The 56,291-nt window shown below is 41.9% G+C and carries 67 protein-coding genes, 4 tRNA genes and 1 riboswitch (1 of these 72 running past the window's edge); of the genes, 10 read left to right on the top strand and 61 right to left on the bottom strand.

Annotated elements, in window-relative coordinates; genetic code table 11:
* Positions 1-140: 140 nt before the first annotated feature.
* The 52 genes from dnaK to ACFSRY_RS03270 form a co-directional block, all read right to left on the bottom strand.
* On the bottom strand, positions 141-2,006 hold the full coding sequence (gene dnaK, locus ACFSRY_RS03015; protein WP_377503288.1) for a molecular chaperone DnaK: 1,866 nt from the start codon (positions 2,004-2,006) through the stop codon (positions 141-143).
* 81 nt (positions 2,007-2,087) lie between these two features.
* The gene (locus ACFSRY_RS03020) at positions 2,088-2,384 is read right to left on the bottom strand and encodes an FtsB family cell division protein (RefSeq protein WP_377503289.1); all 297 of its coding nucleotides are present in this window, start codon (positions 2,382-2,384) and stop codon (positions 2,088-2,090) included.
* Positions 2,385-2,470: 86 nt separating this feature from the next.
* The gene (gene eno / locus ACFSRY_RS03025; protein ID WP_377503290.1) at positions 2,471-3,748 is read right to left on the bottom strand and encodes a phosphopyruvate hydratase; all 1,278 of its coding nucleotides are present in this window, start codon (positions 3,746-3,748) and stop codon (positions 2,471-2,473) included.
* A gap of 14 nt (positions 3,749-3,762) precedes the next feature.
* The gene (gene carA / locus ACFSRY_RS03030; protein WP_377503291.1) at positions 3,763-4,884 is read right to left on the bottom strand and encodes a glutamine-hydrolyzing carbamoyl-phosphate synthase small subunit; all 1,122 of its coding nucleotides are present in this window, start codon (positions 4,882-4,884) and stop codon (positions 3,763-3,765) included.
* Between the two features lie 76 nt (positions 4,885-4,960).
* The gene (gene rplQ, locus ACFSRY_RS03035) at positions 4,961-5,473 is read right to left on the bottom strand and encodes a 50S ribosomal protein L17 (RefSeq protein ID WP_377503292.1); all 513 of its coding nucleotides are present in this window, start codon (positions 5,471-5,473) and stop codon (positions 4,961-4,963) included.
* 66 nt (positions 5,474-5,539) lie between these two features.
* Positions 5,540-6,529, bottom strand: coding sequence for a DNA-directed RNA polymerase subunit alpha (locus ACFSRY_RS03040; RefSeq protein ID WP_377503293.1), 990 nt, complete (start codon positions 6,527-6,529; stop codon positions 5,540-5,542).
* Between the two features lie 37 nt (positions 6,530-6,566).
* Positions 6,567-7,172, bottom strand: coding sequence for a 30S ribosomal protein S4 (gene rpsD, locus ACFSRY_RS03045; RefSeq protein ID WP_377503294.1), 606 nt, complete (start codon positions 7,170-7,172; stop codon positions 6,567-6,569).
* A 22-nt stretch (positions 7,173-7,194) separates the two neighbouring features.
* Positions 7,195-7,587 (bottom strand): 30S ribosomal protein S11, encoded by a 393-nt coding sequence (rpsK, locus tag ACFSRY_RS03050; RefSeq protein ID WP_377503295.1) that lies wholly within the window; start codon positions 7,585-7,587, stop codon positions 7,195-7,197.
* A 9-nt stretch (positions 7,588-7,596) separates the two neighbouring features.
* A complete protein-coding gene (gene rpsM, locus ACFSRY_RS03055) occupies positions 7,597-7,974 on the bottom strand; it encodes a 30S ribosomal protein S13 (protein ID WP_377503296.1) in 378 nt (125 codons plus the stop codon).
* A 10-nt stretch (positions 7,975-7,984) separates the two neighbouring features.
* On the bottom strand, positions 7,985-8,101 hold the full coding sequence (gene rpmJ / locus ACFSRY_RS03060; protein ID WP_007654264.1) for a 50S ribosomal protein L36: 117 nt from the start codon (positions 8,099-8,101) through the stop codon (positions 7,985-7,987).
* Positions 8,102-8,106: 5 nt separating this feature from the next.
* Entirely contained in the window at positions 8,107-8,325 is a 219-nt protein-coding gene (gene infA, locus ACFSRY_RS03065) for a translation initiation factor IF-1 (RefSeq protein ID WP_377503297.1), read from the bottom strand.
* A complete protein-coding gene (gene map / locus ACFSRY_RS03070; RefSeq protein ID WP_377503298.1) occupies positions 8,326-9,099 on the bottom strand; it encodes a type I methionyl aminopeptidase in 774 nt (257 codons plus the stop codon).
* 3 nt (positions 9,100-9,102) lie between these two features.
* On the bottom strand, positions 9,103-10,419 hold the full coding sequence (gene secY / locus ACFSRY_RS03075) for a preprotein translocase subunit SecY (RefSeq protein ID WP_377503299.1): 1,317 nt from the start codon (positions 10,417-10,419) through the stop codon (positions 9,103-9,105).
* A gap of 5 nt (positions 10,420-10,424) precedes the next feature.
* Positions 10,425-10,871, bottom strand: coding sequence for a 50S ribosomal protein L15 (gene rplO, locus ACFSRY_RS03080; RefSeq protein WP_377503300.1), 447 nt, complete (start codon positions 10,869-10,871; stop codon positions 10,425-10,427).
* Positions 10,872-10,873: 2 nt separating this feature from the next.
* Complete coding sequence (gene rpmD / locus ACFSRY_RS03085) at positions 10,874-11,053, bottom strand: 50S ribosomal protein L30 (protein ID WP_377503301.1); 180 nt, start codon at positions 11,051-11,053, stop codon at positions 10,874-10,876.
* Between the two features lie 5 nt (positions 11,054-11,058).
* Positions 11,059-11,577: a 30S ribosomal protein S5 gene (rpsE, locus tag ACFSRY_RS03090; protein ID WP_377503302.1), complete on the bottom strand. Its 519-nt coding sequence runs from the start codon at positions 11,575-11,577 to the stop codon at positions 11,059-11,061.
* Positions 11,578-11,583: 6 nt separating this feature from the next.
* Positions 11,584-11,931, bottom strand: a complete 348-nt coding sequence (rplR, locus tag ACFSRY_RS03095) for a 50S ribosomal protein L18 (protein ID WP_377503303.1) — start codon at positions 11,929-11,931, stop codon at positions 11,584-11,586.
* 8 nt (positions 11,932-11,939) lie between these two features.
* Positions 11,940-12,494, bottom strand: coding sequence for a 50S ribosomal protein L6 (gene rplF / locus ACFSRY_RS03100; protein ID WP_377503304.1), 555 nt, complete (start codon positions 12,492-12,494; stop codon positions 11,940-11,942).
* Between the two features lie 14 nt (positions 12,495-12,508).
* Positions 12,509-12,907, bottom strand: a complete 399-nt coding sequence (rpsH, locus tag ACFSRY_RS03105) for a 30S ribosomal protein S8 (protein ID WP_377503305.1) — start codon at positions 12,905-12,907, stop codon at positions 12,509-12,511.
* An 89-nt stretch (positions 12,908-12,996) separates the two neighbouring features.
* Positions 12,997-13,266 carry a 30S ribosomal protein S14 gene (rpsN, locus tag ACFSRY_RS03110; RefSeq protein ID WP_377503306.1) on the bottom strand — a complete coding sequence of 90 codons (270 nt, stop codon included), beginning with the start codon at positions 13,264-13,266 and terminating at the stop codon, positions 12,997-12,999.
* Between the two features lie 6 nt (positions 13,267-13,272).
* Entirely contained in the window at positions 13,273-13,827 is a 555-nt protein-coding gene (gene rplE, locus ACFSRY_RS03115) for a 50S ribosomal protein L5 (RefSeq protein WP_377503307.1), read from the bottom strand.
* A gap of 1 nt (position 13,828) precedes the next feature.
* Entirely contained in the window at positions 13,829-14,149 is a 321-nt protein-coding gene (gene rplX, locus ACFSRY_RS03120) for a 50S ribosomal protein L24 (RefSeq protein ID WP_377503308.1), read from the bottom strand.
* 18 nt (positions 14,150-14,167) lie between these two features.
* Complete coding sequence (gene rplN, locus ACFSRY_RS03125) at positions 14,168-14,536, bottom strand: 50S ribosomal protein L14 (RefSeq protein WP_147920494.1); 369 nt, start codon at positions 14,534-14,536, stop codon at positions 14,168-14,170.
* A 1-nt stretch (position 14,537) separates the two neighbouring features.
* A complete protein-coding gene (gene rpsQ, locus ACFSRY_RS03130) occupies positions 14,538-14,795 on the bottom strand; it encodes a 30S ribosomal protein S17 (RefSeq protein ID WP_377503309.1) in 258 nt (85 codons plus the stop codon).
* A 14-nt stretch (positions 14,796-14,809) separates the two neighbouring features.
* Positions 14,810-15,010, bottom strand: a complete 201-nt coding sequence (gene rpmC, locus ACFSRY_RS03135; protein ID WP_377503310.1) for a 50S ribosomal protein L29 — start codon at positions 15,008-15,010, stop codon at positions 14,810-14,812.
* Positions 15,011-15,013: 3 nt separating this feature from the next.
* Positions 15,014-15,436, bottom strand: coding sequence for a 50S ribosomal protein L16 (gene rplP, locus ACFSRY_RS03140; protein ID WP_377503311.1), 423 nt, complete (start codon positions 15,434-15,436; stop codon positions 15,014-15,016).
* A 31-nt stretch (positions 15,437-15,467) separates the two neighbouring features.
* Complete coding sequence (gene rpsC, locus ACFSRY_RS03145; protein WP_377503312.1) at positions 15,468-16,220, bottom strand: 30S ribosomal protein S3; 753 nt, start codon at positions 16,218-16,220, stop codon at positions 15,468-15,470.
* A 3-nt stretch (positions 16,221-16,223) separates the two neighbouring features.
* Complete coding sequence (gene rplV / locus ACFSRY_RS03150; RefSeq protein ID WP_377503313.1) at positions 16,224-16,616, bottom strand: 50S ribosomal protein L22; 393 nt, start codon at positions 16,614-16,616, stop codon at positions 16,224-16,226.
* Positions 16,617-16,618: 2 nt separating this feature from the next.
* Entirely contained in the window at positions 16,619-16,897 is a 279-nt protein-coding gene (gene rpsS / locus ACFSRY_RS03155; RefSeq protein WP_377503314.1) for a 30S ribosomal protein S19, read from the bottom strand.
* 3 nt (positions 16,898-16,900) lie between these two features.
* Positions 16,901-17,725, bottom strand: coding sequence for a 50S ribosomal protein L2 (rplB, locus tag ACFSRY_RS03160; RefSeq protein WP_377503315.1), 825 nt, complete (start codon positions 17,723-17,725; stop codon positions 16,901-16,903).
* 10 nt (positions 17,726-17,735) lie between these two features.
* The gene (rplW, locus tag ACFSRY_RS03165; RefSeq protein ID WP_377503316.1) at positions 17,736-18,023 is read right to left on the bottom strand and encodes a 50S ribosomal protein L23; all 288 of its coding nucleotides are present in this window, start codon (positions 18,021-18,023) and stop codon (positions 17,736-17,738) included.
* Complete coding sequence (gene rplD / locus ACFSRY_RS03170) at positions 18,023-18,652, bottom strand: 50S ribosomal protein L4 (protein ID WP_377503317.1); 630 nt, start codon at positions 18,650-18,652, stop codon at positions 18,023-18,025. The genes rplW and rplD overlap by 1 nt, the downstream gene beginning before the upstream one ends.
* 1 nt (position 18,653) lies before the next feature.
* Entirely contained in the window at positions 18,654-19,271 is a 618-nt protein-coding gene (gene rplC, locus ACFSRY_RS03175; protein ID WP_377503318.1) for a 50S ribosomal protein L3, read from the bottom strand.
* Between the two features lie 181 nt (positions 19,272-19,452).
* Complete coding sequence (gene rpsJ, locus ACFSRY_RS03180; protein ID WP_007654312.1) at positions 19,453-19,758, bottom strand: 30S ribosomal protein S10; 306 nt, start codon at positions 19,756-19,758, stop codon at positions 19,453-19,455.
* A gap of 10 nt (positions 19,759-19,768) precedes the next feature.
* Positions 19,769-21,871: an elongation factor G gene (gene fusA, locus ACFSRY_RS03185; RefSeq protein WP_377503319.1), complete on the bottom strand. Its 2,103-nt coding sequence runs from the start codon at positions 21,869-21,871 to the stop codon at positions 19,769-19,771.
* 2 nt (positions 21,872-21,873) lie between these two features.
* Entirely contained in the window at positions 21,874-22,341 is a 468-nt protein-coding gene (gene rpsG, locus ACFSRY_RS03190) for a 30S ribosomal protein S7 (protein WP_377503320.1), read from the bottom strand.
* A gap of 19 nt (positions 22,342-22,360) precedes the next feature.
* A complete protein-coding gene (gene rpsL, locus ACFSRY_RS03195; RefSeq protein ID WP_219875622.1) occupies positions 22,361-22,777 on the bottom strand; it encodes a 30S ribosomal protein S12 in 417 nt (138 codons plus the stop codon).
* 104 nt (positions 22,778-22,881) lie between these two features.
* Positions 22,882-23,199, bottom strand: a complete 318-nt coding sequence (locus ACFSRY_RS03200; RefSeq protein WP_377503321.1) for a DUF3467 domain-containing protein — start codon at positions 23,197-23,199, stop codon at positions 22,882-22,884.
* 3 nt (positions 23,200-23,202) lie between these two features.
* Entirely contained in the window at positions 23,203-27,519 is a 4,317-nt protein-coding gene (gene rpoC, locus ACFSRY_RS03205) for a DNA-directed RNA polymerase subunit beta' (RefSeq protein WP_377503322.1), read from the bottom strand.
* A 102-nt stretch (positions 27,520-27,621) separates the two neighbouring features.
* A complete protein-coding gene (gene rpoB, locus ACFSRY_RS03210) occupies positions 27,622-31,494 on the bottom strand; it encodes a DNA-directed RNA polymerase subunit beta (protein WP_377503323.1) in 3,873 nt (1,290 codons plus the stop codon).
* Between the two features lie 157 nt (positions 31,495-31,651).
* Positions 31,652-32,032: a 50S ribosomal protein L7/L12 gene (rplL, locus tag ACFSRY_RS03215; RefSeq protein ID WP_377503324.1), complete on the bottom strand. Its 381-nt coding sequence runs from the start codon at positions 32,030-32,032 to the stop codon at positions 31,652-31,654.
* 45 nt (positions 32,033-32,077) lie between these two features.
* Positions 32,078-32,602 (bottom strand): 50S ribosomal protein L10, encoded by a 525-nt coding sequence (rplJ, locus tag ACFSRY_RS03220; protein ID WP_377503325.1) that lies wholly within the window; start codon positions 32,600-32,602, stop codon positions 32,078-32,080.
* A gap of 4 nt (positions 32,603-32,606) precedes the next feature.
* Complete coding sequence (rplA, locus tag ACFSRY_RS03225; RefSeq protein WP_377503326.1) at positions 32,607-33,299, bottom strand: 50S ribosomal protein L1; 693 nt, start codon at positions 33,297-33,299, stop codon at positions 32,607-32,609.
* Between the two features lie 16 nt (positions 33,300-33,315).
* On the bottom strand, positions 33,316-33,759 hold the full coding sequence (gene rplK / locus ACFSRY_RS03230) for a 50S ribosomal protein L11 (protein WP_377503327.1): 444 nt from the start codon (positions 33,757-33,759) through the stop codon (positions 33,316-33,318).
* A gap of 12 nt (positions 33,760-33,771) precedes the next feature.
* Positions 33,772-34,329: a transcription termination/antitermination protein NusG gene (nusG, locus tag ACFSRY_RS03235; protein ID WP_377503328.1), complete on the bottom strand. Its 558-nt coding sequence runs from the start codon at positions 34,327-34,329 to the stop codon at positions 33,772-33,774.
* 8 nt (positions 34,330-34,337) lie between these two features.
* On the bottom strand, positions 34,338-34,529 hold the full coding sequence (gene secE / locus ACFSRY_RS03240) for a preprotein translocase subunit SecE (RefSeq protein WP_377503329.1): 192 nt from the start codon (positions 34,527-34,529) through the stop codon (positions 34,338-34,340).
* A 29-nt stretch (positions 34,530-34,558) separates the two neighbouring features.
* Positions 34,559-34,631, bottom strand: a tRNA-Trp gene (locus ACFSRY_RS03245).
* Positions 34,632-34,740: 109 nt separating this feature from the next.
* Positions 34,741-35,928 carry an elongation factor Tu gene (gene tuf / locus ACFSRY_RS03250; RefSeq protein WP_377503330.1) on the bottom strand — a complete coding sequence of 396 codons (1,188 nt, stop codon included), beginning with the start codon at positions 35,926-35,928 and terminating at the stop codon, positions 34,741-34,743.
* Positions 35,929-35,999: 71 nt separating this feature from the next.
* Positions 36,000-36,071: transfer RNA gene (locus ACFSRY_RS03255), tRNA-Thr, on the bottom strand.
* 114 nt (positions 36,072-36,185) lie between these two features.
* Positions 36,186-36,258, bottom strand: a tRNA-Gly gene (locus ACFSRY_RS03260).
* Positions 36,259-36,294: 36 nt separating this feature from the next.
* A tRNA-Tyr gene (locus ACFSRY_RS03265) sits at positions 36,295-36,377 on the bottom strand.
* Positions 36,378-36,540: 163 nt separating this feature from the next.
* Positions 36,541-39,087, bottom strand: a complete 2,547-nt coding sequence (locus ACFSRY_RS03270; RefSeq protein WP_377503331.1) for a M1 family metallopeptidase — start codon at positions 39,085-39,087, stop codon at positions 36,541-36,543.
* Positions 39,088-39,171: 84 nt separating this feature from the next.
* Here ACFSRY_RS03270 and ACFSRY_RS03275 point away from each other — a divergent pair, with 84 nt between their 5' ends.
* The 3 genes from ACFSRY_RS03275 (at position 39,172) to frr (ending at position 41,160) form a co-directional block, all read left to right on the top strand.
* Complete coding sequence (locus tag ACFSRY_RS03275; protein ID WP_377503332.1) at positions 39,172-39,669, top strand: acetyl-CoA carboxylase biotin carboxyl carrier protein subunit; 498 nt, start codon at positions 39,172-39,174, stop codon at positions 39,667-39,669.
* A gap of 81 nt (positions 39,670-39,750) precedes the next feature.
* On the top strand, positions 39,751-40,536 hold the full coding sequence (gene pyrH / locus ACFSRY_RS03280) for a UMP kinase (protein ID WP_377503333.1): 786 nt from the start codon (positions 39,751-39,753) through the stop codon (positions 40,534-40,536).
* Between the two features lie 60 nt (positions 40,537-40,596).
* On the top strand, positions 40,597-41,160 hold the full coding sequence (gene frr / locus ACFSRY_RS03285; protein WP_377503334.1) for a ribosome recycling factor: 564 nt from the start codon (positions 40,597-40,599) through the stop codon (positions 41,158-41,160).
* A gap of 120 nt (positions 41,161-41,280) precedes the next feature.
* Here frr and nadD read toward each other — a convergent pair whose 3' ends face one another.
* The 6 genes from nadD to ACFSRY_RS03315 all read right to left on the bottom strand — a co-directional run bounded on the left by nadD (position 41,281) and on the right by ACFSRY_RS03315 (position 45,430).
* Positions 41,281-41,853, bottom strand: a complete 573-nt coding sequence (gene nadD / locus ACFSRY_RS03290; RefSeq protein ID WP_377503335.1) for a nicotinate (nicotinamide) nucleotide adenylyltransferase — start codon at positions 41,851-41,853, stop codon at positions 41,281-41,283.
* Positions 41,850-42,434 carry a guanylate kinase gene (gene gmk / locus ACFSRY_RS03295; RefSeq protein WP_377503336.1) on the bottom strand — a complete coding sequence of 195 codons (585 nt, stop codon included), beginning with the start codon at positions 42,432-42,434 and terminating at the stop codon, positions 41,850-41,852. The genes nadD and gmk overlap by 4 nt, the downstream gene beginning before the upstream one ends.
* A gap of 6 nt (positions 42,435-42,440) precedes the next feature.
* Entirely contained in the window at positions 42,441-42,722 is a 282-nt protein-coding gene (locus ACFSRY_RS03300; RefSeq protein WP_377503337.1) for a zf-HC2 domain-containing protein, read from the bottom strand.
* A 23-nt stretch (positions 42,723-42,745) separates the two neighbouring features.
* On the bottom strand, positions 42,746-43,339 hold the full coding sequence (locus ACFSRY_RS03305; RefSeq protein ID WP_377503338.1) for a sigma-70 family RNA polymerase sigma factor: 594 nt from the start codon (positions 43,337-43,339) through the stop codon (positions 42,746-42,748).
* Positions 43,340-43,643: 304 nt separating this feature from the next.
* Positions 43,644-44,633, bottom strand: coding sequence for a glycosyltransferase family 2 protein (locus ACFSRY_RS03310; protein WP_377503339.1), 990 nt, complete (start codon positions 44,631-44,633; stop codon positions 43,644-43,646).
* 17 nt (positions 44,634-44,650) lie between these two features.
* Complete coding sequence (locus ACFSRY_RS03315) at positions 44,651-45,430, bottom strand: glycosyltransferase family 2 protein (RefSeq protein ID WP_377503340.1); 780 nt, start codon at positions 45,428-45,430, stop codon at positions 44,651-44,653.
* A gap of 309 nt (positions 45,431-45,739) precedes the next feature.
* On the opposite strand from ACFSRY_RS03315, the gene ACFSRY_RS03320 reads away from it, so the two are divergent.
* Both ACFSRY_RS03320 and ACFSRY_RS03325 read left to right on the top strand, forming a co-directional pair.
* Positions 45,740-48,727, top strand: a complete 2,988-nt coding sequence (locus tag ACFSRY_RS03320) for a two-component regulator propeller domain-containing protein (RefSeq protein WP_377503341.1) — start codon at positions 45,740-45,742, stop codon at positions 48,725-48,727.
* A gap of 29 nt (positions 48,728-48,756) precedes the next feature.
* Positions 48,757-49,503, top strand: a complete 747-nt coding sequence (locus tag ACFSRY_RS03325) for a LytR/AlgR family response regulator transcription factor (protein ID WP_377503342.1) — start codon at positions 48,757-48,759, stop codon at positions 49,501-49,503.
* Positions 49,504-49,593: 90 nt separating this feature from the next.
* Here the strand turns inward: ACFSRY_RS03325 and ahcY are convergent, their stop codons facing one another.
* Positions 49,594-50,901 (bottom strand): adenosylhomocysteinase, encoded by a 1,308-nt coding sequence (gene ahcY, locus ACFSRY_RS03330; protein ID WP_377503343.1) that lies wholly within the window; start codon positions 50,899-50,901, stop codon positions 49,594-49,596.
* A gap of 164 nt (positions 50,902-51,065) precedes the next feature.
* On the bottom strand, positions 51,066-51,761 hold the full coding sequence (locus ACFSRY_RS03335) for a DUF4397 domain-containing protein (protein WP_377503344.1): 696 nt from the start codon (positions 51,759-51,761) through the stop codon (positions 51,066-51,068).
* A gap of 114 nt (positions 51,762-51,875) precedes the next feature.
* Between ACFSRY_RS03335 and ACFSRY_RS03340 the strand changes: the two genes are divergently transcribed.
* From ACFSRY_RS03340 to ACFSRY_RS03360, 5 genes are all read left to right on the top strand, one after another.
* Positions 51,876-53,114 (top strand): THUMP-like domain-containing protein, encoded by a 1,239-nt coding sequence (locus tag ACFSRY_RS03340; RefSeq protein ID WP_377503345.1) that lies wholly within the window; start codon positions 51,876-51,878, stop codon positions 53,112-53,114.
* A 96-nt stretch (positions 53,115-53,210) separates the two neighbouring features.
* The gene (locus tag ACFSRY_RS03345; RefSeq protein ID WP_377503346.1) at positions 53,211-53,465 is read left to right on the top strand and encodes a hypothetical protein; all 255 of its coding nucleotides are present in this window, start codon (positions 53,211-53,213) and stop codon (positions 53,463-53,465) included.
* Positions 53,466-53,531: 66 nt separating this feature from the next.
* Positions 53,532-53,786, top strand: coding sequence for a hypothetical protein (locus tag ACFSRY_RS03350; RefSeq protein ID WP_377503347.1), 255 nt, complete (start codon positions 53,532-53,534; stop codon positions 53,784-53,786).
* A gap of 19 nt (positions 53,787-53,805) precedes the next feature.
* Positions 53,806-53,988: a hypothetical protein gene (locus tag ACFSRY_RS03355; RefSeq protein ID WP_377503348.1), complete on the top strand. Its 183-nt coding sequence runs from the start codon at positions 53,806-53,808 to the stop codon at positions 53,986-53,988.
* 294 nt (positions 53,989-54,282) lie between these two features.
* Positions 54,283-55,428, top strand: coding sequence for an alpha/beta hydrolase-fold protein (locus ACFSRY_RS03360; RefSeq protein ID WP_377503349.1), 1,146 nt, complete (start codon positions 54,283-54,285; stop codon positions 55,426-55,428).
* Positions 55,429-55,434: 6 nt separating this feature from the next.
* Here the strand turns inward: ACFSRY_RS03360 and ACFSRY_RS03365 are convergent, their stop codons facing one another.
* On the bottom strand, positions 55,435-56,073 hold the full coding sequence (locus ACFSRY_RS03365; protein ID WP_377503350.1) for a DNA-3-methyladenine glycosylase: 639 nt from the start codon (positions 56,071-56,073) through the stop codon (positions 55,435-55,437).
* A gap of 75 nt (positions 56,074-56,148) precedes the next feature.
* A riboswitch (cobalamin riboswitch) is annotated at positions 56,149-56,291 on the top strand (it continues 65 nt past the right edge of the window).

Below are 56,291 nucleotides of genomic sequence, written 5' to 3' on the forward strand. Positions count from 1 at the left end.
TGCACCGACAGCAGGAACTGGAAATAAAACAGTGGAAAAAGAAAACCTCCAACACAAACGCATTGGAGGTCTCAGTTTAAAGAGTAATTTCGTCTAAAATCCGTCAACTTATTTCAGGACGAGACACTTGTAATTATTCTTTACTCAATCTTTTTACCGGACATTGCCTTTTTAATCGAAATCTGCATTACACGTTCTGCAAAGGGGCTGGTCTGTTCTTCCAGAACATCTACTGCAGCATAAATTGCATCCTTATCGCCTCCGGCTGCTAACACATCTTTGAGGCTTTGCAGATTTTTTTGCGTTAAATTTATTTCCTCCTCCGTCAGGTGCTCTTTGTTTTTCTCTACAAAGCGCTCTACCTGGTAAAGCATCTGCTCAGCTGCCGTGCGTGCCTCTATCTGCATCCTTGTCGCTACGTCCTCCTTGGCATTCATCATGGAATCCATCAGCATTTGCTCTACCTGCTCATCTGTTAACCCGTATTGAGGTTTAACCTCAACTTCCTGCCTAACCCCAGAGCGTAGTTCAGCTGCCTCTACTTTTAGTATACCATCCGCATTGAGTATAAAATTCACATCCACCTTGGGGAAACCGGCTGGCATAGCAGGTATACCTTTCAAGTCGAACTCTGCAAGCTTGCGGTTTTCTTTCACCACGTCGCGCTCTCCCTGGTACACAGAAATCTTCATGTTTATCTGCCCGTCTACAGAGGTAGTGTACTGACGCCCTGCTTTAGTAGGAATTTTGGAGTTACGCGGGATGATTGGATCCATCAGACCACCCATTGTTTCAATGCCCAATGTAAGTGGAGTTACGTCCAGCAAAAGAATGTCTTTTCGATTGCCTGCCAAAATATCCGCCTGTATAGCTGCTCCCAGTGCAACCACTTCATCAGGGTTCAGGCTATTGTTAGCCGGTTTACCAAAGAACTCTGAAACAGCCTCATATACCAATGGTACCCGTGTGGAGCCACCAACCATAATAACAGCATCTATCTGCTCTGGCTGAAGCTTGGCATCTGTCATGGCCATGCGGCAGCTCTCTATCGTTTTGGCAACAATAGGTGCAACAAATGTCTCAAACGTATGACGCTCAATATGACATTCAATCTTGTTGCCGATACTGCTGGTATAGATTTCCTGCGAGCTTAGAGCCTTTTTTGCTTCCTCTGCTTTCAAGCGCAGTTCCTGCGACAGAGACTTATCTTGGTTGACTGTGTCTGCTACCAGCTCATTCTCCTGAATCCAGTGATTAATAATGGCTCTATCAAAATCATCACCCCCAAGGTATGTATCGCCGTTGGTTGAAAGAACTTCAAAAATGCCTTGATGGATACTTAATATGGAAATATCAAAGGTGCCTCCGCCCAGATCATATACGGCTACAGTTTTCTCTTCCGTAGGGTCAATACCTATACCATAAGCCAGAGCAGCAGCTGTTGGTTCATTAACAATGCGCAATACATCTAGCCCTGCCAGTTTACCAGCATCGCGCGTCGCCTGCCTTTGTGAATCATTGAAATACGCTGGTACAGTAATTACGGCTCTGTTTACCGGAGTTTTCAGAGAGTGCTCTGCACGTTCTTTCAATTCTTGGAGTATCTCAGCTGATAATTCAATTGGAGAATAAAATTTATCCTTCACCCGAATCTTTACCAGACCTTCACTATCATCGTCAATTACCTTATATCCGAAGTAGTCTTTATGCTCACCAAGGTCCTTATAGGATTTTCCTAAAAGGCGTTTAACGGAGTAGATTGTATTAGCGGGATCTGTTAGTAAGTAATCTTTTGCCTCATTACCCACAATGGTTTCGCCATTCTCTGTAAAATGGATTACAGACGGCACAATCGTTCCACGCCCCTGGTCATTGATAGCGATAGGCTTTTTATCTTCAGGATGAATATAGGCCACCAAGCTGTTGGTTGTACCTAAATCTATACCTACAATTACTTCTTCTTGCTGAATGGAACCTGTAGAAAGGTTTATTGCAACTTTTGCCATAATATCTTTTTTACGTGAGTCTGCCACTGTTAAGCGGCAGTGCCTGGCACAAAGTTACAAAAAATTAAGCAGGGGGCTTGGTTACTCTTCTTTAGCCACAATTATAAACACATCCTCGTTTGGGCGCTTCATCAGGTATTTTTCTCGGGCATACTTTTCGAGAAGCTCCGGGTTACCCATTAAAGCCTTCCGGTCCTTCACTACCTCATCCATTTTCTCCAGGTAGTCTTCGCGCGTCTCTTCCAGTTCGCTAAGCTTGGCACTCATCTGGTACTGTGTAATGAAATCGTTAGAATCAAAAAAGAGCATCCATACTAAAAACAAAGCTGTCGTGATGAAATAGAAGCTGCGGAAAAACTTTGGGATACGCTTTAACATGGGTATACTGTAAAAGGGTGCTATACAAAAATAAGGCTGTGAGTTATAAAACCCACAGCCTTAGCAATTTTTATTTTAAAAGAGTGCTAGAACTTCTTCCCAGGGTAGTATGCTATCTCACCAAGTTCTTCTTCAATGCGAAGAAGCTGGTTATATTTAGCCATACGGTCTGAACGGGAAGCTGAACCTGTCTTGATCTGGCCGGTGTTCAGGGCAACTGCCAGGTCAGCAATAGTGTTATCCTCTGTCTCACCTGAACGGTGGCTCATTACACTCTTGTATCCGTGGCGCAAACCAAGGTTGATAGCATTTATTGTTTCTGTTAGCGTACCAATCTGGTTTACTTTGATCAGGATAGAATTTGCGACACCCTGGTCAATACCCTGCTGCAGTCGGTTTACATTCGTTACAAACAAATCGTCACCAACTAGTTGCACCTTATCACCGATCTTCTCGGTTAACTCTTTCCAGCCGGCCCAATCATCCTCGGCCATGCCATCCTCGATGGACGCGATTGGGTACTTTTCAGTCCACTCTTTCCAGTAGCTTACCATTTCAGAAGAGGACAGTTTATCACCGGTTGATTTCTTGAAGGTATACGTTCCGGAAGAGGCATCATAAAATTCTGAACTGGCGGCATCCATGGCTATCATCATATCATCCCCTGGTTTGTATCCAGCAGCTTCAATAGCTTGAAGCACTACCTCGATAGCCTCTACATTCGAAGCGATATTTGGAGCGAAACCACCCTCATCACCTACATTGGTAGAAAGCCCTTTTTTCTTTAGTACGTTCTTAAGATGATGGAATACCTCTGAGCCCATACGAAGTGCTTCTGAGAAAGAAGGCGCACCCACTGGCATAATCATAAATTCCTGAAAGTCGATGGCATTATCTGCATGGCTACCACCATTGAGGATGTTCATCATAGGCACAGGCAACGTATTGGCATTAACGCCACCCACATAGCGGTAAAGAGGCATGTTCAGTTCCTGAGCAGCAGCACGCGCAATAGCCAATGAAACCCCTAAAATGGCATTTGCACCAAGTTTTCCCTTGTTATCAGAGCCATCAAGCTCGATCATGATCTTATCAAGCAGGTTCTGCTCATACACCGGAAAGCCAACAAGCTCTTCAGCTATCTTCTCATTCACATTTTTTACTGCCTGCTGTACACCTTTGCCCATGTACCTGCTTTTGTCGTTATCACGGAGCTCTACTGCTTCATGTATACCTGTAGAGGCTCCAGAAGGAACAGCAGCACGACCTAAGATACCGTTTTCAGTTACTACATCTACTTCAACTGTAGGATTGCCTCTTGAATCGAAGATTTGCCTGGCTTTAATATCCGTTATTAAGCTCATTGGATTGTTTTTAACTATAGTTTTACTTGATTTTTACTTTGCTCTAAAAGGGCCACAAACTCATCGAATAAATACTCTGAATCGTGTGGCCCCGGAGAAGACTCCGGATGATATTGTACTGAAAAAGCAGGTTTCGTTTTTAGGCGTATACCTTCTATGGTGTTATCATTTAAGTTGATGTGCGTAACTTCAACATCAGGATGATTTCTCAGTTGCTCGGCATCTACAACGAAACCATGGTTCTGGCTTGTTACTTCACATCTACCTGTGATCAGGTTTTTTACCGGATGGTTCAGTCCTCTGTGTCCGTTATGCATTTTATAGGTAGCAATCCCATTTGCCTCGGCTAATACCTGGTGTCCTAAACATATACCAAATAGTGGTTTCTGATTTTCCAGCATTCTTTTAACACTCTTTACTGCATCTACCGTAGCCGCAGGATCACCAGGACCGTTCGAAATGAAATAGCCATCAGGATTCCACTGCTCCATCTCCTCAAAGGAAGTATTGTAAGGGAATACCTTTACTTCACATCCTCTGCTAACAAGGTTTTTGATGATGTTCTTTTTTATTCCCAAATCCAGTACAGCTACTCTGAATTTTACTTCCTCCGGTTTAAGATCATAAATATCTTTTGTACTAACCTGAGAAGAAAGCTCTAATCCTGCCATCGAAGGCACACCAGCCAACTTTGTACGCAACTCTTCTACATCTGTTGTCTCCGAAGAAATGATGGCATTCATGGCGCCTTTATCCCTTATATGGCGCACAAGGGATCTTGTATCTATTTCACAAATACCTACTATACCTGCCTTCTCAAAATATTCCTGCAATGATCCTTCGGCAGTTTTTCTTGAGAAGTGGTGAGAAAATTCTTTACAAACCAAACCTCGTATCTGTACCTGGTCTGATTCCACCTCCTCATGCTGCACACCATAATTACCAATATGAGAAACAGTTGTAACTACGATCTGTCCATAATAAGAAGGATCTGTGAAAATTTCCTGATAACCGGTCATACCTGTATTGAAACACAGTTCACCTCCGGATGTGCCGATTAGGCCTAAACTTTTACCTTTGAACAAGGTACCATCTTCGAGAAGAAGGATTGCTTCAGTAGTCGAATACTTTTTCATGATAATATTTTAATACAAAAATAAAAAAGGGACACGACTAACGTCATGTCCCTTTCAAATTATTTAAAGATGGTGCTTATTCAGCATCTTTATTCTCATCTTTAGTTTCAGTTGCCTCAGCTTTAGTCTCAGTTGCTGGATTAGCCTCTGCCTCTTTCTTCTTACCAGAAGAACGACGACGAGGTTTCTTAGCACCTGTTGCAGCTGCACCAGTTGTTGAAACCATATCCTCGTTGTAGTCTACAAGCTCGATCACGCACATTTCTGCATTGTCACCTAGTCTGTAGCCAGTTTTAAGAATACGGGTATATCCACCTGGTCTGTTAGCAATTTTAGTTGATACCTCATCAAAAAGCTCCTTTATAGACTCTTTATTCTGAAGATAAGCAAAAACTGTTCTTCTTGAGTGAGTAGTATCATTCTTAGACTTTGTCAGCAGAGGCTCTACATATTTACGAAGCGCTTTAGCTTTAGCTACAGTAGTAGATACGCGCTTGTGTAAAATTAGAGAAGAAGCAAGGTTTGATAACATGGCCTTGCGGTGCGCTGCTGTTCTTCCTAAGTGATTAATTTTTTTACCGTGTCTCATTATTTTGATTGTGCACGGGCATACCGTCGATCAACCTTTCGGGATCGGGAATTATGCCGTAAGTTATTATTCTTCTTCTAATTTGTATTTAGAAAGATCCATACCAAAGGTAAGACCTTTTTCCTGAACTAGATTTTCAAGCTCAGTTAAAGACTTTTTACCAAAGTTTCTGAACTTCATCATATCAGAGATATCCAGCTGTACAAGGTCACCTAACGTTTTGATGTCGGCAGCCTTTAAGCAGTTATAAGCTCTAACTGACAAGTCCATATCCTGTAAAGAAGTCTTTAATACTTTACGCATATGCAGTAACTCTTCATCAACGGCTTCCTCCTCTTCAGGCTTAGCAGTCTCAAATGTCATAGTGTTATCTGAGAACAGCATGAAGTGCTGGATAAGAATATTTGCAGCACCTTTTAAGGCATCCTCCGGATGAATAGAGCCGTCTGTCTGTATGTCAAGAACTAGTTTTTCGTAGTCAGTTTTCTGCTCAACACGAGTGTTCTCTACACTAAACTTAACGTTCTTGATTGGAGTGAAGATAGAGTCTATTGCAATAAGGCCAAAAACCTGATCTGAAGATTTATTCTCATCAGCCGGAACATAGCCACGACCTTTCTGAATTGTTAGTTCAACCTCTAAAGTGATATTTTTGTCAAGGTGACAAACTACCAGTTCAGGATTTAGAACCTCAAAGCTAGAAGTGAAGTTGTTAATATCACCAGCCGAGAAAGTATCTTTACCACTGATTGTAACAGTGATTTTATCGTCAATAACTTCGCTTACTTTTTTGAAGCGAATCATCTTCAGGTTAAGAATGATATCAGATACATCCTCAACCACGCCTTCAACAGACGAAAACTCATGCAGTACACCAGGTAAGCGAACGCTAGTAATTGCATAACCTTCTAGAGAAGATAACAAAATTCTTCGCAGTGCATTACCGATGGTTACACCGTAACCTTTTTCAAGCGGCTTGAATTCAAATAAACCATGAAAGTCGTCGGCTTTTTCCATTACAACTTTCTCTGGCATTTGAAATGCTAATATTGACATACTTGCAGTGTTAAAGGTTAAAAATTGATTAAGCTGATTACTTAGAGTAAAGCTCGACGATTAGCTGCTCCTGAATTTTTTCAGGAATCTGGTCACGCTCAGGCGTAGACACAAGTTTACCAACCATCTCAGAAGCATTCCACTCTAACCAGCTAAACTGACGTGCGTTACGAACAGAAAGGCTAGTTGTGATTGCTTCAAGAGATTTAGACTTTTCTCTAACGGCTACAGCATCACCAACTTTTAAGCTATAAGATGGTATGTTAACAATCTCACCGTTTACAGTGATGTGCTTGTGTAATACCAACTGACGTGCAGCTCTTCTTGTTGGAGCAATACCCAGACGGTAAACTGTATTATCAAGACGAGACTCAAGCATAATAAGCAAGTTCTCACCTGTTACACCACCTTTACGGTGAGCTTTTTGGAATATATTAGCGAATTGCTTCTCCAGAACTCCATAGATGTATTTTGCCTTCTGCTTTTCTGCTAACTGTACAGCATATTCAGATTGCTTTTTACGACGACCTCTGCCGTGCTGCCCTGGAGGGTAGCTTTTCTTTTTTAGTGCTTTGCTTGGGCCAAAGATCTCTTCGTTAAACTTTCTTGAGATCTTGCTTTTAGGACCAGTATATCTTGCCATTTTATTTAATCTACTTTAAAAATTAAACTCTTCTGCGTTTAGGAGGACGACATCCGTTGTGTGGTAATGGAGTTACATCCTTTATAGAAGTTACTTCGATACCAGAATTCTGTACAGTACGGATGGCGGACTCTCTACCTGCACCAGGACCTTTAACGAAAACTTCTGCTTTACGCATACCAAGATCATAAGCAACCTTAGCGCAATCAGAAGCTGCCATTTGTGCAGCGTAAGGAGTGTTCTTTTTAGAACCTTTAAAACCCATTTTACCAGCAGAAGCCCAAGAAATTACTTGTCCTGCATTATTGGTTACTGATATAATGATATTATTGAAAGAAGCTTTGATGTGTACTTGGCCAGTTGGTTCAACAACTACGACACGCTTTTTAGCTTTATCTTTTCTTTTCTGAGCCATGATTAATGATTATTTAGAAGCCTTCTTCTTGTTTGCAACTGTCTTACGCTTACCTTTTCTAGTGCGCGAATTGTTTTTCGTGCGCTGTCCACGTACTGGAAGACCTTTACGGTGTCTTAACCCACGGTAGCAACCAATGTCAAGAAGACGCTTGATATGTAATTGCACTTCTGATCTTAAAACACCTTCTGTTTTGTGATCAGCTGCAATGACATTTCTAATTTCATTAGCCTCATCCTCTGTCCAGTCTTTAACCTTCTTGTCAAGATCCACCCCGGCCTTATTTAAGATAGTCTGAGAAAGATTACGGCCAATACCGTAAATGTAAGTCAATGCTATCTCGCCTCTTTTGTTATCCGGAATATCTACTCCTGCTATTCTAGCCATACTCTTTTAATTATCCTTGTCTTTGTTTATATCTTGGATTCTTTTTGTTGATTACATAAAGTTTCCCCTTCCGGCGGATAACTTTACATTCAGCACTTCTCTTTTTAACTGATGCTTTAACTTTCATTGTATTTATTTATATCGATAAACAATTCTACCTTTAGTTAAGTCATAAGGAGACATTTCTAATTTAACTCTGTCGCCTGGTAAGATTTTAATGTAGTGCATTCTCATTTTACCAGAAATGTGAGCTATAACCTGATGACCGTTTTCAAGCTCTACACGGAACATTGCGTTCGAAAGGGCTTCAATAATTGTTCCGTCCTGCTCTATAGATGACTGTTTCGCCATTTATTGTTTTTTAGCTTGTTTTATATATTCAAAAGATGTTAAAATTTCTGCTTTGTCTTTTCGAACAACAACAGTATGTTCGAAGTGTGCAGAGGGCTTATTATCGCGGGTACGGATGGTCCAACCATCATCTTCCTGTACAATGTGTCGGGTACCCAAGTTTATCATAGGCTCAATAGCTATAACTAAACCATTTTGTAATTTAACACCCTGTCCACGCCGACCGTAGTTAGGAACCTCAGGAGACTCATGTAAGTTCCTTCCAAGACCATGACCTACAAGTTCACGTACAACACCATAACCATTTCCTTCGGCATGTTGCTGTACGGCGAAACCAATATCACCTAACCTAGAACCAACTGTTGCGTTCTCTATTCCTTTGTACAAGGATTCTTCTGTAACAGTAAGTAACTTTTGAACTTCTTCACTTACATTTCCTACAGCATGTGTATAAGCACAATCACTGTGGAAACCTTTAAAATACACACCACAATCAACAGAAATAACATCTCCGTCTTTTAGTACATACTTACTCGGCATTCCATGTACAACTGTAGAGTTTACAGAAATACATAAGCTGTAAGGGAAACCGTTATAATTTTTAAAGGAAGGCTTGGCACCATGATCTTGAATGAACTCTTCAGCCCTATTATCAAGATCTACAGTTTTAACCCCCTCTTTTATAAGAAGAGCAATTTCGCCATGTGCTTGACTTAATATCATAGCACTCTGGCGAATTTGCTCAATTTCTTCTTCGGTCTTGTAAAAAATCATCTATTATGATACCATGGCGATGTTTTCTGTTCGGCCTCTTAGCTTTCCAGACTTCATCATACCATCGTAGTGTCTCATTAGTAAATAGCTCTCTATCTGCTGTAAAGTATCAAGTACAACACCCACCATGATTATCAATGATGTTCCACCAAAAAACTGAGAAAACTCTCTAGTCACTCCTAACAACATTGCAATTGCAGGGAAGATGGCTACTAGTGCTAAGTATATAGCTCCAGGAAGTGTAATTCTTGTTAAAATAGTATCAATGTACTCAGAGGTTGTTCTTCCTGGTTTTACACCAGGTATAAAGCCTCCACTTCTCTTCAAATCATCTGCGATCTGATTAGGGTTTACACTGATAGCAGTATAGAAATATGTAAATAAAAGGATCATTAAACCAAACACAAGGTTATACTGCCATGATGTGAAGTCAGAGAAAGTAGATCCGATATAATTAGCAGTATCATTTGAATCTGCCCAGATTGAAGCAATCATGGAAGGCAGGAACATTAGAGACTGTGCAAAGATAATAGGCATTACACCCGCAGCATTAACTTTAAGAGGTATAAACTGGCGTTGCCCGCTATAAAGGGAATTACCCCCCACCTGTTTTGCATACTGCACAGGGATTCTTCTGATAGCTTGTGTAAGCATAACAACAGACATCACCACGAAGAAAAGTACTGCTATTTCAAAGATAAACAGAAGAGCACCGCTTAGCTGCTTTGATAAGAATTCTGCAACGATAGCGCCAGGAAACCTAGAGATAATACCGATCATGATCAGCATTGAAATACCGTTACCTATCCCCTTATCAGTAATTTTTTCTCCTAACCACATACAAAAGATCGTACCTGATGTAAGTACTATCATTGATGTGATAGTGAATAGAGTAGTATTGATTACAATAGCTTCTGCATTTATGGTTGCAACAAAACCTATAGCCTGTGCTAGTGTTATTACTATAGTCAGAACTCGGGTGATTTGGTTTATTTTCTTTCTACCAGACTCACCCTCCTTCTGCATTTTCTGAAAGTACGGTACAGCTATTGTTAGTAACTGTAATACAATCGAAGCAGATATATATGGCATGATACCTAACGCAAAGATGGATGCATTACTAAATGCACCACCTAAGAAAGTATCTAACAAACCAAACAGTCCTCCTGTATTAGCTTGAAGTTGGTTAGGGTCAACGCCAGGAAGAACAACAAAAGAACCTAATCTAAAGATAGCTATAAAACCAAGAGTATTTAGAATACGAACTCTTAAATCCTCAATAGCCCAAATGTTCTTTAACGTTGTTATAAACTTCTTCATACCTATTAGATCGCAACTGTTTTACCGCCTGCTTTTTCAATAGATTCAGTAGCTGTCTGAGAGAAAGCATGTGCATGGATCTCCACAGCTTTGTTAATCTCGCCTCTACCTAAAACTTTAATTTTATCATTTTTCTGAACCAAACCATGCGCTCTGAAGTAATCAAAGTTGAACACCGTTTCATTCGTAGACTCAGCCAAAGACTGGATCACATCGATATTGATAGCTTTATATTCTACTCTATTGATATTCTTAAAGCCGTACTTTGGTACACGTCTCTGAAGTGGCATCTGACCACCTTCAAAGCCTGACTTCTGAGAATAACCAGAACGAGACTTAGCACCTTTATGTCCTCTTGTAGAAGTACCACCTCTACCTGAACCAGTACCTCTACCTATCCTTTTTCTGTTTCTAACAGAACCTTCTGCAGGTTTTAATGAGTTAAGATACATTATTAAATACTTTTTACTTCTACAAGATGTTGAACCTTATTTACCATACCAGCAATCTGTGGAGTATTTTCAACAGTTACTGATTTGTTGATTTTACCAAGGCCAAGAGCTTTGATCGTAAGCTTCTGGCTCTTTGGTTTATCAATTATGCTTTTGATTTGTGTAATAGTAATCTGAGCCATCTCAATTAACCGTTAAAAACTTTCTGAAGATTTACACCTCGCTGTTGAGCGACTGCCAATGGATCACGCATTTTAGCAAGAGCATCAAAAGTTGCCTTTACCACATTGTGTGGATTAGAAGAACCTTTTGATTTGCAAAGTACATCTTTAATACCTGCACTCTCTAGCACGGCACGCATAGCTCCACCTGCAATAACACCTGTACCTGGAGCAGCTGGCTTAACCAGAACATAGCCACCAGAATACTTGCCTTCCATTGAATGGGGAACAGTGTTATGGTAAACAGGAACCTTTACTAGATTCTTTTTAGCATCGTCGATACCTTTAGCGATTGCATCTGTAACTTCATTTGCTTTACCAAGGCCATAACCTACAACGCCGTTACCGTCACCAACTACTACGATGGCAGCAAAGCTAAATCTTCTACCACCTTTTACAACCTTGGCAACGCGATTAATAGCTACTACTTTCTCTTTTAACTCGATTTCGCTAGCTTTTACACTACGTATATTATTCTTCAACATAAATTTTTAGAATTTAAGGCCTGCTTCACGAGCGCCCTCTGCCAATGATTTTACTTTACCGTGGTACAGGTAACCAGAGCGATCAAATACTACCTGGCTTATACCTTTCGCAAGGGCTAGCTCAGCAATAGCTTTACCTACTTTGTTTGAAGTTTCTACGTTCGACTTTGCATCATCAAGTTTAGCTGAAGAAGCAGCTGCCAGTGTTTTACCAGTAGTGTCATCGATAATCTGAGCATAGATAGCTTTATTGCTTCTAAACACTGATAATCTTGGCCTTTCAGCTGTACCAGATATCTTATTTCTGATACTTTTCTTAATTCTAAGTCTTCTTGTTACTTTATTAGCAGACATGATGATGATTATTTAGACGCTGTCTTACCAGCTTTTCTTCTGATTACTTCACCTACAAAACGTATTCCTTTTCCTTTGTAAGGCTCAACTTTACGTAGCGATCTGATCTTAGCAGCAACTTGTCCGATTAATTGCTTGTCATTACTCTCTAATGTAATAAGAGGCGCTTTTCCTTTCTCAGTAACTGCTGTAGCAGAAACTTCTTCAGGCATTGACAAGAAAATATTGTGAGAGTAACCTAAGGCAAGTTCAAGGATATTACCTTGTACAGCTGCTTTATAACCTACACCCACTAATTCCAGTTGCTCCTTATATCCTTCACTAACACCAATAATCATGTTGTTGATCAGAGATCTGTAAAGGCCATGCATTGCTTTATGACGCTTCTGCTCTGTAGGACGTTCTACGACAATCTGGTTATCCTGCTCTTTAACAATAATATCTTTGTCAACAGCAGTGGTCAAAGTTCCTTTCGGACCTTTAACTGTAACCACATTGTCTTTTCCGATGCTAACTTCTATATTATTAGGCAGGGCGATTGGCAATTTTCCTATTCGTGACATTGTCTATCCTCCTATTAATAAACGTAACATAATACTTCGCCACCTATATTCAAGGTACGAGCTTCTTTTTCTGTCATTACGCCTTTAGAAGTAGATAATATTGCAACACCTAGTCCATTGAGAACTCTTGGCAATGTTTCACTTCCGGCATACTTACGAAGCCCTGGCTTACTAACCCTCTCTAGCTTCACAATAGCAGACTGCTTAGTGTTGGGGTTGTACTTCAGAGCGATTTTGATTGTACCCTGAACAGAAGAGTCTTCAAATTTGTAGCTTTGAATATACCCTTTGTCGTACAATACTTTTGTTATCTCTTTTTTTATCTTGCTAGATGGTATTTCAACTATTCTGTGGTTTGCTTTTATAGCATTACGCACTCTAGTTAAATAATCTGCTATTGGATCTGAGTTCATTACGAATCACTTAAATAATGAATGCTTACTCTAAGCGAGCGGCAAAGATACGAATATCTTCTTTACTTTCTTACTATCGTAAGAAAATTTTACCAGCTCGACTTTGTTACACCAGGAATTTTACCCATTACAGCAAGTTCTCTGAAAACGACACGAGAAATACCGAACTTTCTCATATATCCTCTTGGACGTCCTGATAACTTGCAACGGTTATGTAGTCTGACAGGTGATGCGTTTCTTGGAAGTTTATCCAATGCGTCATAATCACCATTAGCTTTCAGTTCAGCTCTCTTAGCAGCATATTTAGCTACTAATTTCTGTCTTTTAAGCTCTCTAGCTTTTACTGCTTCCTTAGCCATTTTATTTTATTTCTTGATGTTTGTGAAAGGCATACCGAACGCTTTTAACAACTCATAGCTTTCTTCATCTGTGTTAGCTGTGGTTACAAAAGTTATGTCCATACCAGTAATTGCCTTTATTTTATCGATGCTGATCTCTGGAAAAATGATCTGCTCCTTGACACCTAAGGTATAATTACCACGGCCATCAAATCCTTTATCGCTTACTCCCCTGAAGTCACGTACACGTGGAAGAGCAATTGTCAAAAGGCGATCAAGGAATTCATACATTTTCTCACCTCTCAATGTAACTCTTGCTCCGATAGGCATTCCTTCGCGAAGCTTGAAATTAGACACTGACTTTTTAGCTATAGTAGATACAGCTCTCTGTCCAGTGATTGTTGTCAGTTCATCAACACCGATATCAACTAACTTTTTATCAGCTACAGCAGCACCAATACCTTTATTGATAGAGATTTTGGTGATTTTAGGCACCTGCATTACGTTCTTGTACTGAAACTTCTCTATAAGGGCAGGAACTACCTCATTCTGATATTTCTCTTTTAATCTTGTAGTAGCCATCTTAGATTACCTCTCCTGTTTTTTTAGAGTACCGCTCTGTTTTTCCTTCGCTGTTCTTTCTGCTACCCGCTTTGAATGTTTCTCCTTTAGCATCAACTAAAGCAACATTGCTTGCATGGATTGGAGCTTCAACTTTAGAGATTCCACCTTGAGGATTTTTTGCACTTGGTTTCGTATGTTTCGTCACCAGGTTTAATCCTTCTATAGTTACTTTCTGCTTTTCTGAATTAACAGCTATTATGCGGCCTGTCTTACCGCGTTCGTCACCGGCTAGTACTTTAACTGTATCGCCAGTTTTTACATGAAGTTTTTTCTTATTCATCTTAATCTGAATTAGTGATTATAGAACTTCAGGTGCTAGCGAAACAATTTTCATGAACTGTTTTTCACGAAGTTCACGTGCAACTGGTCCGAAAATACGCGTACCGCGAGGCTCGTTATTTGCGTTAAGAAGAACGGCTGCATTGTCATCAAACCTGATATATGACCCGTCTTTTCTTCTTACCTCTTTCTTAGTTCTAACTATTACTGCTTTAGAAACAGTACCCTTTTTTACGTTTCCAGAGGAAAGAGCTGATTTCACAGTTACTACTATTCTATCACCGATTGAAGCGTACTTTTTACCAGTACCACCTAATACACGGATACAAAGTACTTCCTTGGCACCACTGTTATCCGCAACAGTAAGTCTTGATTCCTGCTGTATCATTTTACTTAGCCCTTTCTATTATTTCTACTAAACGCCAGTTTTTATTCTTGCTAAGCGGACGAGTCTCCTGAATTCTCACATAGTCACCTATGTTACACTCATTCTTTTCGTCGTGAGCCATGAATTTTGTAGACTTACTCAGAAACTTACCATACATTGGGTGTTTCATTCGGCTCTCTACAAGTACAGTGATAGATTTGTCCATCTTGTTGCTAACAACCTTACCACTTCTTTCTTTTCTTAGATTTCTCTCGTTCATGATCTAAATAAGTATTAAGAGTTAGCTTCAATTTCACGACGACGAATCTCTGTATTCAGACGGGCGATATTTCGCTTCGTCTCACGTATCTTCATCGGGTTCTCCAACGGAGATATAGCATGTGCAAAACGAATGTTCTGCATGTTGGAGCTCTCAGTGTTAAGCTTCTCTTTCAGTTCCTCTAAAGATAAAGCTCTTATCTCTGAATTTTTCATATACTATTTCTCAACGTAATCTCTACGTACTACAAACTTTGTTTTAACTGGTAGCTTCTGAGCAGCAAGTCTTAATGACTCTTTCGCTACCTCCATTGGTACACCATCAGATTCAAACATGATAGTACCTGGCTTAACAACTGCTACCCAATATTCAGGAGAACCTTTACCTTTACCCATTCGCACTTCTGCGGGCTTTTTGGTAATTGGTTTATCAGGGAAGATACGGATCCAAACCTGACCCTCACGTTTCATTGCTCTTGTCATTGCGATACGAGCTGCCTCAATCTGGCGGCTAGTGATCCAAGATGCCTCAAGCGATTTGATTGCGAAAGAACCAAATGAAATAGTACTGCCTCTATGAGCCAGACCTTTCACGCGGCCTTTTTGCATTTTTCTATATTTAGTCCTTTTAGGCTGTAACATTTTCTAAAAACTTAATAATGTTAAAGAACGATTATTGGCGACGCTTACGCTTTGGAGCACCGTCCGGCTTTTTGCGGTCACCACGGCCTCTTCTATCACCACCCTGTGCACCAGGTCCTCCCTTGCTTTCTAATCCAGCGTTCGGAGTAAGATCTTTCTTGCCGTAAACTTCGCCTTTAAAGATCCATACTTTTATACCTAGCTTACCATACACAGTCTGTGCTTCAGATAAAGCGTAGTCGATATCAGCACGCAAAGTATGAAGAGGAGTTCTTCCTTCTTTGTAATGCTCTGTTCTTGCCATTTCAGCACCACCTAAACGGCCTGAAACCTGAACTTTGATACCTTCAGCACCTACTCTTAAAGCAGAAGCAATAGCCTGCTTCATGGCACGACGGAAGGAAATACGAGCCTGTAACTGCTGGGCAATTGACTCTCCAACCAATTTGGCATCTAACTCAGGACGCTTGATTTCAAAAATGTTGATTTGAACATCTTTGTTCGTAAGCTTCTTAAGCTCCTCCTTGATTTTATCTACTTCCTGGCCACCTTTACCGATAACAACACCCGGACGGGCAGTGTTAACAGTGATAGTGATACGCTTAAGCGTTCTTTCAATTATTATCTTAGAAATTCCGCCTTTAGGAATACGCGCTAAAATATATTTTCTGATTTTCTCGTCCTCGATCAGCTTCTCAGCGAAATCTTTGCCGCCATACCAGTTAGAATCCCAACCTTTGATAATGCCGAGTCGAAAACCGATTGGATTTACTTTCTGTCCCATTTCTTACTTGTTGGCTTTTTTAGATTTCTTTGATTGCTGCTCTACTTGATCCTCTGTCATGCTATCAATGATTAAGGTAACATGATTTGATCTTTTTCTGATGCGGTATCCACGTCCTTGTGGAGCCGGACGAAGACGCTTTAGCATTTTGCCTTCATTCACAAAGATTTCTTTGATATAAAGGTTTGCATCTTCGATGCGTGCATCTTCATTCTTTTGCTGCCAGTTTGATAAAGCAGATAAAAGAAGCTTCTCAATTCTTGCCGCACCAGCATTAGGTTCAAATTTTAATAAACCTAGGGCTCTGGATACGCTCTTTCCGCGGATCAAGCCTGCTACTAATCTCATTTTGCGAGGAGAAGTAGGCACATTATTTAATCTTGCTACTGCTTCCATGATTAACGCTTGCCTTTATCTTTTTTAGCAATATGACCTCTGAAGTTCCTTGTTGGAGCAAACTCACCTAGTTTGTGACCTACCATGTTTTCAGTAACATAAACAGGTATGAATTTATTTCCATTGTGAACTGCGAATGTATGACCAACGAATTCCGGAGATATCATTGATCTGCGTGACCAAGTCTTGATAACTGTTTTCTTACCAGACTCGTTCATTACATCGACTTTATTCTGGAGCCTATAGTCAATATAAGGCCCTTTTTTTAATGATCTAGCCATTTATTATTTTTTTCCTCTGTTAACTATAAGCTTTTCAGAATACTTATTCTTGTTTCTTGTCTTATAACCTTTTGCAATCAAGCCTTTACGTGATCGTGGGTGACCACCTGAAGATTTACCTTCACCACCACCCATAGGGTGATCTACCGGGTTCATTGCAACACCACGTACACGAGGACGTCTTCCTAACCATCTGTTACGTCCTGCTTTACCAAGCTTAACGTTCATGTGGTCAGAGTTAGAAACGGTTCCTACTGTTGCATAGCAGTTAACTAGTACCATTCTTAATTCACCTGAAGGCAGTTTGATAGTTGCATATCTTCCTTCACGAGCAACAAGCTGAGCATAAGAACCTGCACTACGTGCCAACGTCCCACCATTACCTGGTTGTAGCTCAATGTTGTGAATGATTGTACCTAGAGGAATATCAGATAAAGGTAAGCTGTTTCCTACTTCCGGAGCTATTCCAGGTCCTGAAGTAATCACTGTACCTACTTGCAGTCCTGCCGGAGCGATGATGTAGCTCTTCTCTCCATCTGCATAGTATAACAAGGCTATACGTGCTGTTCTGTTTGGATCATATTCAATTGATTTAACAGTAGCAGGAACGCCATGCTTGTTACGCTTGAAATCGATAACTCGGTACTTTCTCTTATGACCACCGCCCATGTAGCGCATTGTCATTTTACCTGAGTTGTTACGTCCACCAGATTTTGAGATAGGTGCCAACAAAGATTTCTCCGGAGTAGATGATGTTATTTCATCAAAAGCAGGAGCTACTCTAAATCTTTGACCTGGTGTTGTTGGTCTTAACTTTTTTAAAGCCATTTCTACTTAATTATATGCCGCTGTAAAAGTCTATTATTTCACCATCCTTCACGGTGATTATTGCTTTTTTGATCAAAGACGTACGGCCAGTTACAGCTCCAGACTTAGTATATTTAGTCTTCACTTTACCAAGTGATCTCATGGTAGCTACTTTTTCAACAGTAACACCATACATCTTTTCTACTGCCTTTTTGATTTCTACTTTATTGGCTTTTTTATCAACCTCAAAAGCATATTTACCAACCTCGTTCATGGCAGCGTACTTCTCTGTGATTAGTGGTCTTTTCAGAACGTTCATTATTGTGCGCTAAAGAGGTTTTCTAATACTTTAACTGAATCTTCGACCATCAGAACTCTATCTGTGTTCAGCAGGTCGTATGTATTAAGGTCGCTTGCAGTAGAAACTTTCACTTTCTTCAAGTTTCTACCTGACAACACTACATTTTTATCAACTGCAGGAACAACAACTAATGTTTTTCCAGTTGAGTTCAGGTTGCTCAGGATCGAGATAAATTCTTTTGTCTTAGGAGCATCAAATGTAAATGACTCTACTAAAGCAACTTTATTATCACGTGCTAACAAAGAAAGAGCTGAAACACGAGCTACTTCTTTTAACTTTTTATTCAACTTAAAGCTGTAGTTTCTTGGCTTCGGTCCGAATACACGACCACCACCAATGAATACAGGAGATTTTAAGCTACCAGCACGGGCTCCACCTGTACCTTTTTGCTTCTTAATCTTTTTAGTTGAGCCTGCAACTTCCGCGCGCTCTTTTGATTTGTGAGTACCTTGTCTCTGATTAGCCAGGTACTGCTTAACGTCAAGATACATTGCATGCTCATTTGGCTCTACACCAAACACCGCATCAGAAAGTGTTACCTTTCTGCCTGTATCTTCACCTTTAATATTTAATACAGAAAGCTCCATTTTACTTCTCAATTAACACGTAAGAATTTTTGGCACCCGGTACCGAGCCACTAACTACCAACAGGTTTCTATCAGCGATAACACGTAGAACTGTTAAATTTTGGATTTTAACTCTGTTACCACCCATTCTACCAGCCATACGCATTCCTTTAAATACTCTTGAAGGCCAAGAACATGCACCGATTGAACCAGGGTGTCTTGCGCGGTTATGCTGACCGTGAGTCTGCCCACCAACACCGGCAAAGTTGTGACGTTTTACCACACCTTGGAAACCTTTTCCTTTTGATGTACCTACTACATCCACAAATTCACCTTCTACAAATAGATTTACATCCACTGTATCTCCCAGGGTGAAAGAAGCTCCCTCCACATCAAATTCAGCAACTCTCTTTTTTGGAGCTGTGTTAGCTTTTTTGTAGTGACCTGCTTCCGCCTTAGTTACTCTTTTAAGCTTTTTTTCGCCATAGCCTAGCTGTACTGCTTCATAGCCGTCAGTCTCGACTGTCTTCACTTGAGTAACTACACACGGACCTGCTTGAATAAGCGTTACTGGTGTGTATTTACCATCTGCTGTGAAGAGGCTTGTCATTCCGATTTTCTTACCGATAATTCCAGGCATTCAACTTGTTTTTAAATAGATGGATACAATATATTATTCCCCCTCAGTTTTGCTAAGGGAGTGCAAAGTTAATAAATTTTCCTTTTCTTTAACAACCCTTTTCTAAATTATTTATTATCAGCCTATAAAATAAAAAAGGAGAGCTTTATGGGCTCTCCTTTTTTATTTTATAGGCTGTTTATCAAACTTTGATCTCAACATCTACACCACTTGGAAGTTCAAGCTTCATGAGTGCGTCAACTGTTTTAGAGCTAGTAGAATAGATATCTACTAATCTTTTGTATGTGCAAAGCTGAAACTGCTCTCTTGACTTCTTGTTTACGTGTGGTGAACGAAGAACTGTGAATTTATCCTTTTCTGTTGGAAGAGGAATTGGTCCGCTTACGATGGCACCGGTTGCCTTAACAGCTTTCACAATTTTCTCAGATGACTTGTCAACTAAATTGTGATCGTAAGACTTAAGCTTTATTCTTATTTTCTGATTCATTTCTATACTATTATTTAGCTGCTGTTCCTTTTACTTTAGCAACGATGCCGTCTGCCAGGTTTTGTGGTACTTGCTCATAATGAGAGAAAGTAAGGGATGCTGTTGCTCTACCTGAAGTGATGGTACGTAAGTCAGTTACATAGCCGAACAGTTCTGAAAGCGGAACGTCTGCTTTTACTACAGTAGCTGTTCCTTTAGTATCCATACCTTTCATGATACCTCTTCTTCTATTCAAATCACCTGTTACTGGACCTGTATATTCATCCGGAGTAACAACATCTACTGCCATTATCGGCTCAAGAAGTTTAGGAGCACACTGCTTACCTGCTTCTTTGAACCCTTGACGTGCAGCTAATTCAAAAGAAAGTGAATCGGAGTCTACATCATGGAATGAACCATGGAACAAACGCACTTTCATTGAATCTATCGGGAAGCCTGCAAGGATACCATTCTTCATTGCCTCTTCGAATCCTTTTTGTACAGCTGGTATAAATTCTTTTGGAATCACACCACCTACAATAGCATTCACGAATTCAAGACCTTGTTTTCCATCTTCACGTGGTCCCATTTCAAACACAATGTCGGCAAACTTACCACGACCACCTGACTGCTTCTTGAACACTTCTCTGTGCTCAATATTTTTAGTGATAGTTTCTTTGTAAGCAACCTGTGGAGCACCCTGGTTAAGTTCAACTTTGAACTCTCGCTTCATGCGGTCAATGATAATCTCCAGGTGAAGTTCACCCATACCGCGTAGGATCGTTTGACCAGTTTCCTCATCAGTGTTTACCTGAAGTGTTGGATCTTCTTCAATAAGTTTGGCAATAGCCATACCCATTTTATCCGAGTCAGCCTGAGATTTAGGCTCAATTGCATATCCAATTACCGGCTCAGGGAAATCCATTGATTCAAGAACGATTTTAGCGTTCTGGTCGCATAGGGTATCTCCTGTTTTAATGTCTTTAAAACCTACAACCGCTCCGATGTCACCTGCTCCTAATCTTTCGATCTGGTTCTGCTTGTTAGCGTGCATCTGGAAAATACGTGAGATACGCTCTTTATTATTCGAGCGTGTATTGAACACGTAAGAACCAGACTCTAGTACACCTGAATAAGCTCGCACAAAGCATAGTCGGCCAACATAAGGGTCAGTTGCAATCTTAAAAGCAAGGCCAGCAAATGGCTCGCTTTCACTTGGCTTACGAGCTATTTCAGCACCAGTATCCGGGTTGGTACCTTTGATGCTTTCCTTGTCAAGAGGTGACGGACAAAGCGCCATCACATAGTCAAGCATTGTCTGTACACCTTTATTTTTGAAAGAAGAACCACAAAGCATTGGTACAATCGCCATGTCGATTGTAGCCGCACGAAGTGCTGCAATGATTTCATCTTCAGTAATTGAGGCAGGATCTTCGAAGTATTTCTCCATCAAAGTCTCATCGTACTCAGCTACTGCTTCTAATAATTTCTCTCTGTACTCTTCAGCTTCCTCCAGCATATCTGCCGGAATCGGAACTTCTGTAAAGGTCATTCCTTTATCTTCATCGTTCCACTCAATGCCTCTGAAGTTTACCAAGTCAACTACCCCGCGGAAGTTATCCTCTGCACCAATTGGCAACTGAAGTGCTACAGCATTGCTGCCAAGCATTTCTTTCACCTGCTTACATACAGCAAGGAAGTCAGCGCCAGAACGGTCCATTTTATTAACGAATCCTATACGGGCAACTTTATAGTTATCTGCAAGGCGCCAGTTTGTTTCTGACTGCGGCTCTACACCATCAACAGCACTGAATAAGAATACCAGTCCATCCAATACGCGCAGAGATCGGTTTACCTCTACAGTAAAGTCAACGTGTCCTGGAGTATCAATGATGTTGATGTGGTAATCCTGCCCTCTGTATGGCCATGTTACAGTTGTAGCAGCTGACGTAATTGTAATTCCACGCTCCTGCTCCTGCTCCATCCAGTCCATGGTAGCAGCGCCATCATGAACCTCACCTATTTTGTGGCTTACACCAGCATAATACAGAATACGTTCAGTCGTAGTGGTTTTACCCGCATCGATGTGCGCAGCAATACCAATATTTCTTGTGTATTTTAAGTCTCTTGCCATTACTAGAATCTAAAGTGTGAGAACGCTTTGTTTGCTTCGGCCATTCTATGTGTATCGTCTTTTTTCTTAACGGCAGCACCTTCGCCTTTAGCAGCTGCGATTATCTCACCAGCTAATCTGTCTTTCATTGTTTTCTCACCGCGTTTGCGGGAGTAGGAAATCATCCATTTGATTCCTAGAGATACTCTGCGTTCTGGACGAACCTCAGTCGGCACTTGGAATGTAGCTCCCCCTACTCTACGGCTTTTAACCTCGACACTTGGCATGATGTTATTCAGTGCCTTCTTCCAGGTCTCCAGTCCGTTTTCTTTTGTTCTTTGCTCTACTAGATCTACAGCATCATAGAAGATTCCGTAAGCAACACTTTTTTTGCCATCTACCATCATGTAGTTTACAAAACGTGTTACTAACGTCTCTTTGTATTTAGGATCTGGAAGGAGAATTCTACTTTTAGGCTTTGCTTTTCTCATTGTATTATAACTCTATGAATTACTTTTTCTTACCACCTTTACCTGCAGCAGCTGGAGCCTGACCTGGTTTTGGTCTCTTAGCACCATACTTCGAACGGCTTTGCAGACGTCCGCTTACACCCGCAGTATCCAGTGCACCACGTACAATGTGGTAACGTACTCCTGGAAGGTCTTTCACTCTACCTCCTCTGATTAGCACAATTGAGTGCTCCTGAAGGTTGTGTCCTTCACCTGGAATATAGGCGTTTACTTCTTTTCCGTTTGTGAGTCTTACCCTCGCCACTTTACGCATAGCCGAGTTTGGCTTCTTTGGCGTAGTTGTATATACTCTAGTACAAACACCACGACGCTGTGGGCATGAATCTAAGGCAGGAGATTTTGACTTTGATGTTAATTTCTCTCTTCCTTTTCTTACTAATTGCTGTATAGTAGGCATTTACAATCTGTTAATTATAGATTTTTCCACTCTAAAAATTGGTCTGCAAAGGTATGAAAATCACTTCGCAATTTCAAAATTTTAATTCATTAATTATTAGCACCTTAGGCTTCACCTACTGTTCCTCCGAAGTTCATTGGAAAAGAAGGAGCATCCTGAGATTGCTTAATATCGCCAAAACTAGCTTCAAACTTATTTATGTTATCCGCCAGAGCAGCCAAAAGTCTTTTGGCATGCTCTGGGGTTATAACAATTCTTGATTTAACTTTTGCTTTTGGCAAACCTGGCATCAATCTTATAAAGTCAATCACAAATTCACTGCTAGAATGTGCTATCATCGCCAAATTTGCATACTCACCTTCAGCAACTTCTTCTGACAACTCTATGTTTATTTGGTTTTGCTTTTGCAGATCTTCAGCCATTTTTTATCTGTTTTGTAATTCCTGTTGTTTTGTTTTTGAAGTTGCCTTTTTAGACTCCACAAGTGAGTCGTACTCTTCCTGGTTTCCAACAATCATCTTCTGGTATTCTCTTAAACCTGTACCTGCTGGTATCAGATGACCTACGATAACGTTTTCTTTCAGGCCTAGTAACTCATCAGCTTTACCTTTGATTGCTGCTTCGCTCAGTACCTTTGTTGTTTCCTGGAACGATGCCGCAGAAATAAAGCTTTGCGTACCTAATGAAGCCTGCGTAATACCTTGCAGCGTTGGTCTGGAAACTGACGGCTGTGCATCGCGCACAGTAACTAGTTTCATATCCCTACGCTTCAGGCTTGAATTTTCGTCACGCAGCCTTCTTGCTGTCACAATCTGTCCTGGCTTCAGGTTTGTAGAATCTCCAGCATCTTCAACAACTTTCATGTCGATTATTCTGTCGTTCTCTTCCATGAAATTCAACTTGTCCACAACCTGGTGCTCTAAGAAGCTTGTATCGCCTGCATCTACTACAACTACTTTCTGCATCATTTGGCGAACGACAACTTCGATGTGTTTATCATTGATCTTCACACCCTGCAGACGGTATACTTCCTGTATCTCATTTACCAGGTACTCTTGCACAGCTCCCGGACCTTGTATGTTCAGGATGTCTGTTGGTGTGATAGCACCATCTGATAATGGCATACCTGCACGAACAAAGTCATTATCCTGCACAAGGATGTGCTTTGAAAGCGGCACCATATATTTCTTCTTCACTCCGTCTTTTGACTCAATGAAGATTTCACGGTTACCTCGCTTCACGCTACCATAGGTTACAACACCATCTATTTCAGATACTACTGCTGGGTTAGATGGATTACGTGCCTCGAATAGTTCCGTCACACGTGGAAGACCACCTGTAATATCCCTTGTTTTACCGATTGCACGAGGAATCTTGGCAAGAATTTGTCCTGCTTTGATTTTCTCACCGTTTTCTACTACCAGGTGGGCACCTACCGGAATGTTATAACCTTTCGGTTCGCCATTCTTAGGATTTACAATGATAGCCGGGTTCTGCGTTTTGTCTTTAGTATCAACAATTACCTTCTCTCGGTATCCTGTCTGCTCATCCGACTCTTCGCGGTAAGTTACACCTTCAATTATCGACTCATAGCTAATATCACCATCGAATTCCGAAAGGATAACTGCATTATAAGGATCCCAGTTACAAAGCTTATCTCCTTTTTCTACTGTCTGTCCTTCGTTAACTGTGATGAATGAACCATATGGCACGTGGTTACTGATGAACAGTTTACCCGTGTTCGGATCAACAATTTTAACTTCACCCGAACGACCCATTACAACTTTTACAGGTTCACCCTCATTGTTCACTGTATCGATTGTTCGGACATCTTCGAACTCTATCTTTCCAGCAAACTTTGCAAGTATTGTTGCATCTACTGCAATGTTAGACGCAGTACCACCTACGTGGAACGTACGAAGTGTCAGCTGCGTACCTGGTTCACCAATCGACTGTGCTGCAATAACACCAACAGCTTCACCTTTTTGCACCATGAAACCGGTTGCAAGGTTACGTCCGTAGCATTTCGCACAGATACCTCTCTTAGACTCACAGGTTAATACTGAACGTATCTCCACTGCTTCAATTGAAGTATTCTCTATCAGTCGGGCAACTTCTTCTGTGATTTCATCGCCTGACTCAACGATTAGCTCATTTGATATTGGATCATATACATCATGTACTGTTACACGTCCTAAGATTCGCTCTGATAGAGTTTCTACAATGTCTTCATTGTCTTTCAGCGCACTTACTTCCAGACCCCTTAATGTACCGCAGTCTTCCTCATTCACAATCACATCCTGTGATACGTCTACCAGACGACGGGTCAGGTAACCAGCATCCGCAGTTTTAAGCGCTGTATCGGCTAGACCTTTACGAGCACCGTGCGTTGAGATGAAGTACTCAATTACATCCAGACCTTCCTTGAAGTTAGATAGGATTGGGTTCTCAATAATTTCACCAACTGAACCTTGTAGCGATTTCTGAGGCTTAGCCATCAGACCTCTCATACCACCCAACTGGCGGATCTGCTCTCTAGAACCACGGGCTCCAGAGTGCATCATCATGAAGATTGAGTTAAAGCCCTGATCATCATTTTCCAGACGACGCATTAACGTTTCAGTAATCTGATTGTTGATACGAGTCCAGATATCAATTACCTGGTTGTAACGCTCATTGTCTGTGATCAGACCCATTGAATAGTTCTGCCATACAGCATCTACTTCTCTCTTTGCCTGCTCAACTAATGCATCTTTTTCAGCAGGTATATTTATATCTCCAAGACCCATTGACAGACCACCTTTGTAGGCTGACTGGAATCCTAGTGTTTTGATATCATCAAGGAAGTGTGCTGTACGAGCCATTCCTGTCTCTTTAAACACTCTTGAGATAATCTGCTGAAGTTTTTTCTTTGTTAATAGTTCGTCAACGAAACCTACTTCCTCTGGTACGAACTGGTTGAAGATAACGCGTCCGGCTACTGTCTCGATGAGTTTCATCTCCAGTTCACCTTTCTCGTTCTTTACCTTAGTTCTTACTTTGATATAAGCCTGCTTTGACAGACGACCTTCGTTGATAGCAATGATTACTTCCTCCGCAGAGTAGAAGCTCATTCCTTCTCCTTTTATGTTCTCGTTTTCTGTGCTACGCTTTCCTTTTGATACATAGTATAAACCAAGTACCATGTCCTGAGAAGGTACCGCAATTGGGGCACCATTGGCAGGGTTAAGAATATTATGTGAAGCCAACATAAGCATCGAAGCCTCCAGAACAGCAGCAGGTCCAAGTGGAACGTGCACTGCCATCTGGTCACCGTCAAAGTCGGCGTTGAATGCAGTACACACCAGTGGGTGTAGCTGAATTGCCTTACCTTCGATCAGTTTTGGCTGGAATGCCTGAATACCTAATCTGTGTAGCGTAGGAGCACGGTTTAGGAGTACCGGATGGCCCTTCAGCACGTTCTCCAGGATATCCCATACTACAGGATCCTTACGATCTACTATTTTCTTAGCTGACTTTACAGTCTTTACTATTCCTCTTTCAATCAGCTTACGGATGATGAACGGCTTGAAAAGTTCAGCTGCCATATTTTTTGGCAAACCGCACTCATGCAGCTTCAGTTCTGGACCAACCACAATTACCGAACGGCCAGAGTAGTCAACACGCTTACCAAGCAAGTTCTGACGGAAACGTCCTTGCTTACCTTTCAGCATGTCTGATAGTGACTTTAGTGCACGGTTACCTTCTGCACGAACAGCGTTCACTTTACGTGAGTTGTCGAACAGAGAATCTACAGCTTCCTGCAACATTCGCTTCTCATTACGAAGGATTACCTCCGGAGCTTTGATCTCGATAAGACGCTTCAGACGGTTGTTACGGATAATAACACGTCTGTACAGATCATTCAAGTCAGAAGTAGCAAAACGGCCACCATCCAAAGGAACTAGTGGTCGAAGCTCTGGTGGAATAACAGGCACCATGCGGATTATCATCCATTCTGGCCTGTTCTCTATTCTTGTTGTTGCATCACGGAATGCCTCTACAACACGCAGACGCTTTAAAGCTTCAGCTTTACGTTGCTGAGATGTTTCGTGAGCAGCAGCGTGACGAAGTTCATATGAAAGATCATCTAAATTCGTTCGCTCTAAAAGCATTTGCAATGCCTCAGCACCCATTTTCGCGATGAACTTGTTCGGATCATTGTTATCCAACATCTGGTTCTCACGAGGGAGCTTGTCAATCATATCCAGATACTCGTCTTCTGTCAGGAAGTCGAGCGTGTTTACGCTGTCTTCTGCCAGTATACCTGGTTGAATAACTACATATCTCTCATAGTAGATAATCTGATCAAGCTTCTTTGTTGGTAAGCCTAACAGATAACCTATTTTGTTCGGAAGTGATTTGAAGTACCAGATATGAGCTACAGGAACTACCAGTTCAATGTGGCCCATACGCTCACGGCGTACTTTCTTTTCAGTTACCTCTACACCGCAACGGTCGCAGATGATACCTTTATATCTGATTCTCTTATACTTTCCGCAGTGGCATTCCCAGTCCTTTACAGGTCCGAATATTCTTTCGCAGAATAAACCACCCATTTCAGGCTTATAGGTTCTATAGTTTATTGTCTCAGGCTTTACTACCTCTCCGTTTGAACGCTCCAGAATGGATTCTGGAGAAGCTAAGCTTATCGTTACTTTTGAGAAGTCCTGAGTTAGCTTTTTATTTTTTGCAAATGCCATATTATTATAATAATGTCAATACAATGAATATGCCTTACAGCTATTTCTTATAAAGTGAGCTAAGCGCCTTGGTCTATACCTCAGCGCTTAGCTTTTACTTTACTATTCTAATGTTATTTCCAGTGCCAGGCCTCTTAATTCATGAATCAATACATTGAATGATTCAGGTATATTTGGCTTAGGCAGCACGTCGCCCTTCACAATTGCCTCGTAGGCTTTTGCACGGCCGATTACATCGTCTGATTTTACTGTAAGTATTTCCTGCAACACGTTTGATGCACCAAATGCCTCAAGCGCCCACACCTCCATTTCACCGAAACGCTGACCACCGAATTGTGCTTTACCACCAAGTGGCTGCTGCGTGATCAGTGAGTATGGTCCGATTGAACGTGCGTGCATTTTATCATCTACCAAGTGACCTAGCTTCAGCATGTAAATCACACCTACTGTTACAGGCTGGTCGAATCTATCTCCGCTTAATCCATCGTACAGATATGAACGTCCAAACTTAGGAAGTCCTGCTTCAGCCAATTCTGCCGACACCTGCTCTTCTGTAGCTCCGTCGAATATTGGCGTTGCATATGTTCTGCCTAATTTCAGGCCAGCCCATCCTAATACTGTCTCATAAATCTGCCCGATGTTCATTCGGGAAGGTACACCAAGAGGGTTCAATACGATATCCATTGGAGTTCCGTCTTCTAAGAACGGCATGTCTTCCTCACGAACGATTCTTGCTACTACACCTTTGTTACCATGGCGACCGGCCATCTTATCACCTACTTTAAGTTTACGCTTTTTAGCGATGTAAACTTTTGCAAGCTGCACGATTCCAGCTGGTAACTCATCTCCCACTTCTAACGTGAATCGCTCACGCTTAAAGTGTGCAGATACGATGTTTCTACGCTTATTATAGTTCTTCACAAGCTCAACAAGCATTTTATTAGCCTTGTCGTCGCTTGTCCAGTTCTCCAGAATTAGGTCTTTAAACATGTTTACCTCCTCCGGAACCGCGTAGTTACTCTCGTCCTTGTATGGGTTCTTTTCAGGGAACAGGGCTTCAATGATGTTCTTTCTTGTGAACTTAACTCCTTTAGAAAGAATGTCATCGCCGAACTTGTGCTTGATACCCTGTGAAGTTTTACCCTCAAGCAAAGCTACCAGCTTATCTACCATCACATTTTTGATAGCAGTCAGTTCTTTACCATACTTAACTTTTAGCTCTTCAACCTCTTTCTTAGACTTAGCACGAAGGTTTTTATCTTTCTTAGGTCTTGAGAACAGTTTTGTATCAATTACGACACCGTTCAATGATGGGGGTGCTTTAAGCGAAGCATCCTTCACATCACCAGCCTTATCACCGAAGATAGCACGAAGTAGTTTCTCCTCTGGCGTTGGATCAGTCTCACCTTTTGGTGTAATCTTACCAATCAGGATATCTCCTTCTTTTACTTCAGCACCTAAACGGATTATACCGTTTTCATCCAGGTTACGAACTGCCTCTTCGCTTACGTTCGGGATTTCAGAAGTAAGTTCTTCCTCACCACGCTTCGTTTCACGTACTTCCAGCTCGAACTCTTCGATGTGAATAGAAGTGAACACGTCATCACGTACTACTTTCTCGGATATAACAATAGCATCCTCAAAGTTATACCCTTGCCATGGCATGAAAGCTACCTGCAGGTTTCTTCCTAGTGCAAGCTCCCCATTATTTGTAGCATAACCTTCGCATAATGGCTGACCTTTTGTAACTCGCTCCCCTGTCCGCACTATTGGCGTCAGGTTGATACATGTATCCTGGTTGGTTCTTCTGAACTTGATCAAATCATATGTCACGTATTCTGCATCAAATGAAACTAATTTTTCATCCTCAGACAGGTCATACTTAACTACGATTTTTGTTGCATCTACAAAATCAATTTCACCATCACCTTCTGCGACAACAAGTGCTCTTGAGTCAATAGCTGCTCTTCTTTCCAAACCTGTACCTACTATTGGAGCCTGTGGCTTTAGAAGTGGTACCGCCTGACGCTGCATGTTTGAACCCATCAGGGCACGGTTAGCATCGTCATGCTCAAGGAAAGGAATCATGGAAGCCGCCACCGATACGATCTGGTTAGGAGCAACGTCCATGTATGTATAAGTATTAGGCTCCTCTACAGGGAAGTCTCCCTCAAAACGTCCTTTTACTCTTTCGTTTATGAAATTACCTTGATCATCAATCAGAGCATTAGCCTGCGCGATGTGGTGGGTATCTTCTTCTTCAGCAGTCAGATATTCTACAGAACCATCTACCTGTACTTTACCTTCGATCACCTTTCTGTAAGGAGTTTCGATAAAGCCCATGTGGTTCACTCTTGCGTGTACACAAAGAGATGAGATAAGACCAATGTTTGGTCCTTCAGGAGTCTCAATTGTACATAAACGACCGTAGTGGGTATAGTGAACGTCACGAACCTCGAAACCTGCACGCTCTCTGGAAAGACCTCCTGGTCCAAGAGCAGATACACGACGCTTATGCGTCACTTCTGCTAACGGGTTTGTCTGGTCCATGAACTGAGAAAGCTGGTTTGTTCCGAAGAACGAGTTTATCACTGAAGACAAAGTACGCGCGTTGATCAAATCAACAGGCTTGAAGTCTTCATTATCTCGCACGTTCATTCGCTCTTTGATGGTACGTGCCATACGGGCTAGACCAACGCCAAATTGTGCGTATAGCTGCTCACCTACCGTTCTAACACGGCGGTTGCTCAGGTGGTCAATATCATCAACAACAGCTTTTGAGTTTATCAGTCCAATCAGGTATTTCACGATCAAGACGATATCCTCATTAGTCAGTACTTTAGCATCCCAATTAGTGTCAAGACCTAGCTTCTTGTTGATTCTGTATCTACCAACTTCACCTAGATCATAACGCTTGTCAGAGAAAAACAACTTCTGAATAATGTCACGAGCTGTTTCCTCATCTGGTGCTTCTGTATTTCTTAACTGACGGTAGATCTGCTCAACAGCTTCTTTCTCAGAGTTTGAGTTATCCTTCTGAAGCGTATTGTAAATAATTGCATAATCTGCAATATTCACATTTTCACGGTGCAGAATGATTGACTGAACACCAGAGTCAAGAATAACATCGATATCTTCCTGAGTAACTTCTGAGTCACGCTCTAAAAGCACTTCATTTCTATCAATAGAAACTACCTCTCCAGTATCCTCATCTACAAAGTCTTCTGTCCAGGTTCTTAAAACACGTGCAGCTAATCTTCTGCCTACTGAGTTTTTAAGATTGGTTTTATTTGCAGGAACCTCTTCTGACAATCCAAACAGGTCCAAAATATCCTTATCCGTTCCGTATCCTATCGCTCTAAGAAGAGTTGTAACAGGAAACTTCTTTTTACGGTCTATATATGCATACATTACGTTATTTACGTCTGTAGCAAATTCAACCCAAGATCCTTTGAAAGGAATAATTCTGGCAGAATATAGTTTGGTACCGTTTGTATGCTTGCTTTGAGCAAAGAACACACCCGGTGACCTGTGTAACTGAGAAACAATCACACGCTCTGCTCCATTAATAACAAAAGAGCCTTTTTCTGTCATATAAGGAATGTTTCCTAAGAAAACTTCCTGCTCAATTGTTTCAAAATCTTCATTATCCTCATCATTGCAGATAAGACGAAGTTTTGCTTTTAGCGGAACTGAGTATGTAAGGCCTCTATCGATACTTTCATCAACAGAATACTTTGGAGGATCTATATGATAGTCGATAAACTCCAGTACAAAGTTCTCGCGTGAATCTGAAATAGGGAAGTTCTCGGCAAATACCTTAAACAAACCCTCCTGTGCTCTATTTTCAGCTGGAGTTTCCAACTGAAAGAAGTCCTGGAATGACTGTACCTGCACATCTAAGAAGTCAGGATAATCTATTACAGGCTTAATAGAAGCAAAATTGATTCGATTTGTCGTTTTATTCTTAGCCAAAGCCTTGAAGTTTTACGTTTACAATCACTTACAAGCACACAGAGTCCAAAACAGCTGTGGGCAAAAAAGGATTCAAAATATGAATCCGTATACAAACAGGAAAAGACCTGACTAATATGCCAGGTCTACCTGTTGTCGGTATGTTGATAAAGTGAGATTATTTAACCTCCACTTCAGCACCAGCTTCTTCCAAAGATTTTTTCAGTGAATCTGCTTCGTCTTTAGCAACACCTTCTTTAAGAGGTTTTGGAGCGCCGTCAACTAGTTCTTTAGCCTCTTTCAGACCAAGACCAGTAAGCTCTTTCACAAGCTTAACTACTGCTAGTTTCTGAGCACCAGCTGACTTAAGGATTACGTCAAAAGACGTTTTCTCTTCTGCAGCAGCACCACCTTCAGCACCAGCGCCACCAGCCATCATAACTGGAGCAGCAGCAGCAGGCTCGATGCCATACTCATCCTTAAGAATAGTAGCTAGTTCGTTAACTTCTTTAACAGTTAAGTTTACTAACTGCTCAGCGAATGCTTTCAAATCTGCCATTTTTTATTGAAATTAAAAGTTACTTATTGATTACGTTTTTAGAAATTATTCTTTTTCAGATAAAGTTTTCAGGATACCGGCTAACTTACCGCCACTGCTTTGAAGCGCTGAAACAACGTTCTTAGCTGGAGACTGTAATAAACCAATGATATCACCGATAAGTTCGTTCTTAGACTTGATCTCAGACAGTGTTTTCAACTGCTCCTCACCAATGTAAAGACCGCTATCAATGAAGGCACCCTTAAGAAGTGGAAGCGTATTTCCCTTCTTTCTGAAGTCCTGTATTAGTTTTGCAGGGGCATTGCCTGACTCAGCAGAGAACAGGATACCGGAAGCGCCTTTCAAAACTCCTTCAAGCTCAGTAGTGTCAGCCTCTAATGTATCTAAGGCTTTCTTGATCAATTTGTTCTTATATACCTTGTACTCGATGCCTCTTTCAAAGGCCATTCTCCTGAATGCGTTGATACCAGCAACCGTCATAGTTGAAGCATCTGTAATATAGAAGTAGTTTGTGTTCGCTAACTTCTCGCTCAGGTCCTGTACAATTATTTCTTTTTCTTCCCTGGTCATGTTCTTAGATAGTTGCGTTCTTGTCAACGATTACGGCCGGGCTCATTGTGCTAGACAATGTTATGCTCTTGATGTATGTACCCTTTGCTGAAGAAGGCTTCAAACGGTTTAGTGTTTGAATTACTTCCGCTGCGTTTGCAGCAAGCTGCTCTGCAGAGAAAGACACCTTTCCTACGCTTGTATGAATGATACCAAATTTATCAACTTTAAAGTCGATTTTACCGGCCTTTACTTCTTTTACTGCTTTTGCTACGTCTTGTGTAACTGTTCCTGACTTTGGATTCGGCATCAGGTTACGAGGACCTAATATTCTACCCAAACGACCAACTTTGGCCATTACAGCAGGCATCGTGATGATTACATCTACATCAGTCCATCCCTTTTCGATTTTCTGAATATAATCATCTAGACCTACGAAATCAGCACCAGCATCTTTCGCTTCCTGCTCTTTATCAGGCGTAACCAGTGCAAGCACTTTTACTTCTTTACCTGTTCCGTGAGGAAGTGTAACAATACCACGCACCATTTGGTCTGCCTTACGAGGGTCTACACCAAGACGAACATCGATATCAACAGAGGCATCAAATTTAGTGAAGGTGATATCCTTTACTACTGAAGCGGCATCTGCTAAAGAATATTCTTTTGTCAAGTCAGCTTTTTCCAAAGCTGCTTTTCTATTTTTTGAAATCTTCGCCATTATCCTTTAACTGTAATTATTCGTTCCACGGAGCTTTACCTGATACAGTGATACCCATGCTTCTAGCTGTTCCTGCTACTTGTTTCATAGCTGATTCCAGTTTGAAAGCATTTAAATCGGGCATTTTTGTCTCAGCAATCTCTCTTACCTGATCCCATGTAACTGAACCTACTTTGTTACGGTTTGGCTCTTTAGAACCTCCCTTTAGTTTAGCAGCATCCATTAACAATACTGGAGCAGGTGGAGTTTTCACCACAAAGTCGAAGGACTTGTCTGCATAGATTGTAATCAATACTGGTAACACTTGACCAGGCTTATCCTGAGTTCTAGCATTAAACTGCTTACAGAACTCCATGATATTAAGACCTTTAGAACCAAGTGCAGGTCCAACCGGTGGCGATGGATTCGCGGCACCTCCCTTTATCTGAAGTTTCAGATAACCTTTTATTTCCTTTGCCATTATTTGTATTTACTACGATTCTTTTTCCACTTGCATGTAGTTCAACTCAACTGGTGTGTTTCTTCCGAAGATCTTCACCATCACATTGAGTTTCTTACGCTCTTCAAATACTTCCTCAACAGTTCCAGAGAAGCCACTAAATGGCCCGTCCATCACTTTTACAGTTTCACCAACTATAAATGGAGTATCCAGCACTTCTGCTTGCTCCTCCGCCTCATCAACAGTTCCTAAGATTCTGTTTATTTCTGATTGACGAAGTGGCACCGGCTTCTTGTTTGCAGAAGCATCATTCGCCCCAAGGAAGCCTATAACCCCCGGAGTACTTATTATTATGTGTTCTGCCTCTCCATGAGACAGATCCGCATGAACCAATACATATCCTGGAAAGAAATTGCGCTCCCGAATCCTCTTTTTACCTCCGCGCATTTCATATACCTTTTCAGCAGGTATCAACACTTGTGGAACATACTCCTCAAGGTTTTGCCTTAAGATCTCATTTTCAAGGTAAGCCTTTGCTTTCTTTTCCTGCCCACTTACAGCGCGCACTACATACCACTTTAAATCAGCCATAGGTTTCTTTAAAACTGGTTATAGAACCACGTCAGGCCTGAATCAAAAACAAAATCCATAGCACCAACTATCAAAGCAAAAATAAGAGAACCTATTAGCACTAATACAGAGCTATTCTGCAATTCAGAGTAAGAGGGCCAGGAGACTTTATCTCTCATTTCCTCAACTGTTTCACTTACGTAGTTTCTTACCTTGCTCATTTCTTCGCTTTCCAGATAGTTTTTAATTGCACGGGTGGAGAGACTCGAACTCCCAGCCAATGGTTTTGGAGACCACTACTCTACCAATTGAGCTACACCCGTAAAAAAATGCACGCCATTTTTATCAAATGGAGTGCAAATTTATATAATATTTTTATGAAAACAAACCCGTTCTTAAAAAACTTATCAAGAACGGGCTTGTAACATATTTTTAGTCAAGGATTTCAGTTACCTGACCAGCACCTACTGTTCTACCACCCTCACGGATAGCGAAACGTAGACCTTTCTCCATTGCAACAGCGTTGATCAACTTCACTTCGATAGTGATGTTATCACCTGGCATTACCATTTCTACACCTTCTGGAAGAATGATCTCACCAGTTACGTCTGTCGTTCTGAAGTAGAACTGTGGACGGTATTTGTTAAAGAATGGTGTGTGACGACCACCTTCTTCTTTAGAAAGAACGTAAACCTCAGCTTTGAAGTGTGTGTGAGGCTTTACAGAACCTGGCTTACAGATAACCATACCACGACGGATATCAGTTTTCTCTATACCACGAAGAAGTAGACCTACGTTGTCACCAGCTTCACCTCTGTCAAGGATCTTACGGAACATCTCAACACCAGTAACTGTAGACTTCAAGTTCTCAGCACCCATACCTAAAATGTCCACTTGCTCACCAGAGTTGATTACACCACGCTCAATACGACCTGTAGCAACAGTACCACGGCCTGTGATTGAGAATACGTCCTCAACTGGCATCAAGAATGGAAGGTCAGTCAGACGAGCTGGAATTGGAATCCAGTTGTCAACAGCATCCATTAGATCTTCAATAGTTTTTACCCACTTATCGTCGCCATTCAGGCCACCTAGAGCTGAACCCTGGATTACTGGAATGTTATCGCCATCGAAATCGTAGAAAGAAAGTAGCTCACGGATTTCCATCTCAACAAGCTCAAGAAGCTCTGGATCGTCAACCATGTCAACTTTGTTCATGAAAACTACTAGCTGAGGTACACCTACCTGACGAGCAAGAAGGATGTGCTCACGAGTTTGTGGCATTGGACCATCTGTAGCAGCAACTACAAGGATAGCACCGTCCATCTGAGCAGCACCAGTAACCATGTTCTTCACGTAGTCAGCGTGACCTGGGCAGTCAACGTGAGCATAGTGACGGCTTTCTGTAGCGTATTCTACGTGAGAAGTATTGATAGTAATACCTCTTTCTTTTTCTTCAGGAGCATTGTCAATTGAAGAGAAGTCACGAAGCGAAGCAAGACCTTTCTTAGCCAACACAGTAGTGATAGCAGCTGTAAGAGTAGTCTTACCGTGGTCAACGTGACCAATAGTACCGATATTTACGTGCGGTTTGGAACGGTCAAATGTTTCTTTAGCCATTGTATGATATTAAATTAAGGTTAAAACGTTTAAGTTTCTGTCGCGCTTTTAATTACACGTAACGGACTTAGAGCCAACGATGGGAATTGAACCCACGACCCCTTCCTTACCAAGGAAGTACTCTACCCCTGAGCTACGTCGGCTGAAAACTTTCCGAAGCGCCTAAATCTCAACTTACAATAAAAAGGAAATCCATCAAGATGAAATCCCTTCCAATTAAAGCCCGTAAGTTAAAATTAATCTCTTCTTTAAAAATGAGCGGGAGACGAGGGTCGAACTCGCGGCCTATAGCTTGGAAGGCTATCGCTCTACCAACTGAGCTACTCCCGCTTTAATTACCAAAAGCCTTTCCGGCATAATACTCTGTGGGGAGAGCAGGATTCGAACCTGCGAAGTCGTAAGACAACGGAGTTACAGTCCGTCCCATTTGGCCGCTCTGGAATCTCCCCATACGCTAATTTCACACTAAATCAGCAAAACTTTCTCCTTCAACCGAAGCGCTTCAGAAGCGTTCTTCGTTCTAAGGAGATGCAAAATTAAGCGCTTTTTCTTCTCTGTCAAATATTCTTGCAAAAAAAGTTCACTTTTTTCTGTTCCTGCATCCTGTTGGTTTTAGTTATACATCTCCAACAGACGCTTATCTCTTTCATTCTCTTTCACTTCCTGCAAAATTTGCTGAACCTCCGGCCGGTCAGACATCACCATCAATGCTTGATAAGCAGACCCTCTTACGTAATACACTGGACTGTTCTGTGCTATGTCTGCTAATAAAGCTATCGCTTCCGGTGTATTTTTCTCTGGATTGGACGCAAGATAAGCTCCAAAACTTTGGAGCACATAATACAAAGTTCCTCCCCTCACCTCTCCTATCTTCTTCATGAACCAATCATACTTCGCCGGCCCTCCCTGTAGCGCATAGTACGTCGAAAGAGCTAACACGACATCTTCACTCTTTTCTTTATCAAACATCTCAAGCTTCGCCATTGTATCTGAGGCTCCCGTACCTGCATATCCTAACAAACCGGCAGCGGCCACCATATAGGAGCTATCCTGCATCGCCTGTTCATATAAGCTTTTATACTTGCTGCCGCCCCAATTTGCAAGCGCAAGCACTGCATCCGCACGCACAGCTCCTCTTTTATCCTCACGCGCTAGGCGCAGAATTTCTCCCTCTACACCAGCAGCCTTACCTGGCTCTAAACTACTTAGCGTATTAATGGCTGCACTTCTTACTCTCCAGTAATCATCACGCAGAGCTTGTTCTAAAGCATTTATAACATCTGCATCAGAAATCTGCTTCTCTCCAAGTTCCTCGATAGCTTTAAGTTTTAATCCTGCATGCCTAGCACTGTTGATTTGAAAAATCAGCTCTTGCTTCGTCTTTTCCTGATCTACAGTCCCCAGAAGTTGCTGTTCAGGGTCCAATAGAACTAAGTCTGGCTGGGAGGCGACGGGAAACGAAAAGGTTTGCTCGGCTTTGTCAACAACAACTGGATGTTCAACTTTTTTTCCATTTGTCCAAACAGCTACTTTTAGGGGCAGACGATACACCGGCATATAAGTTGTGTCCTGTTGTTGAGTTACTTGTAAATTCAGTTGCCCGTTCTCATAACTGTGCTGCACTTTTAGTTCCGGGTGGCCGGGCTTCATGAACCACTGGTCAAAAAACCACATTAAGTCCTGGCCGGTTACATCTTCAAAGGCCATTCTTAGTTCGGCCACCTCTACTGCAGAAAATTTATTTTGGGTGAGGTAACGGTTTAAAGATGCCCACCATGCTTCATCGCCTACCATTGTGCGTAGCATGTGCAGAACCCTTCCTCCCTTTGCATAGGAATGACTGTCAAACATATCTTCCCGATCTTCATAGTAGTACCTGATCAGAGGTTCTCTTTTTGTCTGAGCTTCTTCCAGGTATTGACTCAGCTCATCTAACTGCAGATAAGCTGCCTCATCAGCGCCATATTTATGCTCTGCCCACAAATACTCTGAATAGTTTGCGAAAGCCTCATTTAATGGCAGGTTTGCCCATGATTCTGTGGTAACATAATCGCCGAACCACTGGTGAAACAGCTCGTGCGCTATAATTCCGTCCCAGTTCTTATCCAGCAACTCCCGCTCATTCATTTGCAAGTCCTCCATAAAGGTAGAGGCTGATGTATTCTCCATGGCTCCTGACACGAAATCACGAACTACCACCTGAGCATACTTAGACCAAGGATAAACCATTCCCAGTTTCTTAGAGAAGAACTCCATCATTTCGGGTGTATTCCCAAACACCTTTTTAGCCGTTCCTTTGTAAGCTGGCTCTACATAATAATTTATTTCTTTATCTCTCCATTTATCCTTTACCACGGCAAAGTCACCAATAGCCAGCATTGTCAGGTAAGGAGCATGAGGCAGGTCCTGTTTCCAATAGTCTGTTTTGGTGCCATCGGCATTTTGCCGGGAGTACATAAAGGTACCATTGGATAGAGTGGTAAACTGTGGATCTACTGTAATGTAGATATCCTGTGTCATGCGCTCATTGGGCGCATCTATTGTCGGAAACCAGGCAGAACTTGCCTCCGTCTCCCCTTGTGTCCAGATCTGCTTCGGTTTATTAGGGTCCTTACCTAACGGATTTATGAAATAAAGTCCTTTATCCTGCGTGATTGCATCGCTGCCTGATGCCTTTAATTCGTTAGGCTTTGCCGTATAATCAACCTCAATTACATATTCTTCGGTGCGGGAATATGTCTTATCAAGCTCGATAATAATTTTTTGCCCATCATACTTATATGAAAGAGGAGTAGCATCATATCCCTTCATCAGACTTACACTATGTATATCCATCCCTTTTGCATCCAGGGCAAGGGTATTCTGAGGATAGAAATACGGTTTTAAAGTAAGCTCTGCCAAACCATTCAGATATTGCTTCTCCCAATCGAAACTAACGCGTAGTTTGGTATGTATAAGATCGTGCTCTAAGGTGCGGGACGGGTTAAAAGCATGCTTTTTAGGTGCCCAGGCAGGAACTGTATCAGTAACCTGCACGGATTGCTTGCTTGTTGCTACTTTTAAAGTTTTGCTGTCAGTTGCCGTCTTGCCAGTATTACAAGCTGCCATAAACGACAGGGAAACTGCCATACCAACTACACTCAAAAACCTATGATTCATGATGGAATATTTTAATTTTGAAGTCAAGTTCTAAAAATACTGTGAGAAATCAATTATCTTTAAGCTCTAAACCACATATACAAGATGCTCCAGATAAAAACCGCTAACGACAAAACATGGCAGGTTGATATTCAAAAAGAAACCATAATTCTGAACGGAACACCTTTTAATTGGGACATCCAACCCATCAGCTCCAACACTTTTCATATTATAAAGGACAACAAATCTTTCACTGCAGAACTGGTGCAGGCTGATTATCAGTCTAAAACCTTTACTTTTAAGATCAATGGTGTAAAGCAAACAGTAAGCGTGAAAGACCGTTTCGATATATTGCTTGACCAACTTGGCATGAGTGATGCCAATACACAGAAAGTAAATGATGTGAAGGCCCCTATGCCAGGACTTATACTTGAAATAAAAGTACAACCAGGTCAGGAAGTGAAGAAAGGAGACCCTATTCTTATTCTGGAGGCAATGAAAATGGAAAACATTCTGAAGTCGCCTGGAGATGGAGTTGTGAAAGAGATAAAAGTTCAGGCCCGCCAGAACGTAGAAAAGAATCAGGTTTTGATTTTATTCTAATTATTTTGTGTTGCCAGATGGGCTGCACGTGTCTGCCCTCAGAAACCATAGACAAAACTCAGAACATTTAAAGTATAGATCGTGAAGTATAAGAGAATATTACTGAAGCTTAGCGGTGAGGCGCTGATGGGAGAACAGCAGTATGGTATCGATTCTAACCGATTGATCCAGTATGCTAAGGAAATTAAAGAAGTTGCTGGCTTAGGCGTAGAGGTAGCTGTAGTAATTGGAGGAGGCAACATATTTAGAGGCGTGCAGGCTGAGCAAGTGGGCCTGGACCGAGTACAGGGCGATTACATGGGTATGCTGGCTACAGTAATTAACAGTATGGCTTTACAGAGCGCCCTGGAGAAGATCGGAGTGTATACACGCTTACTTTCAGGCCTTAATATTCAGCAGGTTTGTGAGCCCTACATTCGCCGCCGGGCTGTTCGCCACCTGGAGAAAGGCCGGGTAGTAATCTTTGGAGCAGGCACCGGTAATCCATACTTTACAACAGACTCTGCAGCATCACTACGCGCTATTGAAATTGAGGCGGATGTAGTTTTGAAGGGAACCCGTGTGGATGGTATTTACTCTGCAGACCCTGAAAAAGACCCTAATGCGGTTTTTTACAGAAATATTTCCTTCAAAGACGTATTTGAGAAAGGTCTAAATGTGATGGACATGACTGCCTTTACGCTTTGTAAAGAGAATGGTCTGTCTATTATCGTTTTTGATATGAATACCCCTGGCAACCTGAAACGCCTCGTACAGGGCGAGGAGATTGGCACACTAGTATCCATGGATGACCTCGCAGAAACGTTAAAGGATACTGTAAATGAATTACAGGCATCAGACATTCCAAACAAAACTGACAAAAATTAGTATTTTTGTAGTTAAACAATTTGTATTGTTTCAACAGAACTTTTATAAGCAATTATTGATATGACGGAAGAAATTCAGTTTTACCTCAGTGAAGCAGAGGAGTCTATGGACAAAGCGGTGCAACATACCAGTTCAGAACTTACTAAAATTCGTGCTGGCAAAGCCTCTCCTGCCATGGTAGAAGGTTTGCGCGTTGATTACTATGGCACCCCAACTCCTGTTTCTCAGGTTGCCAATATCACAGCTCCTGATGCTCGCACACTGCTTATTAAGCCTTGGGAAAAAAACATGCTGGGTGAGATCAACAAAGCTATTAAGAACAGTGACTTAGGCTTAAACCCTCAGCAGGAAGCTGATGCAGTTCGACTCAATATACCGGCTTTGACAGAAGAACGTCGTCGTGAACTGGTAAAGCAGGTAAAAAACGAGACTGAGAATGGTAAAATAAGCATCCGTAACGTGCGCAAGGATGTAAATGATAGTCTTAGAAAACTTCAGAAAGAGGGAACTTCGGAGGATGCTGTACGTGACGCGGAAGCTAAAGTGCAGAAGCTAACTGATTCTTATATCGTAAAAGTTGATGAACTGCTTGCTAAGAAAGAAGCAGAAATTATGACAATTTAAATAACTAAAAGAATTCGAACTGAGAATATCTTTGTTCATCATAATAAGAAGAGCCCCGCAGAATGTGCGGGGCTCTTCTTATTATGGGACTTTATCAATTGTCATTTGGCAATAAGACTCTTACTGATATAGTTTATGTACAGCTATGTATTCTGCAACCTCATCTGGCACTAAATACTTTATACTCTTCTCTTCCTGAATACATTTCCGAATAAATGTAGCTGAAATATCAAGCACAGGAGCCTTTACAAAGGTTATGTTAGGTATTTCAGTAACTTCTGTGGTAACAGATCCTGACCGGGGGTACACATAAACCTTATGGTAAGCCAATATACTTTCGTAGTTTTTCCACTTCGGGAACAGAGGCAGGTTATCTTCTCCCATTATCAGCACAAATTCATAGCTAGGGTATTTCTCCTGCAGATACGTAAGTGTATCTATAGTATAGCTAGGCCGGGGCATACTGAACTCAATATTAGATACACCTAAGTTAGGGTTATCTGCAATTGCCAGTGATACCATATGTAACCGGTCAAACTCATGCAGTAAAGTTTTACTTGGCTTAAACGGGTTCTGAGGCGACACTACCAGCCACACGGTATCAAGATCGGTGTTGGTAGCCATAAAATTGGCAAGTATGAGGTGCCCGATGTGAATTGGATTAAAGGAGCCAAACAGCAGGCCTACTTTCATACAATAGCTGGCTCTGTATTTAGAAACTCTTTTACCAGTTTCTCCGCCTCTGCACAGGCTTTATTAAGATCATCGTTCACGATCACTTTATCGAACTGATCTTCAAATCCCATTTCAAATTTTGCTTTGAACACGCGGCTGGAAATACTGGAAGCAGAATCGGTGTTGCGTGCAGTTAATCTTTTAGCAAGTTCATCTACAGATGGCGGCTTTACAAAAACAGCAAGAGCTCTGTTCTTGTAGAAATGCTTGATACTCAATCCTCCCTTCACATCTACATCAAGAATCACATGCTTCCCACTTTTCCAGATGCGCTCAATTTCAGATTTAAGCGTACCATAGAAGGCTCCTTCGTACACTTCTTCCCACTCCACAAACTCATCGTTTGCTATTTTTTTCTTGAAATCTTCCGGCGTTATAAAGTAGTAGTCTTTGCCGTTTTCTTCAGTGCGGCCGCGCTTATCGCGTGTGCAGGCTGAAATAGAAAAGCTCAGGTTTGGGTTTACGCTGAGCAGGTGCTTTACAATGGTGGTTTTACCGGCACCGGATGGAGCCGAGAAGATGATGATCTTGCCTTGCATTAGGGGTTATAAAGTTTCTTGAATCTTCGCTCGAATAGAAAATGCCAGGCTTTCTGGCACAATCACGCGCTTGAGATGGCCGCTAACGATCCCTTTTAAAAGCTTATGCTTCTGATGGCTTTCGAAACAATTTACGCACTCCTCAATGTGAGTGTTAAAAAATTTCTGCTCCTCGGAGGTTGCTTCACCATCAATAACAAGGTCTAGCATATCTGATACCTTGCCACAATCTGTGTCGTGACCTTCCTCAGATGTTTTCTGATACACTTCTGTAAATTTCGATTCCATCTTTACTCAAACTCTTAAAATCTCTAACTGTTATAACCCATGCTTTTTGCATACTTTTCCAACTTCTCCTTCAAAGAGTTTCGGGCGCGGTGCAATCTGGAGCGTACGGTACCAATCGGGATGTCCAGTATTTTGGCCATTTCCTCATAGGTAAATCCTTCCAAATCACAAAGTATAATTACCGTCCTAAAGTCGACAGGCAAAGCATTCAAAGCACTGGCTACTTCATCTCCTATCAGATCCTGCACACTTTCTGTGCGCATATCAGTGGTAGAAGCCACTCCGCTTTCACCTTCTACATCTTCGGAATTGTAATATCCCTCAACTTCGCTGTAGTCTACCTTAGCAGGTTGTTTGCTCTTTTTCCGAAACTCGTTTATGAATGAGTTCTTCAGGATTCGGAACAGCCATGCTTTTGCATTAGTTCCTTGCTCGAAGTAGTCAAAAAAACGGTAGGCTTTCAGATACGTCTCCTGCACCAGGTCATTGGCGTCGTCTTCGTCTAAGGTGAGCCTGTAGGCAAAGTTGTACAGAGGGTCCAGCACGGGCAAAAGTTCTGCCTCAAACCGTGCATCTTTCTCCTCCTTACTTAGCTGTTTACCTGTTTGCTCGCTCATCTACTTGGATTTTGTACTTTTGTGAAGTCCTCAATCGCGTATTATACGCAAATATAGAAATTTTAATTACATACAGCTGTAGACAGTTTAGGGTTGCAAAGCGGCCCCTCTATCTCATCTGTACATTTTTCAGATATCTTCAATTATACTTATCACAGCCACATTTAGTTAAGCCAAATATGAGTTTGTGGCAGGCAACGGTTAAAAAAATTCAGAAAGGAGGTTTAACAACGCTAACATCATCCTGTAAGGCAGCGGCTTCTCTTCATAATTGCACTGTTTCCTCTGGTTTACTTTTAAACCCTTACAACATGAATTTCTCGTTCCTTATACTGCTTAGTATAAGCCTCTGCACTTCTTTGATGCTTAACTTTTTATTCAGTTTCCGCGAAAGCCTTTCAAAGTCCTCCCGCGACTCTCTTACTTTATCCTGCGATCCAAGGAACATATTCAATGCTCTAAGGTAGTGCCACCTGAAGGTAAAAATTCTGATCAGAGCTTCAGGAATGAGTTGCATGTACCACAATAGTTTCTGGAGACCATCCAGGTGTATAGCATGCAAATACATTTTGTTACGGTCGTATATCGCACTTACGTACTTCTTTTTGCTTTTTGATTTTATTGAAGTGGACACTTGGTGCCTGCACACACTACTATAGTCATAATAGCACTTAAAGCCTAAGCGCCATGCCCTTAGTGAGAGCTCAAAGTCTTCTATGTAAAAAGGGGAAAAAGCCTCATTAAGCCCTCCCAGTAACAAAAACTTTTCTTTATCGATAAAGGCATTCGCTCCGGACAAATAAGCAGAATAAAGCCCATCCTCCATTTGCCTTTCATCTTTTAGCAGGTAATTGCCTGATGTTTTAATTTTACTTCCGTGGAAGGAAGGATACTTTGCCCCATCCTGTATCTTCTCATCGTCCCAACCAACAATGCGTCCCATCACGCCGAAGGTATCAGGCTTATCAAAATACTTGAACTGATTTTTGAAATAATCAGGGGTAAGTTTTACATCGCTATTTAACAGCAGTACCTTATCATGCGCAGCTGCACGAATACCTCGGTTGGCAGTAACAGAGAACCCGCTGTTTTTCTCATTCGCTATAACTTTTATATCAGGGTAGTTCTTCCGTAGGTAAGCAATAGAATCATCTGTAGAGCAGTCATCCACTACAATAATTTCGGAGGGTTTGTTAACTGCCTGCAATGCATCCACTACTGTAGAGAGCGTATTCTTCTCAAAAAGGTGAACGCCGTTATAATTAGGAATAACAACAGAAATACCTGTTACCATAAGTAAAAGCGCTGAATTTAGTTAGAACAGGACGTTTCCTCCTCGTCTTTGTAAGACAGGTAGAGTTTTGAATATTTGAGAAAAACAGTGTAGGCAGAAAGACCCGCTATAAAGAAGCCGTTAAAGCCATCCAAAAATCCGGCTTGCAAAAAGTATGTTCTAAAAAATCTGAAGGGAGGTTTTACAACTATCGCCAGCACAGAAGTTTTCCTTCCTTTGGCCTTCATTTCATCCTTAAAAATCTCAGAGTATCTGTTTACCTGGTCCAGGTGCTGCTTTACATTATAGCAGAAGTAATGCAACATGTCTCCTTTTAGTCTCTGAACTTTAGCACCCTCTTCAGGAATTACTCTGTCGTGTGGGTTTTGGCCTCCCCATGCTGCCTTTGTTTTATCGAAGAGCCTGAGCTTTCTGTCAGGATACCAGCCAGAGTGCCTGATCCACTCTCCCCTATAATTTGTTAAGCGATTCATTAGGTAAGCATCTGCCATCCAATTATTCTTAACAGCAAGCACAGAATTTCTTAGTTCTTCTGTTAGTGCCTCATCTGCATCAAGTGCCAAAACATGCTTATAGTTTGCTTGCTTTAAGGCAAAGCTTTTCTGGTCAATCATACTTTTGAAAGGATTCTCTATAAACCGAACACCGTGAGCCAAGCAAATTTCCTTTGTCCGGTCAGTTGATAAAGAGTCTACAACTATGATTTCGTCAGCTATACCCTCTACAGATTTTAAACAACGTTCAATATTACGTTCCTCATTATAAGTGATGATACACACCGATAGCTTCACTTCCATAACAGTTGTTTCTCTTTAAGTTAATCCTGCTACAAATATCGGCTATTTAAATCAAACCCCACTCCTGCCATTCCATTTCTAATTCATTGCGGTTATTACACCTCTTTTGATAAATCTAATTTCCCGGCACCCTTTGACAGCCAGCTTTACTAGGCTGTTTACAAACTTAATGGTGCTATTTACCAAATATAAGCAACAAAATTGCTGCTACCTTTTCCCGAAAGCTTCGTATGGTATTATACTATAATACCTTCGTTTTGGCATATTCACTTAGTTAAATGGCTAACGGAGTATAATTACTTCCTCTTAATGTATCTAAACCGTATATCTTTTCTTTTCCTCCTGCTTTTGCTGGCGTTTAATACCTTGGGGCAACAGTACAATTTTCGTAACTGGACGCTTGAACAGGGTTTGCCACAGTCGCAGGTGAACAGTATTATTCAGGACCACCGTGGGTTACTCTGGATTGCCACCCGTGGTGGTATTAGCCACTTTAACGGAAGCACTTTCACTACTTATACAAAAGAAGATGGCCTGAGTAGTAACAATGTTTCCTCTGTTTTTCAGGACAGCCGCAAACGTATATGGATAGGCACCTCTGACAGGGGCCTGAACCGCTTTACCGGAACTGGTTTTATCCAGTACGGTAAGGAGCAAGGGCTTTCAGCCAAAACAGTTTCTGATATAACAGAGGACAAAATGGGAAGGATCTGGCTAGCTACTGATCAAGGTATATTTTACTCCTTCAATGATACTTTTGTAAAATTTAAAACGCTACCTGACTTGCACTACACCACCGCGCTGGCAACTCAGGAAGGCACATTCTGGGCTGGCACCAAAACCAACGGACTTTATAAGGTCGAACTAGCCTCTGTTTCGAACTTCACAACGGAGAACAGCGCTTTACCACATAACAGTGTCACCACCCTTTCTCGAGATAAAAAAGGTACTTTATGGATTGGAACAGACGCCGGTGCAGCAAATGTAACTTCAGATTCTTTAGCACACTTTGAGTTACCTCTGAATACGCCAAACCTTAGCGTTTCCAGTTTCACCCACGATCCCTACGGTAATTTGTGGATTTCCCTGCGGCAGAATGGCCTAATAAAGTATAATGGGACAAAGTTCACCCACATTACCCGCCAGAACGGGTTGCGCACCAAGCGAATTTCATCCCTGGCTACTGACATGGAAGGAAACATTTGGATAGGAACAGATGGGTATGGACTACAGCAATTCACCTCTCCGTGGTTTGTACATTATTTTGAGTTTGGTGAATTGAGTGAACCCCGCATAACCGCTCTTACCAAAGATTCTAAAGGGAGGGTTTGGATAGGGACAGATGAAGGCAGTATCGCCTATATGGATGGGGGGCGGCTTAACTGGAACCGTAATACAGCCTGGCCTGAGGGTGTCTCAATCAATTACATCAGTTTAGTAAATGATAACAGCGCCTGGCTTTCTATGAGCAATGGGGCCTGGTATGTATCACCTGACACTATAAAACACTATACCCAAAAGGACGGTCTGCCTACGAATGAGATCCTCCAGTGCGTTACTGATGGAAAGGGGAATATTTGGTTTGCAACTGCCCAAGGTGTTTCCTGCTTATCGAAGGGTAAGTTTAAAAACTACGCTACCCCAGATGGACAGCTTCCAGAGAAAGTATACTATATTCTGGAAGACAGCAAAGGCAGAATTTGGTTTGGAGCTGCCAGTGGTGTGTATAAGCTAGATGGCGATAAAATCATAAAAGCTCCTGAACTGGCCCGATACGAGTTAGAAGATGTTACCTCTATTGCAGAAGATAAAGAAGGTACGCTTTACTTCGGAGGCTTCAACTATGGCTTAGCAGTTCTAAATGAAAATTGGGCCAAGCCAAAACTCTTCACTTCAGCCGATGGCTTACCAAGCGAAGGTATAAAAGGGCTGTTCATTGATGCAAAAGATAACTTGTGGGTAGGGACTAGCCGTGATGTATTAAAAATCAGGTTACCCCTGCTACGACAGAGCGGAAGGCTTAACTTTAGAAGTTATGCTGGATCAAATGGATTTAGAGGAATAGAGATCTGCTACAACGCCATAACTCAGACATCAGACGGGCTTGTCTGGTTTGGGACCACAAAAGGCCTTACAAAGTACCTGCCCACCCTGGACAGGCGAAACAAAGTGTACCCCACAGTTTCTCTAAACCAACTGATGCTGTACCAGAAGCCAACAAACTGGCAGGAACTTGGCTACAAAGTAGACTCTATAACAGGTTTACCTGTCAACTTAAAGCTTCCACACACACAAAATCATCTCACATTTGACTTTCATGGTATCTGCCTCTCAGGCCCTGACCAGGTAAAGTACAGATACAAATTGAAAGGGTATGAGGGCCAATGGTCACCGGCTACAGATCAATCCTTTGCCACTTATGCAAACTTAAACCCTGGCACGTACACTTTTGAACTGCATGCACAAAATAACGATGGTTACTGGACTCCTCGTCCTCTGATCTATACTTTCTCCATTGTACCACCTATCTGGCGCAGGGAATGGTTCATAGGGGTGTTGCTTCTGGTTTTGGCGGGTGCCGTGCTCAGTATTGTAAGGCTACGGGAAAGGAGCCTGGTAAAAATGAATACTTTGCTGGAGATGCGTGTAAACCACCGGACAAGATTGCTGGAAAGGAAGAACCGTGAGAAAGAAATGCTTCTGCAGGAAATTCACCACCGGGTAAAGAACAACTTGCAAATCGTGATCAGCATGCTTAACCTGCAGGCCCGGCACGTGAAGGATCCCCATGCCGTAGAAGTAATGCAGGCAGTCCGAAGCAGGGTTCGTTCTATGGCCATTCTTCACGAACGTTTATACCGCCATGATGATCTGGGTCAAATTGACCTGGATGATTATTTCAGGGGCATTTGTGAGAGCTTGTATGAAGCCTATGGCGTTATAACAGAGCAAGTGGCGCTGGAGCTGCAAGTACCTCCTGCAAAGGTAGATATCGATTCTGCAATAACTTTAGGTTTAATTGTAAACGAACTCGTTTCCAATTCGTTAAAATATGCATTCACTGGTGAGCATAAGCAAGGGTTGCTACGTATAGAACTGAAACAACAGGCGAATAATCATTGTACTTTGGTTGTCTGCGATAATGGCAAGGGTTTGCCGGCAGATTTCGATTTAAAAAAGAAACAATCTTTTGGTTTACAGTTAGTTTCCTCGCTAAGTAAAAAGCTGAACGGGACTATTAGCTTCATTAACAACAATGGAACAAATTCAATATTACATTTTGTTTTACCATCATAATTTTAAAATTACCGTAAGAACCTAATGCTATGACAAAACCCAAAATTCTTATCTCAGAAGACGAGGTCATCATTGCGGAGGATCTTGCAGCTAGTTTGGAGGAACTAGGCTACACAACATGTGCAATAGATTCAGGCGAAGATACCATTAACAGGATACGGGAGACCCAACCGGACCTGGTGCTGTTAGACATCAACCTTGGCGGTAATAAAGACGGCGTAGATATTGGTTCTCAAATAAGGCAGGAGTTCGACATCCCCTTTATTTACCTGACCGCATATGCTGACAATGCCACTATTGACCGGGCTAAGAAAACGGAGCCTGATGGGTTTCTGGTAAAGCCTTTTGATGAAAAAAGCTTACGATCCGCTATCGAGATAGCGCTTTATAAACACGATAGTGGTGCAAAGGATGATAAAGAAGTAAATGGGTCGCCGGTAAACCACAAAGAGGCAGAGGTTGCAAGCGATTACATATTTGTAAAGGTAAAGCATCGAATTATAAAGGTACATTACAGCGAAATTATTTGGGTAGAAGCTTATGACAACTACTCTTTTATAGTTACCGCAGATCAAAAGTACCTGGTTAGCTCCACGCTAAAGGATATGGAGCACAAGTTGCCGCCTCAGAATTTTGTACGTGTACACCGTTCTTATATTGCTAACCTGGATAAAATAGAGGCGCTAGAAGAGAATTCTGTCGTTTTCTCGAAAGGAGATATTCCAATCGGTAAATCTTATAAAAAAGGCCTGATGTCTAAATTCAACATTATATGAAGGAAGCCATACACCTGAGATAACCTCACTTACATAAAAACAAAAAGCCGGTGCAGTAAATGCACCGGCTTTTTTATACCTAAATACTTCTTAGTATCTGTAATATTCTGGCTTGTAAGGCCCTTCAACCTCTACGCCAATATAACGAGCCTGCTCAGGAGAAAGCTCATCCAGCTCAACACCAATCTTAGAAAGGTGCAGGCGAGCTACTTTCTCATCCAGGTGCTTAGGCAGTGTATAAACCTTATTCTCGTAAGCATCTGCATTAGTCCAAAGCTCTAACTGTGCCAGCGTCTGGTTAGAAAAAGAGTTAGACATTACAAAAGACGGATGACCAGTAGCGCAACCAAGGTTCACAAGACGACCTTCAGCCAGCACTAAGATATCTTTTCCGTCAATGTTATAAAGATCTACCTGTGGTTTGATTACATCTTTTGTGTTACCATAGGCACCATTCAACCAAGCCATATCGATTTCATTGTCGAAGTGACCGATGTTACAAACAATGGCTTTATCTTTCATAGAGCGAAATTCCTGCTCACCAATGATGTCTTTGTTACCTGTAGCAGTTACAACGATGTCAGCCTCTTTTACGGCATCAGCCATTTTCTTAACAGCGAAACCGTCCATAGCAGCCTGAAGCGCACAGATAGGATCAATCTCTGTAACGATCACTCGGGCACCTGCACCTCTAAGTGAAGCTGCTGACCCTTTACCAACGTCACCATAACCAGCTACAACAGCTACTTTACCAGCCATCATTACGTCAGTGGCACGACGGATAGCATCTACCAGAGATTCCTTACAGCCATATTTGTTATCAAACTTAGACTTAGTAACAGAATCATTAACATTAATAGCTGGCATAGGAAGTGTTCCGTTCTTCATGCGCTCGTACAGGCGGTGAACACCAGTAGTAGTTTCCTCAGACAGGCCTTTGATACCACCAGCAAGTTCAGGATACTTATCCAGCACCATGTTAGTAAGATCACCACCATCATCCAGGATCATGTTCAGCGGCTTGCGATCGTCACCAAAGAAAAGAGTCTGCTCAATACACCAGTCAAACTCCTCAGCCGTCATGCCCTTCCAGGCATACACTGAGATACCTGCAGCAGCAATGGCAGCAGCAGCATGGTCCTGGGTAGAAAAGATGTTACAAGAAGACCAGGTAACCTCAGCACCTAACTCCACCAGTGTCTCAATAAGAACTGCTGTCTGGATAGTCATGTGAAGGCAACCGGCAATACGGGCTCCTGCTAATGGCTTGCTCTGGCCAAACTCTTCGCGGATAGCCATCAAACCTGGCATCTCTGCCTCTGCAAGTCTGATTTCTTTACGCCCCCACTCTGCCAGTGAGATATCGCGCACTTTGTACTTAAGCTGTGTATCGATCATTATGTGTCTATTTTCTGATGAAAACACAAAAATACACAATTTGTTGCGCAAGTTCAATACTATTACGTCAACTATCTATGTTACATGGGTTTAAATAACAAGGAGCGCTTACCATAATGGTAAGCGCTCCTTGTTATTTTGTAGAATAATTTAAGCTACATCAGCTAGTTATTTATAATCACTTCAGCTCCTAAAGTGTTGTTGTTTCCGGCTGGAGGTGTTACAAAGCCTTTTGCAAAGATGGTATAGATACCACCCTCCACCAGATTCACAGTAGGAGTTAATACTGCATTAGAAGAACCAGTAGGCCTGACCTCCAGGGTGTAGGATCCGGCGTTTACAGGCATGAAAGCAGTATTTTCCTTAAATTCAATGTTAGAAAAAAGTACCGGACCATTTTGTACGGCTATGTCTACTGCAGGAGCATCAGGCGACAGGTGTACAAAGCGCACATGTGCTCTTCCGGCCGCTGGCTCTGTTAAATCATCTACTAACACTACTGGTTCAATGCTACTTACAACATCTGCAGCAAACACAGAATAAAAAACATCTTCATCTAAATCTACATTAGCATTTATTACTGCATCGTTTACCCCCGCTCCTGCAGGAGTTACTTTGATGTTACGATTACCGGCCTCTACATCTAAATAACCTGTATTGTTAGGGTAATTTAGTGCTGATGCATTTACTTTTTGATTATCTACATACAAATCTACAGCAGGTGCATTAGGCGACGCATGCACCACCATAACCTGTGCAGAGTCCTCCAGCAAATCCAAATCATCATCGTCATCATCACAGCTTACGAAGAGCATGGCCGGCATAACTGCCATAAACAAAATTTTCATCCAGTTTTTCATAGTATTTCAATTTTAGTTAAAAAGGTTAATCATTTGATAATAAACACAGTGCCCAAGCTATTGTTTCTCAGAACCGTCGAGTTTATTCTGTAGCAGAAGTCTCACAAGCATAAATTGGCTACCTTTGAACTATATAGCAGCTGGAGCAAAAAGGGGTACAATACGATGCGGATATTCACGACAGAGGAAAGGCAGTTTGTACAGGACCACTTGAAAAGTGATCCCGCTACTTTAATGCTACAGTCCAGCCGCTATCCTCATTTGCCTGTGCTGGAGTTAGTGCAACAGATTCAGGCAAGGCAAAAAGCCACACCCAAACTTCCTACTTGGGTAAACAATCCGGATGTGATATTCCCGGCCACTCTTTCCGTAGAGCAAAGCTCCTCAGAGACAGCAGCAGCGTTTAAAGCTTCAATTATCGAAGGCAGTTTGATAATTGATCTCACTGGCGGCTTTGGGGTTGACAGTTTTTATTTTGCTAAGAAGTTTGACAAAGTCATACACCTGGAGCAAAACACCGAGTTACAGCAAACTGCGGCTTTTAACTTTTCTTTACTGGGAGCCAGCAACATACAGAGCATCAACACAACGGCAGAGGCTTTTTTGCAAACTTTCTCTGAAGTGGCAGACGTTATTTACCTGGACCCTGCCCGGCGCGGCGGCAGAGAAGAAAAACTGCATCTACTCCAGGATTGTGAACCGGACGTGCTACACCTGCTTCCCCTTCTTTTTTCGAAAGCAAAAGCTGTCCTGCTTAAAACCTCGCCCATGCTTGATATTGAACTGGCTCTGGAACAGCTAGGAAAAGTTAAGCAAGTGTGGGTGGTTGCAGTGCAAAACGAAGTGAAGGAGGTGCTTTACTTACTGCAGCCAAATACACTACCCGCAACAGAGATAGAACGCACGGCTGTGAATCTTCTTCCTGATACCGAGCCACAAACTGTCTCCTTCACAGGTATCGATGAGAACCAGGCAACGCCGCACTACGCTGATCCTGATGAATACATCTATGAACCGAATGCTGCAATACTGAAAGCAGGGGCCTATCGCTATCTCGGCCAGCTTTATGAGCTAAGCAAATTACATCCAAACAGTCATCTATATACTTCTGCTACGTTGGTACCCGGTTTCCCAGGCCGTAGCTTCAGGTGCCTAAGCGTTAGCAGGTATAATAAGAAAGAATTAATGCGCCTCTTACCGAACAAAAAGGCCAATATCACTGTGCGCAATTTCCCTGAAACAGTAGCCGAGATCCGTAAAAAGACGGGCATAAAAGAAGGCGGAGATACTTACTTGTTCTTCACTACTGATATGCATCAAAAGCCCATCGTACTGGTTTGCCGAAAGGCATAATTATCTAATTTCCTGCCAACTACCGCTGCTTAGCCTCGTACACTAGTGTATAGGCCTGCTCTTTTGTAGGCCTTTGCTACATTAACCCGAAATGCTATGAAGACCAACAAAGACAAGAATCAGAGCAGAATGGCTGCTGATATTAACGACACCTCCCGCACTATGAAACCAGGTAAAGACCTGAAGGGAGAAACAACCTCACAAAACAGTACTTCTTCTCCGAATGTGAGTGGCAGCGGAAGCGCCACTAATATTCCAAGCAGCCAGGGCAGAGGCTGGCATGGTGATTCTGAAGGACACGCCAAAGCTGGTAGCCAGAGCCACAAGAATACAGGAAAAGACAAATCTTAGTACAACAGGTTCAGGAATCAAGGGCTGCAGAAAGGAGCCTATATGTTTTACCTAAATAACTTACACATGAAAGGAGAAAGAACAAACTGGGAATTCCATGGCTTTTCCAGTAATCCACAGAAGTCTTACGATGCAGGTAAGAAAGGAAGCGTATTAGCTACACAAGCTTCGCTGAAGGATGCTACTAATCCCAGTGCAGAGACTAAGACCGCATCAAAAGTAAGTAATCAAAATAAACCAACGCAGGGCAGAGGCTGGCAAAGCCCACGCGCAGGCGCAAATGATGCCGGCAAGGAGAAGAAAAGCTCTTCAGAAGAATAATTAATTTCTAATTATAACTATGAAAACAATGAAAGACCAAAATAAAAACAAAGATTCTAACCTGACTGACAAGAACAAAAAAAACAAGAACGATATTTCCAACAGCTTAGAGCGTGACACAACAAACACACCTCTAAAAGGGAAGCAGACGCCTCAAGGCAGGACTGATAACGAACAGGACAGAGAACGCAACAGAAAATAAACAATAAGAAGCAAAGAGGGGCAGCCACAGCAGTAATGTTGTGGCTGCTCTTTTTTATACCTATCTTCAGTAAAAGCTTCTAACTACACAATTACTATCATCATGATTTTCGTTAAGACTGGTATTATCCTCGCGCTTGTTTTTGCCGGGTGGGTTTTGTACAGGCTCCTAACTAAAAGAACTGTAAAGACGGATGATGTGGTGGCTGGACTTTTTTTCTCTGTAACTTTCTTTGCAGTAGTTTATTTCTTACTTCAGGTATGATTACTACACCTTTTCCCCAGCAACCGCTACATGAAAGCAATTCTGATTTCCGCTTTAGTTACTCTCTTTTGCATCTCAACAGCTTATCCACAGAAGAGCTATAAGATCAACTTTCAGATGGTATCTCCTTCCCTGGCAGATACAGCTACTGTTTACATTACCGGAAATATGCCTCAGTTAGGAAATTGGAACCCAGCCAAAGTCGCGATGAAATACATTGGCAACCACACCTGGACCAAAACTATCAAACTGCCACACCCATATAATTACCTGGAGTACAAGTATACACTTGGATCCTGGGATCGTGAAGCCACTGACAATAAAGCTCAGCCGCTCCAGAACTTTGGACTGAAGGTTACGCAGGACACTACCGTTAGAAACGAGATACAACACTGGTTAAAAAAGGAGAGTCATACCTTTAAAGGCGGTGTAACAGGCAAAACAGAAATCCATAAGGCTGTAAGCGGGGGAAACCTGCTTAAGAGAGATTTAATCGTCTGGTTACCGCCGGGCTATGAATCCGGTACTAAGCAGTATCCTGTCTTGTACATGCACGACGGCCAAAACATTTTCGACCCTTCCACCAGTTCATTCGGCACCGATTGGCAGATTGATGAGACAGCGGATAGCCTGATAAGGATCGGTGCCATAGAGCCAGTCATAATAGTAGGTATCAATAACACCCCCGACAGAAGCGAAGAATACACTCCCGGTAAAAAGGGCTCCGCCTACATGGACTTTGTAGTGAACACAGTTAAACCTTTTATTGACCAAACATACAGGACAAAGAAAGAAAGGGAACACACTTTTACAGGTGGATCTTCCGCTGGGGGAATCATGTCTTTTATGCTGGCATGGGAGTATCCTGCCATCTTTTCAAAAGCTATATGTATGTCGCCAGCTTTCAAAATCCAACACATTGACTTTGTGAAAGATGTTCGCAGCTATCAGGGAGAGAAGAAGAGACTGTACTTTTATATAGATAACGGTGGCTTGGAACTGGAAGAGCGCTTACAGCCAGGAATTGATGAAATGCTTATAGCTTTGGAAGAAAAAGGATATGTTGAAGGCAAAGACTTTATCTGGATTAAAGATGCTACAGCCAAACACAATGAAGCCGCCTGGGCGAAAAGAATGCCTGTAGCACTTAAGGCCATACTTCCACCAAAGAACTAAAGCTGTTTATTTTTTCTTACTAACCCATTTGTTTCCCTTCAACCAAAAGCGCCAGGGCAATAGTGCGTCTTCTCCGGCATAGTCTATACCAATGCGTGGGCCGGCAGCTATGTTTTCAGGCGAGATAAACTGACCTTTATCCTCGAGCCAAACAACATCACCAGTCAAATCAGCTCCATACAGCTTTTTATCTATTCCCATAGCTATACTAAACACACCAGGGCCGGCAGTAAGGTTTGGCTTTATTGCTTTGAAGTTACGACGAAGCAACATTTCTTCTATTCCCTCCTCTGGCTCAACAGCCCTTATCAGAACGGCATCGGCTTTCTCTTTCTCATTTGTGATGATGTTAAACAGGTGGTAAATGCCATATACCAGGTAAACATAAGCCACTCCCCCTTCATGATACATGATCTCTGTTCGTTTGGTACGACGGCTTAGATGGGCGTGGCAGGCGCGGTCATTTTCTCCTGCATAAGCCTCCGTTTCTACGATCATACCGCCCGTAAGAACACCATCTATTTTAGTGTACACATACTTTCCCAGCAGTTCCTGTGCTATTTGCACCACATCAGGGCGGGTATAAAAGGACTTGGATAGTTTCAAATCTTCTGTCTTGTTATTGTGTTTGGAGGTACGTTGCATCAGATGGCGGGTTGATAAAAAGGCCTACTCCTTGACATGTTCATAATTTACTACCCAACATTCCTAAAACTTATTTACCTTTGCTCTCAGATTGGTGGCAACAACTACTGCCGTGGTTGTTACCTTAAAAGGGAAGCAGGTGTAAGTCCTGCGCTGTTCCCGCAACTGTCATCTTCACTTTAAAAGTTAGTCCTTTACCAACGGCCACTGTACTGCAC

It is taken from the genome of Pontibacter locisalis (assembly GCF_042684605.1).
GTDB classification, from domain to species: domain Bacteria; phylum Bacteroidota; class Bacteroidia; order Cytophagales; family Hymenobacteraceae; genus Pontibacter; species Pontibacter locisalis.

Coding starts and splice junctions, on each gene's coding strand:
- rplR (WP_377503303.1), bottom strand. CDS start 11,931: ATGTCTGCTAATAAAGTAACAAGAAGACTTAGAATTAAGAAAAGTATC.
- ACFSRY_RS03320 (WP_377503341.1), top strand. CDS start 45,740: ATGTATCTAAACCGTATATCTTTTCTTTTCCTCCTGCTTTTGCTGGCG.
- rpsQ (WP_377503309.1), bottom strand. CDS start 14,795: ATGAACGAGAGAAATCTAAGAAAAGAAAGAAGTGGTAAGGTTGTTAGC.
- dnaK (WP_377503288.1), bottom strand. CDS start 2,006: ATGGCAAAAGTTGCAATAAACCTTTCTACAGGTTCCATTCAGCAAGAA.
- ahcY (WP_377503343.1), bottom strand. CDS start 50,901: ATGATCGATACACAGCTTAAGTACAAAGTGCGCGATATCTCACTGGCA.
- rpsN (WP_377503306.1), bottom strand. CDS start 13,266: ATGGCTAAGGAAGCAGTAAAAGCTAGAGAGCTTAAAAGACAGAAATTA.
- rplF (WP_377503304.1), bottom strand. CDS start 12,494: ATGTCACGAATAGGAAAATTGCCAATCGCCCTGCCTAATAATATAGAA.
- rpsC (WP_377503312.1), bottom strand. CDS start 16,220: ATGGGACAGAAAGTAAATCCAATCGGTTTTCGACTCGGCATTATCAAA.
- rplQ (WP_377503292.1), bottom strand. CDS start 5,473: ATGAGACACGGTAAAAAAATTAATCACTTAGGAAGAACAGCAGCGCAC.
- nadD (WP_377503335.1), bottom strand. CDS start 41,853: ATGAAAGTAGGCCTGCTGTTTGGCTCCTTTAATCCAATTCACATCGGG.
- rplJ (WP_377503325.1), bottom strand. CDS start 32,602: ATGACCAGGGAAGAAAAAGAAATAATTGTACAGGACCTGAGCGAGAAG.
- ACFSRY_RS03365 (WP_377503350.1), bottom strand. CDS start 56,073: ATGCAACGTACCTCCAAACACAATAACAAGACAGAAGATTTGAAACTA.
- secE (WP_377503329.1), bottom strand. CDS start 34,529: ATGAGCAAGGTAAGAAACTACGTAAGTGAAACAGTTGAGGAAATGAGA.
- rplA (WP_377503326.1), bottom strand. CDS start 33,299: ATGGCGAAGATTTCAAAAAATAGAAAAGCAGCTTTGGAAAAAGCTGAC.
- eno (WP_377503290.1), bottom strand. CDS start 3,748: ATGAGCTTAATAACGGATATTAAAGCCAGGCAAATCTTCGATTCAAGA.
- rplD (WP_377503317.1), bottom strand. CDS start 18,652: ATGGAGCTTTCTGTATTAAATATTAAAGGTGAAGATACAGGCAGAAAG.
- ACFSRY_RS03300 (WP_377503337.1), bottom strand. CDS start 42,722: ATGGAATCGAAATTTACAGAAGTGTATCAGAAAACATCTGAGGAAGGT.
- rplE (WP_377503307.1), bottom strand. CDS start 13,827: ATGGCTACTACAAGATTAAAAGAGAAATATCAGAATGAGGTAGTTCCT.
- ACFSRY_RS03315 (WP_377503340.1), bottom strand. CDS start 45,430: ATGGAAGTGAAGCTATCGGTGTGTATCATCACTTATAATGAGGAACGT.
- rplL (WP_377503324.1), bottom strand. CDS start 32,032: ATGGCAGATTTGAAAGCATTCGCTGAGCAGTTAGTAAACTTAACTGTT.
- nusG (WP_377503328.1), bottom strand. CDS start 34,329: ATGGCTGATTTAAAGTGGTATGTAGTGCGCGCTGTAAGTGGGCAGGAA.
- map (WP_377503298.1), bottom strand. CDS start 9,099: ATGATTTTTTACAAGACCGAAGAAGAAATTGAGCAAATTCGCCAGAGT.
- rplN (WP_147920494.1), bottom strand. CDS start 14,536: ATGATACAGCAGGAATCAAGACTTACTGTTGCGGATAACAGTGGTGCC.
- ACFSRY_RS03350 (WP_377503347.1), top strand. CDS start 53,532: ATGAAAGGAGAAAGAACAAACTGGGAATTCCATGGCTTTTCCAGTAAT.
- ACFSRY_RS03335 (WP_377503344.1), bottom strand. CDS start 51,761: ATGAAAAACTGGATGAAAATTTTGTTTATGGCAGTTATGCCGGCCATG.
- rpsG (WP_377503320.1), bottom strand. CDS start 22,341: ATGAGAAAAGCAAAGCCTAAAAGTAGAATTCTCCTTCCAGATCCTAAA.
- rpmD (WP_377503301.1), bottom strand. CDS start 11,053: ATGGCTCAGATTACTATTACACAAATCAAAAGCATAATTGATAAACCA.
- ACFSRY_RS03345 (WP_377503346.1), top strand. CDS start 53,211: ATGAAGACCAACAAAGACAAGAATCAGAGCAGAATGGCTGCTGATATT.
- rpsL (WP_219875622.1), bottom strand. CDS start 22,777: ATGCCTACTATACAGCAATTAGTAAGAAAAGGAAGAGAGAAATTAACA.
- ACFSRY_RS03310 (WP_377503339.1), bottom strand. CDS start 44,633: ATGGTAACAGGTATTTCTGTTGTTATTCCTAATTATAACGGCGTTCAC.
- rplP (WP_377503311.1), bottom strand. CDS start 15,436: ATGTTACAGCCTAAAAGGACTAAATATAGAAAAATGCAAAAAGGCCGC.
- rplK (WP_377503327.1), bottom strand. CDS start 33,759: ATGGCAAAGGAAATAAAAGGTTATCTGAAACTTCAGATAAAGGGAGGT.
- carA (WP_377503291.1), bottom strand. CDS start 4,884: ATGAAAAAGTATTCGACTACTGAAGCAATCCTTCTTCTCGAAGATGGT.
- ACFSRY_RS03020 (WP_377503289.1), bottom strand. CDS start 2,384: ATGTTAAAGCGTATCCCAAAGTTTTTCCGCAGCTTCTATTTCATCACG.
- rpsH (WP_377503305.1), bottom strand. CDS start 12,907: ATGAACTCAGATCCAATAGCAGATTATTTAACTAGAGTGCGTAATGCT.
- rpsK (WP_377503295.1), bottom strand. CDS start 7,587: ATGGCTCAGAAAAGAAAAGATAAAGCTAAAAAGCGTGTCGTAGTTGTT.
- rplB (WP_377503315.1), bottom strand. CDS start 17,725: ATGGCTTTAAAAAAGTTAAGACCAACAACACCAGGTCAAAGATTTAGA.
- ACFSRY_RS03325 (WP_377503342.1), top strand. CDS start 48,757: ATGACAAAACCCAAAATTCTTATCTCAGAAGACGAGGTCATCATTGCG.
- rpsE (WP_377503302.1), bottom strand. CDS start 11,577: ATGTTGAAGAATAATATACGTAGTGTAAAAGCTAGCGAAATCGAGTTA.
- rpsD (WP_377503294.1), bottom strand. CDS start 7,172: ATGGCAAGATATACTGGTCCTAAAAGCAAGATCTCAAGAAAGTTTAAC.
- rpmJ (WP_007654264.1), bottom strand. CDS start 8,101: ATGAAAGTTAAAGCATCAGTTAAAAAGAGAAGTGCTGAATGTAAAGTT.
- rpsM (WP_377503296.1), bottom strand. CDS start 7,974: ATGGCTAGAATAGCAGGAGTAGATATTCCGGATAACAAAAGAGGCGAG.
- rplW (WP_377503316.1), bottom strand. CDS start 18,023: ATGAACGTTCTGAAAAGACCACTAATCACAGAGAAGTACGCTGCCATG.
- rpsJ (WP_007654312.1), bottom strand. CDS start 19,758: ATGAATCAGAAAATAAGAATAAAGCTTAAGTCTTACGATCACAATTTA.
- ACFSRY_RS03355 (WP_377503348.1), top strand. CDS start 53,806: ATGAAAACAATGAAAGACCAAAATAAAAACAAAGATTCTAACCTGACT.
- fusA (WP_377503319.1), bottom strand. CDS start 21,871: ATGGCAAGAGACTTAAAATACACAAGAAATATTGGTATTGCTGCGCAC.
- infA (WP_377503297.1), bottom strand. CDS start 8,325: ATGGCGAAACAGTCATCTATAGAGCAGGACGGAACAATTATTGAAGCC.
- ACFSRY_RS03200 (WP_377503321.1), bottom strand. CDS start 23,199: ATGGCTGAAGATCTGCAAAAGCAAAACCAAATAAACATAGAGTTGTCA.
- rplO (WP_377503300.1), bottom strand. CDS start 10,871: ATGTATCTTAACTCATTAAAACCTGCAGAAGGTTCTGTTAGAAACAGA.
- rpmC (WP_377503310.1), bottom strand. CDS start 15,010: ATGAAAAATTCAGAGATAAGAGCTTTATCTTTAGAGGAACTGAAAGAG.
- ACFSRY_RS03270 (WP_377503331.1), bottom strand. CDS start 39,087: ATGAATCATAGGTTTTTGAGTGTAGTTGGTATGGCAGTTTCCCTGTCG.
- rpoC (WP_377503322.1), bottom strand. CDS start 27,519: ATGGCATTTGCAAAAAATAAAAAGCTAACTCAGGACTTCTCAAAAGTA.
- rplX (WP_377503308.1), bottom strand. CDS start 14,149: ATGAATAAGAAAAAACTTCATGTAAAAACTGGCGATACAGTTAAAGTA.
- ACFSRY_RS03305 (WP_377503338.1), bottom strand. CDS start 43,339: ATGAGCGAGCAAACAGGTAAACAGCTAAGTAAGGAGGAGAAAGATGCA.
- ACFSRY_RS03040 (WP_377503293.1), bottom strand. CDS start 6,529: ATGTCAATATTAGCATTTCAAATGCCAGAGAAAGTTGTAATGGAAAAA.
- rplV (WP_377503313.1), bottom strand. CDS start 16,616: ATGGAAGCAGTAGCAAGATTAAATAATGTGCCTACTTCTCCTCGCAAA.
- ACFSRY_RS03360 (WP_377503349.1), top strand. CDS start 54,283: ATGAAAGCAATTCTGATTTCCGCTTTAGTTACTCTCTTTTGCATCTCA.
- secY (WP_377503299.1), bottom strand. CDS start 10,419: ATGAAGAAGTTTATAACAACGTTAAAGAACATTTGGGCTATTGAGGAT.
- ACFSRY_RS03275 (WP_377503332.1), top strand. CDS start 39,172: ATGCTCCAGATAAAAACCGCTAACGACAAAACATGGCAGGTTGATATT.
- rpsS (WP_377503314.1), bottom strand. CDS start 16,897: ATGGCTAGATCATTAAAAAAAGGGCCTTATATTGACTATAGGCTCCAG.
- rplC (WP_377503318.1), bottom strand. CDS start 19,271: ATGCCTGGAATTATCGGTAAGAAAATCGGAATGACAAGCCTCTTCACA.
- gmk (WP_377503336.1), bottom strand. CDS start 42,434: ATGCAAGGCAAGATCATCATCTTCTCGGCTCCATCCGGTGCCGGTAAA.
- frr (WP_377503334.1), top strand. CDS start 40,597: ATGACGGAAGAAATTCAGTTTTACCTCAGTGAAGCAGAGGAGTCTATG.
- tuf (WP_377503330.1), bottom strand. CDS start 35,928: ATGGCTAAAGAAACATTTGACCGTTCCAAACCGCACGTAAATATCGGT.